The 53893-nt window shown below is 66.4% G+C and carries 62 protein-coding genes (1 of these 62 cut by a window edge); 33 read left to right on the forward strand and 29 right to left on the reverse strand.

Annotated features, from left to right (window positions below):
* From NUV79_RS01965 to NUV79_RS01975, 3 genes are all read right to left on the reverse strand, one after another.
* A protein-coding gene (locus tag NUV79_RS01965) for a LysE family translocator (protein ID WP_257731392.1) crosses the window boundary here: on the reverse strand, positions 1–312 show its start. Its footprint begins 315 nt before the window's first position; the window shows 312 of its 627 coding nt (coding positions 1–312); its start codon is at positions 310–312; the stop codon falls past the left edge of the window.
* Positions 313–371: 59 nt separating this feature from the next.
* A complete protein-coding gene (locus NUV79_RS01970) occupies positions 372–953 on the reverse strand; it encodes a CAP domain-containing protein (protein ID WP_257731393.1) in 582 nt (193 codons plus the stop codon).
* A 78-nt stretch (positions 954–1031) separates the two neighbouring features.
* Positions 1032–1460, reverse strand: a complete 429-nt coding sequence (locus tag NUV79_RS01975; RefSeq protein WP_257731394.1) for a hypothetical protein — start codon at positions 1458–1460, stop codon at positions 1032–1034.
* Between the two features lie 305 nt (positions 1461–1765).
* On the opposite strand from NUV79_RS01975, the gene ffh reads away from it, so the two are divergent.
* The 6 genes from ffh (at position 1766) to trmD (ending at position 6230) form a co-directional block, all read left to right on the forward strand.
* Positions 1766–3340: a signal recognition particle protein gene (ffh, locus tag NUV79_RS01980; protein ID WP_257731395.1), complete on the forward strand. Its 1575-nt coding sequence runs from the start codon at positions 1766–1768 to the stop codon at positions 3338–3340.
* Positions 3337–3852 carry a GNAT family N-acetyltransferase gene (locus tag NUV79_RS01985; protein WP_257731396.1) on the forward strand — a complete coding sequence of 172 codons (516 nt, stop codon included), beginning with the start codon at positions 3337–3339 and terminating at the stop codon, positions 3850–3852. Before ffh ends, NUV79_RS01985 begins: the two co-directional genes overlap by 4 nt.
* A 30-nt stretch (positions 3853–3882) precedes the next feature.
* A complete protein-coding gene (gene rpsP / locus NUV79_RS01990) occupies positions 3883–4251 on the forward strand; it encodes a 30S ribosomal protein S16 (RefSeq protein ID WP_257731397.1) in 369 nt (122 codons plus the stop codon).
* A gap of 99 nt (positions 4252–4350) precedes the next feature.
* Positions 4351–4872 (forward strand): ribosome maturation factor RimM, encoded by a 522-nt coding sequence (gene rimM, locus NUV79_RS01995; RefSeq protein ID WP_257731398.1) that lies wholly within the window; start codon positions 4351–4353, stop codon positions 4870–4872.
* Complete coding sequence (locus NUV79_RS02000; RefSeq protein WP_257731399.1) at positions 4859–5530, forward strand: HAD family hydrolase; 672 nt, start codon at positions 4859–4861, stop codon at positions 5528–5530. Before rimM ends, NUV79_RS02000 begins: the two co-directional genes overlap by 14 nt.
* A 4-nt stretch (positions 5531–5534) precedes the next feature.
* Positions 5535–6230, forward strand: a complete 696-nt coding sequence (gene trmD / locus NUV79_RS02005; RefSeq protein ID WP_257731400.1) for a tRNA (guanosine(37)-N1)-methyltransferase TrmD — start codon at positions 5535–5537, stop codon at positions 6228–6230.
* On the opposite strand, the gene NUV79_RS02010 is transcribed toward trmD, so the two are convergent.
* Entirely contained in the window at positions 6221–6595 is a 375-nt protein-coding gene (locus tag NUV79_RS02010; protein ID WP_257731401.1) for a rhodanese-like domain-containing protein, read from the reverse strand. The genes trmD and NUV79_RS02010 overlap by 10 nt on opposite strands.
* Positions 6596–6648: 53 nt before the next feature.
* The gene (locus NUV79_RS02015) at positions 6649–7851 is read right to left on the reverse strand and encodes a pyridoxal phosphate-dependent aminotransferase (RefSeq protein ID WP_257731402.1); all 1203 of its coding nucleotides are present in this window, start codon (positions 7849–7851) and stop codon (positions 6649–6651) included.
* Positions 7852–8015: 164 nt separating this feature from the next.
* Here NUV79_RS02015 and NUV79_RS02020 point away from each other — a divergent pair, with 164 nt between their 5' ends.
* The 3 genes from NUV79_RS02020 to NUV79_RS02030 all read left to right on the forward strand — a co-directional run bounded on the left by NUV79_RS02020 (position 8016) and on the right by NUV79_RS02030 (position 10890).
* Positions 8016–8495 carry a YaiI/YqxD family protein gene (locus NUV79_RS02020; protein WP_257731403.1) on the forward strand — a complete coding sequence of 160 codons (480 nt, stop codon included), beginning with the start codon at positions 8016–8018 and terminating at the stop codon, positions 8493–8495.
* 133 nt (positions 8496–8628) lie between these two features.
* Entirely contained in the window at positions 8629–9603 is a 975-nt protein-coding gene (locus NUV79_RS02025) for a Bug family tripartite tricarboxylate transporter substrate binding protein (RefSeq protein ID WP_257731404.1), read from the forward strand.
* A gap of 153 nt (positions 9604–9756) precedes the next feature.
* On the forward strand, positions 9757–10890 hold the full coding sequence (locus NUV79_RS02030; RefSeq protein ID WP_308218146.1) for a PQQ-dependent sugar dehydrogenase: 1134 nt from the start codon (positions 9757–9759) through the stop codon (positions 10888–10890).
* 7 nt (positions 10891–10897) lie between these two features.
* Here the strand turns inward: NUV79_RS02030 and NUV79_RS02035 are convergent, their stop codons facing one another.
* The 3 genes from NUV79_RS02035 to NUV79_RS02045 are packed head-to-tail and all read right to left on the reverse strand — an operon-like array spanning position 10898 to position 11895.
* Positions 10898–11200, reverse strand: a complete 303-nt coding sequence (locus NUV79_RS02035) for a hypothetical protein (RefSeq protein ID WP_257731405.1) — start codon at positions 11198–11200, stop codon at positions 10898–10900.
* 38 nt (positions 11201–11238) lie between these two features.
* Positions 11239–11595, reverse strand: coding sequence for a DMT family protein (locus tag NUV79_RS02040; protein ID WP_257731406.1), 357 nt, complete (start codon positions 11593–11595; stop codon positions 11239–11241).
* A gap of 42 nt (positions 11596–11637) precedes the next feature.
* A complete protein-coding gene (locus NUV79_RS02045; protein ID WP_257731407.1) occupies positions 11638–11895 on the reverse strand; it encodes a SemiSWEET family sugar transporter in 258 nt (85 codons plus the stop codon).
* A 125-nt stretch (positions 11896–12020) separates the two neighbouring features.
* Here NUV79_RS02045 and NUV79_RS02050 point away from each other — a divergent pair, with 125 nt between their 5' ends.
* The 6 genes from NUV79_RS02050 to NUV79_RS02075 all read left to right on the forward strand — a co-directional run bounded on the left by NUV79_RS02050 (position 12021) and on the right by NUV79_RS02075 (position 18333).
* Positions 12021–13205, forward strand: a complete 1185-nt coding sequence (locus tag NUV79_RS02050) for a lytic murein transglycosylase (RefSeq protein WP_257731408.1) — start codon at positions 12021–12023, stop codon at positions 13203–13205.
* 77 nt (positions 13206–13282) lie between these two features.
* Positions 13283–13672, forward strand: coding sequence for a RidA family protein (locus NUV79_RS02055; RefSeq protein ID WP_257731409.1), 390 nt, complete (start codon positions 13283–13285; stop codon positions 13670–13672).
* A 91-nt stretch (positions 13673–13763) separates the two neighbouring features.
* Complete coding sequence (locus NUV79_RS02060; RefSeq protein ID WP_257731410.1) at positions 13764–15353, forward strand: ABC transporter substrate-binding protein; 1590 nt, start codon at positions 13764–13766, stop codon at positions 15351–15353.
* 144 nt (positions 15354–15497) lie between these two features.
* Positions 15498–16607, forward strand: a complete 1110-nt coding sequence (gene leuB / locus NUV79_RS02065) for a 3-isopropylmalate dehydrogenase (protein ID WP_257731411.1) — start codon at positions 15498–15500, stop codon at positions 16605–16607.
* Between the two features lie 106 nt (positions 16608–16713).
* Positions 16714–17670, forward strand: a complete 957-nt coding sequence (gene msrP, locus NUV79_RS02070; RefSeq protein WP_257731412.1) for a protein-methionine-sulfoxide reductase catalytic subunit MsrP — start codon at positions 16714–16716, stop codon at positions 17668–17670.
* Between the two features lie 90 nt (positions 17671–17760).
* Positions 17761–18333, forward strand: coding sequence for a methylated-DNA--[protein]-cysteine S-methyltransferase (locus NUV79_RS02075; RefSeq protein WP_257731413.1), 573 nt, complete (start codon positions 17761–17763; stop codon positions 18331–18333).
* 75 nt (positions 18334–18408) lie between these two features.
* Here the strand turns inward: NUV79_RS02075 and NUV79_RS02080 are convergent, their stop codons facing one another.
* Genes NUV79_RS02080 through NUV79_RS02090 form a run of 3 tightly spaced genes read right to left on the reverse strand, consistent with a single transcriptional unit; the run spans position 18409 to position 20427 of the window.
* Positions 18409–19608 carry an RNA polymerase sigma factor gene (locus tag NUV79_RS02080; protein WP_257731536.1) on the reverse strand — a complete coding sequence of 400 codons (1200 nt, stop codon included), beginning with the start codon at positions 19606–19608 and terminating at the stop codon, positions 18409–18411.
* A 53-nt stretch (positions 19609–19661) separates the two neighbouring features.
* Positions 19662–20015: a YciI family protein gene (locus NUV79_RS02085; RefSeq protein WP_257731537.1), complete on the reverse strand. Its 354-nt coding sequence runs from the start codon at positions 20013–20015 to the stop codon at positions 19662–19664.
* Positions 20016–20034: 19 nt separating this feature from the next.
* Complete coding sequence (locus NUV79_RS02090; RefSeq protein WP_257731414.1) at positions 20035–20427, reverse strand: MAPEG family protein; 393 nt, start codon at positions 20425–20427, stop codon at positions 20035–20037.
* A 323-nt stretch (positions 20428–20750) separates the two neighbouring features.
* Here NUV79_RS02090 and NUV79_RS02095 point away from each other — a divergent pair, with 323 nt between their 5' ends.
* A complete protein-coding gene (locus NUV79_RS02095) occupies positions 20751–21302 on the forward strand; it encodes an NADPH-dependent FMN reductase (protein ID WP_257731415.1) in 552 nt (183 codons plus the stop codon).
* 541 nt (positions 21303–21843) lie between these two features.
* Here NUV79_RS02095 and NUV79_RS02100 read toward each other — a convergent pair.
* The 3 genes from NUV79_RS02100 to NUV79_RS02110 form a co-directional block, all read right to left on the reverse strand.
* Positions 21844–22734, reverse strand: coding sequence for a LysR family transcriptional regulator (locus NUV79_RS02100; RefSeq protein WP_079591033.1), 891 nt, complete (start codon positions 22732–22734; stop codon positions 21844–21846).
* A 144-nt stretch (positions 22735–22878) separates the two neighbouring features.
* Positions 22879–23844, reverse strand: a complete 966-nt coding sequence (gene trxB / locus NUV79_RS02105) for a thioredoxin-disulfide reductase (RefSeq protein ID WP_257731416.1) — start codon at positions 23842–23844, stop codon at positions 22879–22881.
* Between the two features lie 87 nt (positions 23845–23931).
* Positions 23932–24942, reverse strand: coding sequence for a mitochondrial fission ELM1 family protein (locus NUV79_RS02110; protein ID WP_257731417.1), 1011 nt, complete (start codon positions 24940–24942; stop codon positions 23932–23934).
* 61 nt (positions 24943–25003) lie between these two features.
* On the opposite strand from NUV79_RS02110, the gene NUV79_RS02115 reads away from it, so the two are divergent.
* Positions 25004–25468: an Lrp/AsnC family transcriptional regulator gene (locus NUV79_RS02115; RefSeq protein ID WP_257731538.1), complete on the forward strand. Its 465-nt coding sequence runs from the start codon at positions 25004–25006 to the stop codon at positions 25466–25468.
* A gap of 9 nt (positions 25469–25477) precedes the next feature.
* On the opposite strand, the gene NUV79_RS02120 is transcribed toward NUV79_RS02115, so the two are convergent.
* Positions 25478–25963, reverse strand: a complete 486-nt coding sequence (locus NUV79_RS02120) for a hypothetical protein (RefSeq protein ID WP_257731418.1) — start codon at positions 25961–25963, stop codon at positions 25478–25480.
* Positions 25964–26134: 171 nt separating this feature from the next.
* Between NUV79_RS02120 and NUV79_RS02125 the strand changes: the two genes are divergently transcribed.
* Positions 26135–26746, forward strand: coding sequence for a MarC family protein (locus NUV79_RS02125; RefSeq protein ID WP_257731419.1), 612 nt, complete (start codon positions 26135–26137; stop codon positions 26744–26746).
* 127 nt (positions 26747–26873) lie between these two features.
* Here NUV79_RS02125 and greA read toward each other — a convergent pair whose 3' ends face one another.
* Both greA and carB read right to left on the reverse strand, forming a co-directional pair.
* Positions 26874–27350 carry a transcription elongation factor GreA gene (gene greA / locus NUV79_RS02130; RefSeq protein ID WP_047579718.1) on the reverse strand — a complete coding sequence of 159 codons (477 nt, stop codon included), beginning with the start codon at positions 27348–27350 and terminating at the stop codon, positions 26874–26876.
* Positions 27351–27451: 101 nt separating this feature from the next.
* The gene (gene carB, locus NUV79_RS02135; RefSeq protein ID WP_257731420.1) at positions 27452–30799 is read right to left on the reverse strand and encodes a carbamoyl-phosphate synthase large subunit; all 3348 of its coding nucleotides are present in this window, start codon (positions 30797–30799) and stop codon (positions 27452–27454) included.
* Positions 30800–31027: 228 nt separating this feature from the next.
* Here carB and zigA point away from each other — a divergent pair, with 228 nt between their 5' ends.
* Positions 31028–32239, forward strand: coding sequence for a zinc metallochaperone GTPase ZigA (gene zigA, locus NUV79_RS02140; RefSeq protein WP_257731421.1), 1212 nt, complete (start codon positions 31028–31030; stop codon positions 32237–32239).
* A gap of 16 nt (positions 32240–32255) precedes the next feature.
* Here the strand turns inward: zigA and NUV79_RS02145 are convergent, their stop codons facing one another.
* The gene (locus tag NUV79_RS02145; protein ID WP_257731422.1) at positions 32256–33464 is read right to left on the reverse strand and encodes an MFS transporter; all 1209 of its coding nucleotides are present in this window, start codon (positions 33462–33464) and stop codon (positions 32256–32258) included.
* 151 nt (positions 33465–33615) lie between these two features.
* On the opposite strand from NUV79_RS02145, the gene NUV79_RS02150 reads away from it, so the two are divergent.
* The 4 genes from NUV79_RS02150 to NUV79_RS02165 all read left to right on the forward strand — a co-directional run bounded on the left by NUV79_RS02150 (position 33616) and on the right by NUV79_RS02165 (position 37067).
* Positions 33616–34005 (forward strand): ArsR/SmtB family transcription factor, encoded by a 390-nt coding sequence (locus NUV79_RS02150; protein WP_257731423.1) that lies wholly within the window; start codon positions 33616–33618, stop codon positions 34003–34005.
* Positions 34006–34102: 97 nt separating this feature from the next.
* Complete coding sequence (locus NUV79_RS02155) at positions 34103–35164, forward strand: class I SAM-dependent methyltransferase (RefSeq protein WP_257731424.1); 1062 nt, start codon at positions 34103–34105, stop codon at positions 35162–35164.
* Positions 35165–35311: 147 nt separating this feature from the next.
* On the forward strand, positions 35312–36622 hold the full coding sequence (locus NUV79_RS02160) for a hypothetical protein (protein ID WP_257731425.1): 1311 nt from the start codon (positions 35312–35314) through the stop codon (positions 36620–36622).
* 40 nt (positions 36623–36662) lie between these two features.
* Positions 36663–37067, forward strand: a complete 405-nt coding sequence (locus NUV79_RS02165; protein ID WP_257731426.1) for a GtrA family protein — start codon at positions 36663–36665, stop codon at positions 37065–37067.
* A 30-nt stretch (positions 37068–37097) separates the two neighbouring features.
* Here the strand turns inward: NUV79_RS02165 and NUV79_RS02170 are convergent, their stop codons facing one another.
* From NUV79_RS02170 to NUV79_RS02180, 3 genes are all read right to left on the reverse strand, one after another.
* Complete coding sequence (locus NUV79_RS02170) at positions 37098–37568, reverse strand: hypothetical protein (protein WP_257731427.1); 471 nt, start codon at positions 37566–37568, stop codon at positions 37098–37100.
* A 4-nt stretch (positions 37569–37572) separates the two neighbouring features.
* On the reverse strand, positions 37573–38373 hold the full coding sequence (locus NUV79_RS02175; RefSeq protein ID WP_257731428.1) for a hypothetical protein: 801 nt from the start codon (positions 38371–38373) through the stop codon (positions 37573–37575).
* A gap of 127 nt (positions 38374–38500) precedes the next feature.
* Complete coding sequence (locus NUV79_RS02180; protein WP_257731429.1) at positions 38501–39196, reverse strand: class I SAM-dependent methyltransferase; 696 nt, start codon at positions 39194–39196, stop codon at positions 38501–38503.
* Between the two features lie 131 nt (positions 39197–39327).
* Here NUV79_RS02180 and NUV79_RS02185 point away from each other — a divergent pair, with 131 nt between their 5' ends.
* The gene (locus NUV79_RS02185) at positions 39328–40581 is read left to right on the forward strand and encodes an SAM-dependent methyltransferase (RefSeq protein WP_257731430.1); all 1254 of its coding nucleotides are present in this window, start codon (positions 39328–39330) and stop codon (positions 40579–40581) included.
* Here NUV79_RS02185 and NUV79_RS02190 read toward each other — a convergent pair whose 3' ends face one another.
* Positions 40582–41487: a DMT family transporter gene (locus NUV79_RS02190; RefSeq protein ID WP_257731431.1), complete on the reverse strand. Its 906-nt coding sequence runs from the start codon at positions 41485–41487 to the stop codon at positions 40582–40584.
* A 91-nt stretch (positions 41488–41578) separates the two neighbouring features.
* Here NUV79_RS02190 and NUV79_RS02195 point away from each other — a divergent pair, with 91 nt between their 5' ends.
* On the forward strand, positions 41579–42511 hold the full coding sequence (locus tag NUV79_RS02195) for a LysR family transcriptional regulator (protein WP_257731432.1): 933 nt from the start codon (positions 41579–41581) through the stop codon (positions 42509–42511).
* Here the strand turns inward: NUV79_RS02195 and NUV79_RS02200 are convergent, their stop codons facing one another.
* The 4 genes from NUV79_RS02200 to carA form a co-directional block, all read right to left on the reverse strand.
* Complete coding sequence (locus tag NUV79_RS02200; protein WP_257731433.1) at positions 42512–42937, reverse strand: group III truncated hemoglobin; 426 nt, start codon at positions 42935–42937, stop codon at positions 42512–42514.
* Positions 42938–42987: 50 nt separating this feature from the next.
* A complete protein-coding gene (locus tag NUV79_RS02205; RefSeq protein ID WP_257731434.1) occupies positions 42988–43803 on the reverse strand; it encodes a prephenate dehydrogenase in 816 nt (271 codons plus the stop codon).
* Positions 43804–43974: 171 nt separating this feature from the next.
* Positions 43975–44304, reverse strand: coding sequence for an NIPSNAP family protein (locus tag NUV79_RS02210; RefSeq protein ID WP_257731435.1), 330 nt, complete (start codon positions 44302–44304; stop codon positions 43975–43977).
* A 21-nt stretch (positions 44305–44325) separates the two neighbouring features.
* Entirely contained in the window at positions 44326–45534 is a 1209-nt protein-coding gene (gene carA, locus NUV79_RS02215) for a glutamine-hydrolyzing carbamoyl-phosphate synthase small subunit (protein ID WP_257731436.1), read from the reverse strand.
* A 161-nt stretch (positions 45535–45695) separates the two neighbouring features.
* Between carA and NUV79_RS02220 the strand changes: the two genes are divergently transcribed.
* The 3 genes from NUV79_RS02220 (at position 45696) to rpoD (ending at position 50487) form a co-directional block, all read left to right on the forward strand.
* A complete protein-coding gene (locus NUV79_RS02220) occupies positions 45696–46163 on the forward strand; it encodes a GatB/YqeY domain-containing protein (protein ID WP_257731437.1) in 468 nt (155 codons plus the stop codon).
* Positions 46164–46383: 220 nt separating this feature from the next.
* Positions 46384–48282, forward strand: coding sequence for a DNA primase (gene dnaG / locus NUV79_RS02225; RefSeq protein WP_257731438.1), 1899 nt, complete (start codon positions 46384–46386; stop codon positions 48280–48282).
* A gap of 195 nt (positions 48283–48477) precedes the next feature.
* On the forward strand, positions 48478–50487 hold the full coding sequence (gene rpoD / locus NUV79_RS02230) for an RNA polymerase sigma factor RpoD (protein WP_257731439.1): 2010 nt from the start codon (positions 48478–48480) through the stop codon (positions 50485–50487).
* Positions 50488–50489: 2 nt separating this feature from the next.
* Here rpoD and NUV79_RS02235 read toward each other — a convergent pair whose 3' ends face one another.
* On the reverse strand, positions 50490–50705 hold the full coding sequence (locus NUV79_RS02235; protein ID WP_257731440.1) for a hypothetical protein: 216 nt from the start codon (positions 50703–50705) through the stop codon (positions 50490–50492).
* Here NUV79_RS02235 and NUV79_RS02240 point away from each other — a divergent pair.
* The 4 genes from NUV79_RS02240 to NUV79_RS02255 all read left to right on the forward strand — a co-directional run bounded on the left by NUV79_RS02240 (position 50704) and on the right by NUV79_RS02255 (position 52633).
* Positions 50704–51264 (forward strand): hypothetical protein, encoded by a 561-nt coding sequence (locus NUV79_RS02240; RefSeq protein WP_257731441.1) that lies wholly within the window; start codon positions 50704–50706, stop codon positions 51262–51264. The genes NUV79_RS02235 and NUV79_RS02240 overlap by 2 nt on opposite strands.
* A gap of 81 nt (positions 51265–51345) precedes the next feature.
* Positions 51346–51597 (forward strand): hypothetical protein, encoded by a 252-nt coding sequence (locus NUV79_RS02245; protein WP_257731442.1) that lies wholly within the window; start codon positions 51346–51348, stop codon positions 51595–51597.
* A complete protein-coding gene (locus NUV79_RS02250) occupies positions 51597–52208 on the forward strand; it encodes a LysE family translocator (RefSeq protein ID WP_257731443.1) in 612 nt (203 codons plus the stop codon). Before NUV79_RS02245 ends, NUV79_RS02250 begins: the two co-directional genes overlap by 1 nt.
* Positions 52208–52633, forward strand: coding sequence for a secondary thiamine-phosphate synthase enzyme YjbQ (locus NUV79_RS02255; protein ID WP_257731444.1), 426 nt, complete (start codon positions 52208–52210; stop codon positions 52631–52633). Before NUV79_RS02250 ends, NUV79_RS02255 begins: the two co-directional genes overlap by 1 nt.
* A 4-nt stretch (positions 52634–52637) precedes the next feature.
* Here NUV79_RS02255 and NUV79_RS02260 read toward each other — a convergent pair whose 3' ends face one another.
* Positions 52638–52889, reverse strand: a complete 252-nt coding sequence (locus NUV79_RS02260) for a DUF2798 domain-containing protein (protein ID WP_257731445.1) — start codon at positions 52887–52889, stop codon at positions 52638–52640.
* A gap of 149 nt (positions 52890–53038) precedes the next feature.
* Positions 53039–53356, reverse strand: a complete 318-nt coding sequence (locus NUV79_RS02265) for a hypothetical protein (protein WP_257731446.1) — start codon at positions 53354–53356, stop codon at positions 53039–53041.
* Between the two features lie 204 nt (positions 53357–53560).
* On the opposite strand from NUV79_RS02265, the gene NUV79_RS02270 reads away from it, so the two are divergent.
* Positions 53561–53848 (forward strand): HlyU family transcriptional regulator, encoded by a 288-nt coding sequence (locus NUV79_RS02270; RefSeq protein WP_257731447.1) that lies wholly within the window; start codon positions 53561–53563, stop codon positions 53846–53848.
* Positions 53849–53893: the final 45 nt, after the last annotated feature.

Here is a 53893-nt window from a genome sequence, read left to right on the forward strand (position 1 = left end):
GTCCTCGCGCGGCTTGGCATCGAGCGTGCCGCCGGCGCGGAAGAGCTTGATGCCGAGCCAGATCAGATAGGCCGCGCCGATCCATTTCAGCGTGGTGAAGATCAGGGCGGAGGTAGCAAGCAGGGCGCCGACGCCGAGCATGGAGAGCGTCATCGCGGTGAAGTCGCCGAGCGCGACGCCGACGGCGATCGGGAAGGCGGTGCGCCAGCCCTGGCCGAGCGCATAGGAGATCACCAGGAGGATCGTCGGTCCGGGGATAACCAGAAGGACGGCGGTGGCGGCGGTGAAGGCGATCCAGGCTTCGAAGGTCATGATGGTGAAGGCTCCGCTAAAGACCAGAGCCATCACCAGAAGCGGGGGTTTGTAAAGAGCTATCGCGTGGGCCGCACGTTGTTGCCGAACCACATCGTCGGAGCGGGTGGTTCGGCTGCCATCTCGCGGCGCACCTCCGGATCGGCCGCGACGACGAGCACCCACCAGACCCGGTAGCTGGTGCGCGGGTCCTTGGAGAGCGCGATGCCGTAGCGGGTCGCTTCCTTCATGCGCAGGTTCGCGTCATGGCCCGGCGACTTGCGCCAGCCGTCGAAGGCCTCCTCGACCGAGAAATAGCCGCCGCCGAGGTTCTCCGCGGCCCGCGCGCTATCGACGCCGGCGGCATGGATGCGGGCGGTGAAGTCGCCGCCGGCATCATGCGAGAGGGCGTTCTTGGCCACCATGGCATCGGCCTGGCGCTGCGCCATCGCCATCAGGCGTGGGTCGGGCCTGACGGCGCCGAGGCCCTGGCTGGCGCGATAGGCATTGAGGATGCGCCCGGCCTGCGCGGGGTCGAGCGAGACGGCCGCGACCTTCTCGACCATGCGCGGATCGAGCGGGCCCTCGCGACGCGGATCGCCGGCGCAGGCGGCCAGCAGGACGGAGAGGGCCAGCAGGATCGAGGCAGGTTTCAGTGTCATGGGCCGGCACGTTTGCGAATCGGGCCGCAGCGATGCCGCCCGATCAGGGCCTTTCTGGGGCCGTGCGATTTCCGTGATTTAGCTGCGTGCGCCGCCGATCACGCGGCAGAACGCCTTGCGCACGTAATCCTCCGGCGCGACCTGCCCGGCCTGGACGACGAAGACCGCATCGACGCGGGTGCCCTTGCCGTTCTTGCGGGCGGTGATGCGCAAGGTCTGCGGACGTCCCGAGCCGGTGGTCTCCTGGATGGCGAGGACGGCGCTTGTCGCCTTGTCGATGCGCATGTCGGCGAAGCCCTCGGCCGAAACCGCGGCGCCGAGATCGCTGAGCACGGCCGCGGGCTGGCGGTTCGGGATCAGGTCCCAGGTGCGGTAGCTCAGCCCGGTCACCATCGGCACGCCATCGACCTTGAAGTTGCTGGCGCAGGGCTGGGCCATTGCCGTGTTGAGGCTGGCAAGCACGAGGCCGGCAGCGAGGGGCAGGCTGCGAGGGGCGAAAAAGCGCATCGTCGGTCCCTTGATGATGAATCGAACCGCCCAGCAATGCGTGGAAGAGGGCGGCCGTGCAACCCGAGTGCCATTTTCAGCGCCTCCCCGTCCCCAAAACTTGACTTTCGCCACAGTCTTCCGCTTTAAGATCGCATCCGTTTCGCCGACATCGTCGAAACCACATCCGCCGACCGGGCCGCGCAAGCCGCTTTCATGAGCCCGGAGGTCAACGCCCGACAGCGCGATTGCGCCCTCGGGCGCGAAACCGCTTGGCGATGAGGTCGTGGTGCTGAAGGCTTCCCGAGGCAAGCAGGCAGGTCCGCATGTTCGGCACGCTGAGCGACAGGCTCTCCAGCATCCTCTCGGGGCTGACCCGCAGGGGTTCGCTGACCGAGGAGGACGTCAACGCGGCTCTCCGTGAGGTTCGCCGCGCGCTGCTCGAGGCCGACGTTGCGCTCGAGGTCGTCCGGTCCTTTACCGACAAGGTGCGGGAGCGCGCCGTAGGCGCCGAGGTGCTGAAATCGGTCACGCCCGGCCAGCAGGTCATCAAGATCGTCAACGACGTCCTGATCGAGACGCTGGGCGGCGAGGGCGAGGGCATCAATTTCGATGCCGTGCCGCCGGTTCCGGTCCTGATGGTCGGTCTTCAGGGCTCGGGCAAGACGACGTCGACGGCAAAGATCGCCAAGCGCCTGACCGAGCGCCACAAGAAGAAGGTGCTGATGGCGTCGCTCGATACGCGACGCCCGGCCGCCATGGAGCAGCTCGCCATCCTCGGCAGCCAGGTCGGCGTGCAGACGCTGCCGATCGTCGCCGGCCAGTCGGCCGTGCAGATCGCGAAGCGCGCGGTCGAGGCTGCCCGTCTCGGCGGCTACGACGTCGTGATGCTTGACACCGCCGGCCGCGTGACGCTCGACGACACGCTGATGGCCGAGGTCGCCGAGGTGAAGGCCGCGACGAACCCGCATGAAGTGCTGCTCGTCGCCGACGCGCTGACCGGTCAGGACGCGGTCAACACGGCGCGTGCCTTCGATGCCCGCGTCGGCCTCACCGGTATCGTGCTGACCCGCATGGACGGCGATTCGCGCGGTGGTGCGGCGCTCTCGATGCGTGCCGTCACCGGCAAGCCGATCAAGCTCGTCGGTATCGGCGAGAAGGTCGACGAGCTCGACGAGTTCCACCCGTCGCGTGTCGCCAACCGCATCCTCGGCATGGGCGACATCGTCTCGCTCGTCGAGAAGGCGGCGCAGACCATCGACGCCGAGCAGGCGCAGGCCACCGCGCAGCGCATGGCCAAGGGCCAGTTCGATCTCTCCGACATGCGCGCGCAGCTCCAGCAGATGGAGAAGATGGGCGGCATCGGCGGCGTGATGGGCATGCTGCCCGGCATGAAGCAGGCCCAGTCGCAGCTCGCCAATGCCGGCGTCGGCGACAAGATGTTCAAGAGCATGATCGCTGCGATCGACTCGATGACGGCGGCCGAGCGCAAGAATCCCGACCTGCTCAAGAACAGCCGCAAGAAGCGCATCGCCGCCGGTTCCGGCACCACGGCCGAGCAGATCAACAAGCTGCTCAAGATGCATCGCGGCATGGCCGACGCCATGAAGATGATGGCCAAGCAGAAGGGCGGCATGCTCGGCAAGCTCGGCTCGATGTTCGGGCTCGGCGGTGGCCTGCCGGCTGGCATGCCTGATCCCTCCAAGATGGACCCCGCTCAGCTCGCCGAATTGCAGAAGCAGCTCGGCGCGGGCGGCGGCCTGCCTTCGCTGCCGCCGGGCGGTTTCCCCGGCCTGCCGAAGGGCGTGACCCCGCCGGCCGGGATGATGCCGAAGTTGCCGGGGCTCGGCGGTGGCGGTTTGCCCGGCCTGGGTAACCCGTTCGGGGCCAAGAAGAAGTGATTCCCGTTCTGGAAACGGAGCGGTTGCGGCTGCGCGGCTGGACGGCCGCCGATTTCGACGTGCTCGTCGATTTCTACGCCGATGAGAACCTGACCCGCTATGTCGGTGGCACCAGCGACCGCTGGGATGGCTGGCGCCGTTTCTCCGCCATGGCCGGCCATTGGACGCTGCGCGGCTACGGCCTCTGGGCGGTGGAAGCGAAGGAGGACCGCCGGCTCGTCGGCTGGTGCGGCCTGCTCTCGCCGGAAGGCTGGCCCGAGCCGGAGATCGGCTGGAGCCTGTTCGCAGGCGAGCATGGTCGCGGCTACGCGACCGAGGCTGCGCTGCGCGCCCGTGACTATGCCTATCGTGACTTGGGGTGGACCACGCTGATGAGCCTGGTGCATCCCGACAACCGACCCTCGATCCGCGTTGCCGAGCGTCTCGGCGCGCGCTTCGAGAAACCCTTCGTGATCCGTGGCACCGAGGTCGGCATCTACCGGCATCCGGCGGCCGCGCCTGCGAAACACTGAACCAAAACCAAACCTGACCGGAGAAGACCCATGTCCCTCAAGATTCGCCTGACCCGCGGCGGCGCCAAGAAGCGCCCGTACTATCGCATCGTCGTCGCCGACTCGCGTTCGCCGCGCGATGGCCGCTTCATCGAGAAGATCGGTTCCTATGACCCGATGAAGGCCAAGGACGCCGCCGACCGCGTCGTGCTCGACATCGAGAAGGTTCAGGCCTGGCTCGCCAAGGGCGCCCAGCCGACCGATCGCGTCCTGCGCTTCCTCGACGCCGCCGGCCTCGTCAAGCGCGCTGCCCGCAACAACCCGAACAAGGCTGTTCCCGGCGAGAAGGCCAAGGAGCGCGCCGAGAAGAAGGCCGAGAAGGCCGCTGCTCCGGCTGCCGAAGAAGCCGCCGAGGCGTGAGCCTGATCGTCCGCACGTCGGTCTCGGGCGGGGTGCAGCCTCGGCCCGAGGGTTTTCTCAAGGAGATGTCCGGCTCCAGGCCGGGCATGACGTGCTGACATGAGCGACCTCATCCTGCTCGGTATTGTCGGCGCGCCGCATGGCGTGCGCGGCGAGGTCAGGATCAAGACCTTCACCGGCGATCCCCTGGGGATCGCCGGTTACGGCCCGCTGACCGACAGCAAGGGCCGCAGCTACGAAATCATCGATATCCGCCCGGCCAAGGAAGTGGTCGTCGCCCGGCTCAAGGACGTGACGACGCGCGAGCAGGCCGAGGCGTTGAACGGGACCGAACTCTTCATCGCCCGCGACAAGCTCTCGGCCGATGCGGACGAGGACGAGTTCCTGCATGCCGACCTGATCGGCTGCAGCGTGGTCGGGCCGGACGGCGCCGTGCTCGGCAGCGTCACCGGCGTCGAGAATTACGGGGCCGGCGACCTGCTCGACATCAAGACGCCGGACGGGCGCTTCGTCCTGATGCCCTTCACCAAGGCCTTCGCGCCGCGCATCGACATGGCCGCGCGCCGGATCGAGGCCGAGCCTCCTCTCGGATTGTTCGAGCCCGACGATGACAAGCAATAGGCCTGCCCACGCCCTGATCTTCGACATGGACGGCACCATCGTCGACAACATGCGCTTCCATGACGACGCCTGGGAGAGCTGGCACGTCAGCAACAATCTGCCCTTCGACCGCGAGACCTTCTCGGCCCGCACCGCCGGCATGGCGCTGGGCGAGATCGTCGGGCCTTACTTCCCGAACGCAACCGCCGACGAGATCGCCGCGATGGGCGATGCCAAGGAAGCGCTCTATCGCGAGGCCTATCGCCCGCATGTCGCGGCGACCGCTGGCCTGCTCGACCTGATGGCGCGCGCCGATGCGGCAGGCGTGCCGATGGCGGTCGGCACCGCTGCGCCACCGCCGAATATCGAGGTGGTGCTCGATGCGCTGGACCTGCGCCGGCGCTTCGCAACGATCGTCTCGCCGAGCCAGGGGTTCCGCGGCAAGCCGCATCCCGACATGTTCCTGGCCGCGGCCGAGCGCATGAAGGTCGATCCGGCCGATTGCATCGTCTTCGAGGATGCACCGCTCGGTGTCGAGGCGGCGCGCCGGGCCGGCATGCGAGCCGTGGCCTTGCTCACCTTGCTCGGCCCCGAGGGCTTCGTGGCTTACGACAACCTGATCGCCTCGGCGCCCGACTTCACCGCGCTGGACGGTTTGCCTGCGCTGCGCTTTGCTTGAAGGCATGCCCTTCCGCGCCTCGATCCTGACGCTCTATCCGGAGATGTTTCCGGGGCCGCTCGGCATCTCGCTGGCGGGCGAGGGCCTGCGCAAGGGATTGTGGTCGCTCGATACGCATCAGATCCGTGAGCACGGCATCGGCCGCCATCGCAATGTCGACGACAATCCGGCTGGCGGCGGCGCCGGCATGGTGCTGCGCTGCGACGTACTGGCGGCGGCGATCGATGCGGCCGTGCCGGTGGATGACGATCGCCCGCGCCTGTTGATGTCGCCGCGCGGACGCCCGCTCAAGCAGGAGCAGGTTCGCGACTGGGCTGAAGGCCCCGGCCTCGTCATCGTCTGCGGGCGCTTCGAGGGGGTAGACGAGCGGGTTATCGAGGGGCGCAACCTGATCGAGGTCTCGATCGGCGACTACATCCTCTCCGGCGGCGAGATGGCGGCACTGACGCTACTCGACGCCTGCGTGCGGTTGATCCCCGGCGTGATGGGCAAGGTCGCGTCCGGCGAGGACGAGAGCTTCGAGAACGGGTTGCTCGAATACCCGCATTATACCCGCCCGCGCGAATGGGAGGGCCGGGGCCTGCCGGAGGCGCTGCTCTCCGGCGACCATACCCGCATCGCGAAATGGCGGCGGGCGGAGGCGGAGCGGATCACGCGGGAGCGACGGCCGGACCTGCTCGCCAGGCGCGATCAGGGATAGGCCGTCACCGGCAGTTTCTCGGCCAGCCAACCGCCCGGCCCGAGCATGCCGCCGCGTACGCCCGCGAGATCGCGCCAGCCACGTCCGGCGAGCTTCTGTGCCACGGCGACCGCCTGCGCGCCCGTGCGATCGATCAGGACGATGCGCTTGCCGGGATGGTCGAGCCGCAGGCCCGCGATCCTGACCTCGAAGGCCGGCGCGTCGACATCCAGAGCGAGAGCGCCCTGCGGCAGGCCGGTATCGGCCCATTCCTGCGCGCCGCGGATATCGACAAGCAGGATGCGCTTCGCCTGCGTCGCCTCATGTGCTTCGCGCGGCGAAAGCGTCGCTGCCGATTGCCCGAAAACGAAAGAGGCCGGGAGCACGAAGCCCCCGGCCAGAACGACCCGGCGCGTTGCGGCGCCTTTTGTCATCGTGCTCAGCGCAGCTCGGCGCAGAAGCGCTGGATGCGGCGGCAGGCCTCTTCCAGCTTCTCGTCCGAGGTGGCGTAGGAGATGCGGAAGTTCGGGCCGAGGCCGAAGGACGAGCCGTGCACGGCCGCGACGGCTTCCGTCTCGAGCAGGCCCATGACGAGGTCTTCGTCGGTCTCGATCTTCTTGCCGTTCGGCAGGGTCTTGCCGATCAGGGCCGAGCAGTCGGGATAGACGTAGAACGCGCCTTCCGGCACCGGGCACTTCAGGCCGCGGGTCTGGTTCAGCATGGAGACGACGAGGTCGCGACGGCGCTCGAAGGCCTTCTTGAAGACCGGGATGTGCTCCTGCGTGCCGTCGAGCGCCTCGACCGCCGCCCATTGCGAGATCGCAGAGGTGCCCGAGGTCTGCTGGCCCTGGACGAGGTCCATGGCGTTGATCAGAGCTTGCGGGCCCGCAGCGTAGCCGATGCGCCAGCCGGTCATGGCATAGGACTTCGAGACGCCGTTCATCGTCAGCGTGCGCTCGTAGAGAGCGGGCTCGACCTGCGCCGGGGTGACGAAGGTGAAGTCGCCGTAGACGAGGTGCTCGTACATGTCGTCGGTGAGGATCCAGACATGCGGATGGCGCATCAGCACATCCGTGAGCTTCTTCATCTCGGCATGGCTGTAGGCCGCGCCCGAAGGGTTCGACGGCGAGTTCAGGATCACCCACTTGGTCTTGGGGGTGATGGCCTTCTCGAGGTCCTCGGGCTGCAGCTTGAAGTCGTTCTTGAGATAGGTCTCGGCGAAGGTCGGCGTGCCGCCGCAGAGCGCGACCATCTCGGGATAGGACACCCAGTAGGGCGAGACGCAGATGACCTCGTCGCCCGGGTTCAGCGTGGCGAGCAGCGCGTTGTAGATGACATGCTTGCCGCCGGTCGAGACGATGGTCTGGCTCGCCTTGTAGTCGAGGCCGTTTTCGCGCTTGAACTTGCGGGCAACCGCCTCGCGCAGCTGCGGGATGCCGGAGACCGGGGTGTACTTGGTCTCGCCGCGCTTGATCGCGGCGATGGCCGCTTCCTTGATATTGTCCGGCGTGTCGAAATCGGGTTCGCCGACGGAGAGCGAGATCACGTCCTTGCCCTGGGCTTTCAGGTCGCGGGCCTTCTGCGTGATCGTGATGGTCGCGGACGGCTTCACGCGCTTCAGGGCATCGGCAAGAAAGGCCATGGGACTGATCTCCGGGGAGGCGGACGGGTGAGCGCAGGATAAGGCGCGGGCGAGGTTTATGACTCGACGGCGATGATCGCAAGCGCAACTGATTGATGTCTGGCAGAAACGTCATGAATTCAGGGCGGTTTGCCCTTGCGCTCCGGGCATGCGAAGGCCGGTTCATGACGAACGCTGCCGGTCCGATCGCAATCTATGTCGATGCCGATGCCTGTCCGGTGAAGGACGAGGTCTATCGCGTCGCCGGCCGGCACCGGCTGCACGTCTTCGTCGTCGCCAACAGTTTCCTCAACCTACCGCGCGAGCCCTGGATCGAACGGGTGACGGTGCCCGGCAATTTCGATGCGGCCGATGACTGGATCGCGGAACGGGTCGGGCGAGGGGCGATCGTGATCACCGCCGACATTCCGCTGGCGGATCGCTGCATCAAGGCTGGAGCGGACGTCATCGGGCCCACGGGAAAACCCTTCACCGAGGCCTCCATCGGCATGGCGCTGGCGACGCGTGACATGATGGAGGATTTGCGCGCGATGGGCACTGTGCAGGGCGGGCCGAAACCGTTCTCGCAGAAGGACCGCTCGGCCTTCCTGCAGGCGCTCGACCTTGCGATCCAGCGCCTGAAGCGGGCGGGCTTTGGCGCCTAGGTCGTTCCGCGTCTGCCGCAGGTCGGTCGAGGCCGGCTGCGCCTTAGGTGCTGCTGGACGCATGGCGCCTTTGCCCGTAAATCTCGCCGCAAAGCAGGCTCGCCAATTCAGGCGTGCGCCCGGGAGGAAGTCCATGTCGTTGACCCGCCGTTCCACGCTCGGCCTGATGGCCGGCGCCGTCTTCGCTCCGTCGATCGTTCGGGCGCAGAGCTTCCCGAGCAAGGTCGTCACGCTGGTCGTGCCCTATCCGGCGGGCGGTCCGACCGACGCCATCGCGCGCTTCGTGGCGCAGGATCTATCGGCCGCCTTCGGTCATAACGTCGTGGTCGACAACCGGGCCGGCGCCTCGGGCGCGGTGGGCACCCGCGCCGTCGCCCATGCGGCGCCGGACGGCTACACCATCGTGTTCGGCAACAACCAGACGCATGGCAACAACATGTTCCTGCTGAAGGAGCCGGGCTACGACGCGGTCAAGGATTTCGCGCCGCTCGCCGGCGTCGGCGCCTTCGAGCACGCCTTCGTCGTGCGCAACGGCCTGCCGGTGAAGAACATCCAGGAGCTGATCGCGCTGGCCAAGGCCGATCCGGGCAAGCTCAATTACGGCTCGACCGGCGTCGGCTCCGGCTCGCATCTCGCCATGGAGCTGTTCATGCAGCGCACCGGCATCAAGATGACGCATGTGCCGTTCCGGGGCGCCGCGCCGCTGGTGCAGGAGATCATCGGCGACCGCATCGACATCGCCAACTCGACCCTGCCGAGCGTGCTGGAGCAGATCAATGCCGGCACGCTGCGCGCGCTGGCGCTGGCCAGCCCCGAGCGCAACCCGCGCGCCAAGGATATCCCGACGCTGCGCGAGCAGGGCGTCAGCAATGCCGATGCCGATTCCTGGGCGGCCTTCTTCGCTCCGGTGAAGACGCCGGACGACGTGCTCGACAAGCTGTCGAAGGCTGTCATCGCCTCGCTCAACAAGCCCGAGACCCGCGAGGCGATCCTGAAGCTCGGCTTCACGCTGAAGGTGCGCGATCCCGCGGCGTTCAAGCCCTACCACGCCCAGGAGATCGCGACCTGGAAGCAGATCATCGCTGACGCCGGTGTGAAGCCGGAATAAGCGGCCTTCGCTTCGATCCACCGGCCGGTATGTGACTCCGGCCGGATGGCCCATGATGACCTCACTTCGTCGTGAGTTGGCAGCAACGGCTTGGTGATCCGCCGCGTTCCCCTCTATCTCCGGTCAGGGGCCGGATGGAGCGAGGAGAGCGCGATGCTGCGATTGGGTCTGGTGGGTTTGCTCGGAACGGTGCTGGCGTTCGCGAGCCCGGCGCTGCCGGCTTCGGCCCAGAAGCGCTATCCCTCCAGCGCCGGCGAGCTATCGGTCGAGACCGTCGCGAGCGGGCTCGAAAACCCCTGGGGCCTCGCCTTCCTGCCGGACGGGCGCATGCTGGTCACCGAGCGGCCGGGCCGGCTGCGGCTGGTCGAGAAAGACGGCAAGCTCTCGCGGCCGATCAACGGGGTGCCGAGCGTTGCGGCGCGCGGGCAGGGCGGTCTGCTCGGCATCGCTCTCGATCCCGGTTTCGCGCAGAACCGCCTCGTCTATCTCTCCTTTTCCGAGCCGCGCTCGGGCGGCAGCGGCACCAGCGTTGCGCGCGGGCGCCTGAACGAGCAGGGCACGGCGCTGACCGCTGTCGAGGTGATCTTCCGGCAATTGCCGGCGATCAACTCCAACCTGCATTTCGGTTCGCGACTGGTCTTCGACCGGACGGGGGCGCTCTTCGTCACGGTCGGCGACCGCTACAGCCAGCGCGACCAGGCGCAGAACCCTGCCAATCATCTCGGCAAGGTCATCCGCATCCGGCCGGATGGCGCGACGCCGGCCGATAATCCGAAGAAGGACGGCTGGGCACCGGAGATCTGGTCGATCGGCCATCGGAATGTTCAGGGCGCGGCGCTACATCCCGATACCGGGCAGCTCTGGACTGCCGAGCATGCGGCGCGCGGCGGCGACGAGATCAACACGCCCAAGGCCGGGCTGAACTATGGCTGGCCGGTCATCACCTATGGCGTCGATTATTCCGGCGCGAAGATCGGTGAGGGCACGTCGAAGCCCGGCATGGAGCAGCCCCTGTTCTACTGGGACCCGTCGATCGCGCCCTCGGGCGCGGCGTTCCATAGCGGGGCGGCCTGGCCGGCCTGGAGGAACTCGCTCTTCGTCGGCGCGCTCGCCGGGCAGATGCTGGTCAGGCTCTCGACCGAGGGCGGGAAGGTGACAGGCCAAGAGCGTCTGCTCACCGATATCGGCGCGCGCATCCGCGACGTCGTGCAGGGGCCGGACGGTTTCCTCTACCTGCTCAGCGATGATGCCGACGGGAAGGTGCTACGGGTCAAGCCAGCCCGTTAGCTGCCGATCAGGGGCCGCAATCCCATTCGCGCTCGATGACGAAGACCTTGCGGGTCGCGAGGCTGCCATTGGGGTCGTAGAGATCGCCGACATAGTACTCGGTGCCGGCGGCGTCATGGGCGCTGCGCTCGACCTGGAGCGACCAGCCGTAGCCGACCTGCTTGCCGCCCTGCCAATTGCGATGGACCGCGCTGGCCGAGGGGCCGGAGAGGATACGCGCCTTGTCGTCGCTCGGGCTGCAGGTCGGGCCGGCGAGGGCAGCCGTGGTGGCGAGCACGAGGCCGCAGAGAATGAGTGCCGTCTTTTGCAAGGCAGTCGGTCCTGTCGAAGAGTTGGGAAGCCCGGCGCTCAGGCCTTGGCGTGGAAGATGAAGAAGGCGCCAGCCGCGATCAGGGCGAAGCCGATTGCGTGGCTCCAGGTCAGCGATTCCTTGAGCCAGAACACCGAGAAACCGGCGAAGACGGTGAGCGTTATGACTTCCTGCATCGTCTTCAACTCGGCGGCGGAATAGACGGCGGAGCCGATGCGATTGGCGGGCACGGCCAGCATGTATTCGGGCAGGGCGATCATCCAGCTCGCGAGGATGGCGAGCCAGATCGCCGTGCTCTTGTAGCTGAGATGCCCATACCAGGCGAAGGTCATGAAGATGTTCGAGCCGAACAGCATCACGATCGGCAGGAGATGGGCCATGGAGAGCGAGGGCATGCCGGGAGCCTTCTGCGCGATGGTTCGGAGGTGCTTGAGCGTTCAGCCAAAACGCAGCTTCATGGTGATAATGGCCAGCACGAGCAGCAGGGTCAGTGAGTTGGCGACGATGACTGGCCAGGACAGGATCTGGACGCCGTAGACCAGCCAGAGCACCGTCCCGCAAGCGAGGAGAAGTTGCGTCCACAGCGAGATCGCGCGGGTGTCGCGCGTGCGCAAGGTGCGCCAGGTCTGCGGCAGCCAGCACAAGCTGGTCAGCGCGGCGGCGACGAAACCGAGGAGTTCGACGGAGAGGGGCACGGGAGTATTCCGGAGGACGCCGCTCCCATAGCGGGATTCGGGACTGCCCCGCCAGATGGGCATGGTTAACTTCCGTTAACGGCAACGCCCTAGTTTTGCGTGAATTCTGCGATTCGGTGGAGACCATGCGCGCAATCACACTGGCCTTGCCATTCGTCCTTCTCGCTTCCGCCGCCTCGGCACAGAGCGGGTTCAAGTCCTGCCTTGCGGGCTTGCGTTCGGAGGCGGCCGCCAAGGGCGTCTCGGGTGCGACCTTCGACCGAGCCATGGCCGGCGTCGAGCCGGACATGAAGGTCATCGAGGCCATGAACAATCAGCCGGAGTTCAAGACTCCGATCTGGGACTATCTCGGCACCCTCGTCGACGAGGAGAAGGTGGCGGAAGGGCGCGCGATGATGCGCCAGCATGCCTCGACCCTCGCGGCGGCCGAGCAGCGCTTCGGCGTCGATCGTCACACGATCGCTGCCGTCTGGGGCGTCGAGAGCGATTTCGGCAAGGCGCGGGGCAAGATGCCGCTGGTGCAGGCCCTCTCGACCGGCGCCTGCCTGGCGCCGCGCCGCAATGCCTTCTTCAAGGGCGAATTGATCGCGACGCTGCAGATCATCCAGCGTGGCGACGTGCGCCCCGAGCGGCTGTTCGGTTCCTGGGCCGGCGCTTTCGGCCATACCCAGTTCATCCCCTCGACCTATCTCCGGCTCGCGGTCGATGGCGATGGCGACGGCCGGCGCGATCTCGTCGATTCGATCCCCGATGCGCTGCACTCCACCGCGAATTTCATGGACAAGGCCGGCTGGGTCACCGGCGCGACCTGGGGCTACGAGGTGCGCGTGCCCGGTGGCTATTCCGGCCCGACCGGGCGCAACCCCAAGCATCCGGTGTCGAGCTGGGCCTCGCGCGGCATCGTCAAGTTCGACGGCTCGCCGCTGACCGGCTCGGGCAATGCCGGGCTGCTGATGCCGGCGGGGCGCAACGGCCCGGCCTTCCTCGTCTTCAAGAACTACGATGCCGCTTACAGCTACAACGGCGCGGATTCCTATGCGCTCGCGATCTCGCTGCTGTCCGACCGCCTGCGCGGCCGTCCGGGCGTGCAGGGCGATTGGCCGACCGACGACCTGCCGCTCTCGCGCGAGCAGCGCCGCGAGCTGCAGCGGCTGCTGATTGCGCGCGGCTACAATGTCGGCGAGCCGGATGGCGCCGTCGGTTCGCTGACGCGCGCCGCGATCAAGGAGATCGAGGCGAAGATCGGCATGCCCCAGACCGGTAGGCCGGGCGAGAAGGTTCTGCGCGCGCTCAAGGGCGGGCGGGTCTGACCGCGCAGAAAACGGGTGGCGTCGCGGGAGTGCTTGGGAAAAGCGTTCCTGCCGCATCTGAAGCCTCCGGAGACGCCATGACCCGCCGCCTGATTTCCACCGGCTCACCCTTCGAGCGCAGCTTCGGCTATTCGCGCGCCGTGATCGACGGCGATCTCGTCTTCGTCTCCGGCACGACCGGCTACGACTACGCCACGATGACGTTGCCGGAGGATCCGGCCGAGCAGGCCCGCAACATCTTCCGCACGATCAGCGCCGTGCTGGAGGAGGCCGGCTCGTCGCTCGCGCAGGTGGCGCGGGCGCAATATTTCGTCACCGACCGCAGCTATTGCGAGCCGGTCCTGGCCGTCTGCGGCGAGTTCTTCAGCGAGATCAGGCCGGCGGCCGCGATCTATGTCGTGACCGGGCTGCTCAAGGCGGAGATGAAGGTCGAGATCGAAGTGACCGCACGCGTCGGAAGCGCCTGACGGCAAGTTGTCGACAGACTGCCGACACTTGGTATATCCCTTGCTAGGCGGTGCCCTCGAGGCATCCGCCTACAAAAGAGGGAGATCTGCCATGTCGATCCGCCGTCGCACGGTCCTCACGGGAGTTGGCGCGCTTGCCGCCACAGCCTTCATGGGCAACCGGGCCTTTTCGCAGGGGGCGGCGGCAACGCTGCGCTTCAACCCCTCGACGCCGCTGCCGTCGCTCGATCCGATCACGGCGACGAGCTATGTCATCCGCAATCACGGCTACCTGATCTACGATACGCTCTTCGCCACCGATGCGAATTTCCAGATCAAGCCGCAGATGGTCGAGGCATGGGAGACAGCGCCGGACGGGCTGAGCTGGACGTTCCGCCTCCGCGACGGGCTCGCCTTCCATGACGAGACGCCGGTTCGCGCGCAGGACTGCATCGCCTCGATCGCCCGCTGGTCGAAGCGGGATGCCTTCGGCCAGACCTTCGCCACCTTCGTCGACGGTTACGACGTCGTCGATCAGCGCAGCTTCCGCATCCGCCTGAAGAAGCCCTTCCCGATGATGACGGCCGCGCTCGGCAAGCTCTCGTCGAACGTGCCCTTCATCATGCCGGAGCGCATCGCGCAGACCGACCACATGAAGAACATCACGGAGGCGGTCGGCTCCGGCCCGTGGCGCTTCATGGATAAGCAGTGGGTGCCCGGCCAGAACGCGATCTACGAGCGCTTCGCCAAGTACAAGCCGCGCGAGGAGGCGCCGTCCTGGGCCGCCGGCGGCAAGGTCGCCCGGATCGATCGCATCGAGTGGCTCGCCTTGACCGAGGCCGCTGCCGCGGCCGGCGCCCTGATGCAGGGAGAGCTGGACTGGTACGAGCAGCCGCCGGTCGACCTGATCCCGATGCTGAAGGGCAACAAGGACGTTGTCATCGAGAACGTGCCGCTCGGCCTGTTCCTGCTGATGCGCTTCAACCAGATGCAGCCGCCCTTCAACAATCCGGCGATCCGCCGGGCCGTGATGGCCGCGGTCAACCAGACCGACTACATGGAGGCGGTCGTCGGCGACAAGGCGTTCTACAGCGGTGCCAAAACCTTCTTCACGCCGGGCTCGCCGATGTCGTCGGGCGCGGGCGGTGCGGCGGCCATGCCGGGCAATCTCGAGAAGGCCAAGGCCATGCTCAAGGAGGCCGGCTACAAGGGCGAGAAGGTCGTCCTGCTCGCGCCGGCCGACCAGCCGATCGCCTATCAGCAGTGCATGATCACCGAGGACCTGTTCAAGAAGCTCGGCATCAATTCGGAGTTGGTCGCGACCGATTGGGCGAGTTTCATCGGCCGCCGTTCGAATCGCGGCCTGCCCGACCAGGGCGGCTGGTCGGTGTTCCATACGCTGTGGTCCTGCGCCGACACGCTCAATCCGGCGCTGCACCCGCTGATGCGGGCCAATGGCGGCTCCGCCTGGTTCGGCTGGCCCGAGGATGCCCAGATCGAAGGGCTTCGGGACACCTGGATCGCGACGCCGGAGGAGGCGAAGCAGAAGGAGATCGCGGCGAAGATCGAGGAGCGCGGCTTCGAGGTCGTTCCCTACGTTCCTTGCGGCCTCGTCCAGCAGCCGATGGCCTTCCGCCGCAACTTGAGCGGCATGGTGCTCGCGCCGGTGCAGTTCTTCTGGAACATGGAAAAGAAGGCCTGAGCCGCGCTCACAGCGCCGGCGCATGACCTGCCATGCGCCGGCTTCGCAGGCCCGCCGCTTGCGTCGCCACGGTTCCGCCCGTAATCACCCCGCGAGGCCGGAAAACGGCCGAGCTGACGACATCAAGCGCGCGAGGCGACGACCATGGCGACCCACAAGCTCCTGCTGCTCCCCGGCGACGGCATCGGCCCCGAGGTGATGGGCCAGGTCGAGCAGATCGTCTCATGGTTCGGCAAGCAGGGCCTCGGCTCCTTCGAGATCGAGAAGGGTCTCGTCGGCGGCGCTGCCTATGACGCGTACAAGCAGGCGATTTCCGAAGGCGACATGAAGCTCGCCCAGGATGCCGACGCCGTGCTGTTCGGCGCGGTCGGCGGCCCGAAATGGGCCGACGTGCCCTACCAGCATCGTCCGGAAGCCGGCCTGCTGCGCCTGCGCAAGGATCTCGGCCTTTTCGCCAACCTCAGGCCCGCGATCTGCTATCCGGCGCTGGCCTCGGCCTCCTCGCTCAAGCCCGAGGTCGTCGAAGGCCTCGACATTCTGATCGTGCGCGAGCTCACCGGCGGCGTCTATTTCGGCGAGCCGAAGGAGATCGTCACGCTGGAGGACGGCTCCAAGCGCGGCGTCGATACGCAGCTCTACACCACGCCGGAAATCGACCGGATCTGCCGCGTCGCCTTCGAGCTGGCGCGCACCCGCCGCAACAAGGTTTCCTCGGCCGAGAAGCACAACGTCATGAAAACCGGCGTGCTCTGGAAGCAGACGGTCACGGCTCTTCATGCCGCGGAATACAAGGATGTCGAGCTGGAGCATGTGCTGGCCGATAACTGCGCCATGCAGCTCGTGCGCTGGCCGAAGCAGTATGACGTCATCGTCTGCGACAACCTGTTCGGCGACATCCTCTCCGACGTGGCGGCGATGCTGACCGGCTCGCTCGGCATGCTGCCCTCGGCCTCGCTCGGTGCCGAGGACCCGGCCACCGGCAAGCGCAAGGCGCTCTACGAGCCCGTCCACGGCTCGGCGCCGGACATCGCCGGCAAGGGCCTCGCCAACCCGATCGCGATGATCGGCTCGTTTGCCATGGCGCTGCGCTATTCGTTCGGCGCGGGCGAGGCGGCCGACCGGCTCGAAGGCGCGATCGCCGACGTGCTCGGCTCTGGCACCCGCACCAAGGACATCGCGGCTCCCGGCGCCAACGCCGTCTCGACCAGCGAGATGGGCGCCGCGATCATTGGGGCGTTGGAAGCGCGCGGCTGATTCCAGCCTGTGCATGACGAGGGAGAGAATATCTCTCTCCCTCGTGAATTGCCGTGACCCCGCTTTCGTGGCCTAACGAGCCCATCGAAAACGGAGTATGTCCGTCATGCTGATCAAGCGCCGTGCCGGCTGGGAAATGCCGGAAAGCCAGGCCACGCCCGAGAGCGTGTTCCTCAATCGCCGCCAGTTGATGACTGCCGGCGCCGGATTGATCGCAGGCGCTGCATTGCCGGGCATTGCGACGGCTCAGGGCGCCGATCCGACGCTCGATCTCTATCCCGCCAAGCGCAATGCCGCGTATGTGCTGGGCGTGCCGCAGACGGCGGAAGAGGACGCGGCGAACTACAACAATTTCTACGAGTTCGGCATGTCGAAGGACATCGTCGATGCCTCGAAGCGCCTCGCCATTCGCCCCTGGACCATCCAGGTCGACGGGCTTGTCGAGAAGCCCTTCGAGATCGGTTTCGACGATCTCATCCGCAAGTTGCCGATCGAGGAGCGGCTCTATCGCTTCCGCTGCGTCGAGGCCTGGGCGATGGCCGTGCCGTGGACCGGCATCCCGCTCGCCTCCTTCGTCGCGCTGGCGAAGCCGCTCTCGGGCGCGAAATATATCCGCTTCGAGACCTTCATGAACCCGCGCGTCGCGCCGGGGCAGAACCAGCGTTGGTATCCATGGCCCTATACGGAAGGGCTGACCATCGCGGAGGCGACGAACGAATTGCCGCTGCTCGTCACCGGCATCTACGGCAAACCGCTGCCGACGCAGCACGGCGCGCCGATCCGATTGATCACGCCGTGGAAATACGGCTTCAAGTCGGTGAAATCGATCCGCAAGATCAGCTTCGTCGCCGAGCGCCCGAAGACATTCTGGGAAGGCTTGCAGGCCTCGGAATACGGCTTCTGGGCCAATGTGAACCCGGCCGTGCCGCATCCGCGCTGGAGCCAGGCGAGCGAGCAGATCCTGGGTTCGCGCGAGCGCCGGCCCACCCAGATCTATAACGGCTATGGCGAGCAGGTTGCGGGGCTCTACAAGGGGCTGGAGGGCGAGAAGCTCTTCATGTGAGGCAGCGCCTCGGCAGGTTTCGGGTGCCGTATCCTGCCGCTGCCGTGCTAGACCTCGTGTCATCCCAAGCCGGAACGACACGGGTCGCCCATGGCCAATCAGCATTTCCATCTGTTCGGAACCACGATCGGCCCTTGCGCGGTCGTCTGGGAAGGCGAGCGCTTCATCGGCGCGCAACTGCCCGAGCGCGACGAGGCGGCGGCGCGCAAGCGCCTGGAGCGGCGGTTTCCCGAAGCCGATGAAGTGCCAGCCGAGGGCTTTGTCGCAGAGGCCGTGGCCGGCATTCGCGCGCTGTTCGACGGCGAGAAGCGCGACCTGTCGCATCTGCCGGTGGCGCTGGAGAGCGTCTCCGACTTCAACCGCAAGGTCTACGAGGTCGCGCTCGCCATTCCCCATGGCGAGACCTTGACCTATGGCGAGGTGGCGCAACGTATCGGCGATCCCGGCGCGGCGCGGGCGGTGGGTGTCGCGCTCGGCCAGAATCCCTGGCCGATCATCGTGCCCTGCCATCGGATATTGGCGGCTGGCGGCAAGACCGGCGGCTTCTCGGCCGAGGGCGGCGTCGAGATCAAGCTGCGAATCCTGACCATCGAGAAGGCGCGCACCAGCACCGAGCCCAGCCTGTTCGATGCTTTGCCTCTGGCGGCGCGACCGGGGCGCTAAGGCCACGCCGCGGGGGCGTTGAGATGACCGATTGGTCCGCCGGCTGAGAGGCCCAAGGGCACTGCCGGGTATTCGTCAGGGGGCGCTCCTAGAGCCGGGAGATGTCGGTCCCAGGCCTTTCAGCAGTTTGCGCAGCAGGAGCCGATCGGCCTCCCGATCTGCTCTCTCGATTGCGACCAATCCATCGCGCTGCGCCTTGTCCCAGGCACCGGCGCGCGCATGGATGACGGATGCGGCGGCATGGAAGGGTTGAAAGCCGTCAAGCTCCGCTCGCAATCCCTCGATCACGGCCTGAGCGGCGCCGACCAAGCCATTTTCGACGAGCGCGACCGCATGGTTCAACCGCACGACGACCGTCGGCTCGATGGTCAGCAACAGCGTGTAGAGCTGCAGGATCTGCGGCCAATCGGGCTCCGGATCAGCCATCTGGCAGGCGCTGATCGCTGCCTTGATCTGAAACGGGCCGGAGCGCTTGCGCAGCAGGGCGGTGCGGAGAAGCGACCGCCCTTCGTCGAGGTGCTGCCTGTTCCACAAGGCTCGATCCTGTTCGCCGGGCGGCACCGTTGCGCCATCGGCGTCGATCCGGGCGGCACGGCGCGCGTCGGTCAGCAGCATCAGCGCCAACCCGCCCTCGATCTCGGCCTGGCCCGGGCGCAGAGCGAGGAGAAGGCGGCCGAGAAAAATCGCCTCGGCGCAGAGATCCCGAGGCTCGTCCGGGCCGGCCGTATAGCCGGTGGTGAAGATCAGGTAGATCGTGGTCAGTACGGTCCGCAGGCGGTCATCCCATTCTTCGGGGCCGGGTACTGCGAACGGAATGCCTGCGGCTGCGATCTTGGATTTGGCGCGGCTGAGCCGCTGGCCCATGGTCGGTGCCGCATCCAGGAACAGCCGCGCGATCTCTTCGGTGCTGAGGCCGCAGACGGTCCGCAATGTCAGGGCCATCCGCGATTTTTCTTCCAGCGCCGGATGGCAGCAGGTGAAGATCAGCCGCAGCCTTTCATCAGGAAAGTCCTCGGCGACTTCGTCCGTATCGAGGATGGCAAGCTGCGCCAGCGCCGCTTCGCGCCGGGCGCTGCGCCCTTCCGTCCGCAGCTGGTCGAGCGCCTTGCGCCCGGCGACCTTGAGGAGCCAGGCTCGCGGCGAATCCGGCAGTCCGTTTCGCCCCCAATGCAGGAGTGCCGAGATTCCGGCCTCCTGCAGTGCATCCTCGGCGCGCTGGAAATCGCCGAGGCGCGCGACAAGTGCCGCCATGAGCCGCCCCCGGTCCTGCTGCATCACCGCGCTCAGCGCGCGGGTGACTGCCATGGCCTGCGGAGCGGCTCCTGCCATCAGAGGTTGGCGGGGTTATAGGCCATCAGCGGCCTGACCTCGATCGTGCCCCATGCGGCGACCGGCAGCTGCGCGGCATAGCGCAAGGCAGCGTCGAGGTCGGGAACGTCGAGGATATAGTAGCCGCCGAGATGCTCGCGGGTCTCAGCGAAGGGGCCGTCCATGGTCTCGACCTTGCCGCCGCGCAGGCGGAGCGTCGTGGCCGTCTCGATCCCTTGCAACGCTTCACCGCCCCGCAGGACGCCATCGGCATTCGCACGGTCGTTGAAGTCCGAGAAGCCTCGCATCATGGCCCGGAACTCGGCGGTGCCATAGGTGGGCTCGGCATCCGGCGATGTGTAGATCAGAAGCATGTACTGCACGGAGCTCTCCTCAAAGGCCGAATGATGTGAAGACCAGGCAGGCCATCGCGTTCAGCGCGGCGAGCAGGCTGGCGGTATTGCCCACGATCCGTAGCGGGTGCGCGGCATTGACGGCGGTGAGCCCGAAGGGATGGGCAATCCGCCCGATCAGAAGCAATGCGCCGGAAACATGCAGCCAGATGGCATCGGCCTTGTTGCCCTCGGCGATGACCATCAGGATCAGCACCAGCGGCACCCATTCGACGAAATTGCCGTGCTGCCGGATCTTCTCGTGCAGGCCCGTGTCACCGGCATCGCCGATGGAGACTTTCAGGCTCGAGCGAGCCACCGTCACGCGGAACCACAGGACCAGAAACAGGACGGCGAGAGGCAGCGCGTAAAGCGCTGTAACCCTGAAAAGCATGAAGTTTGTCCCTCGTTTGTGTTGCGACAGACCAAGGACGCCGCTGGCCCAGCTGATTTCGACGTCTCTGTGTCAGGCGCGTTTTTTGTTTTCCGCTCGGCGCATCCGGATAGGAATAATCCCCTGATGGGACAAGGGGGCACGCCCGGCGGTTCACCTGAATGCGCAGTGCTTGGAAGCCCTGTCCGGAACCGATGGTGGCTGTCGGCCTGTCGGTTGCGCAGCTTGAATTCGCGCAATGTCGCCCTTGCAGCGCGGCGGCTTGCGCGGCGTAAGGCCCGGCCTCTACTGTGCCGGCCTTTCCACCCTCACTGGGGACTACCATGGCCAAACTGAAGCTCGCCGTCATCGTGGGCAGCAACCGCCGCGAATCGATCAATCGCAAGCTGGCCCAGGCGCTGGCGAAGCTGGGTGAGGGCGCTTTCGACGCCACCTTCGTCCAGATCGACGACCTGCCGATGTTCAACCAGGACCTGGAGCCGAACCGCCCGGAATCGACTCTGCGCCTGAAGCGCGAGATCGAGACCGCGGACGCGATCCTGATCGTCACGCCCGAGCATAACCGCTCGATCCCGGCCGTGCTCAAGAACGCGATCGACTGGGCCTCGCGCCCCTATGGCAAGAATTCCTGGGCCGGCAAGACCGTGGCCGTCACCGGCACCAGCGGTGGCGCCGTCGGTACGGCGGTGTCGCAGAACGAGCTGCGCATGATCCTGACCAATCTCGCCGGTGTCGTCGTCGGCAGCCAGGTCTTCGTCACCTTCAAGGATGACCTGATCGACGCCGAGAGCAACGTCACCAACGAGGCCACGCGCGGCTTCCTGCAGGGCTTCGTCGACAATTTCGCCAAGATCGCGGGCAAACTCGCCGCCTGATCTGCGGCCTCTGTGCTTGCACCAAGGCGTCGCCTCCGGGCGGCGCCTTTTTCGTTTCGGTGCGGCCGGCAGCTGGCGATCGGGCAAAAAAAGAGCCGGCGTCCCCGAGGGGAGCCGGCTTTGAAAGTTTGAAACATCTGGCGAAACCGCCAAACATCTCAGAGGGGAACGGCTGAAACGAACTCAACGCCGGGAGGAGATTGCGGAGCCCGTTTCGAACAACCGTGAGTACAATATCGGCCATGCCCTGCCATTTTGCAATGCAACATATCTTGGGTCCGCCATGCACATGCTGCATGAACCAAGGGCATATGGCGCTAATTTGAGCCTAAATGATTGAGAAATATGCGCTCGTTGCAGGATGAGGCCTGCGCGGGGAAGTTGCAGGGGCTTTGTAGATCCGGTTTTTGTCCGCTGCTGAACAGTTTTCAGGCGAACAGTCCGATTTTGGCGCATGCGAGATGCTTGGTTGGTCACAAAACCGCCAGAATTGAAAAGGGCGCCTCGCGGCGCCCGATTCTCTTTCACCGACGAGGCGAAATCAGTAAGTCCAGCGCTGGGCCTTCTGGATGAGGAAGTCGCGGAAGACCTGGACGCGGGCGACCGACTTCATTTCCTCAGGATAGACCAGATAGCTCTCGAGCTGCGGCATCTCGGTCTCGCGCATCAATTGCACGAGCGGGGAGCCGGTCTCGATCAGGTAATCCGGCAGCACGGCGATGCCGGCGCCCGAGTCCACCGCCCGCTTCATCGCGGTGATGTTGTTGACCGTGAGATGGATCGGCCGCGGGTTGCGCTGGTCGCGCCCCATGGTGCCGAGCCAGTGCACCGCCGTCAGGTAGGACGGCGAGGTGCCGCCGAAGGACAGGATGCGGTGGTTGTCGAGATCGTCGTAGCTCTTGGGCTCGCCGAAGCGCTTCACATAGGCCGGCGAGGCGTAGACGTGGAAGTGCACGGTGAAGAGCTTGCGCTGGATCAGGTCCGGCTGCTGCGGCTGGCGCAGGCGGATCGCTATATCGGCCTCGCGCATCGACAGGTCGAGTTCCTCATCGGTGAGGATGAGCTCGACCCGGATGTCGGGGTAGAGATCCATGAACTCGGAGAGGCGCGGCGTCAGCCAATGGCCGCCAAGGCCGCGGGTCGCCGTGACCTTGAGCTCGCCGGATGGATGCTCGCGCGTCTCGGAGAGCTGGGAACGCGTGCGTTCCAGCCGCTGCGTCATCTCGCGGGCGGCGCGCCACAGCAACTCGCCTTGCTCGGTGAGAATGAGGCCGCGCGTATGGCGGTGGAACAGCGGTGCGCGCAATTCACGCTCAAGCGCGCCGATCTGGCGGCTGACGGCCGATTGACTTAAGCCGAGAACGTCGCCAGCTTTGGTGAAGCTGCCTGACTCCGCGACCGTATAAAAGATTCTAATGCGGTCCCAATCCACCGCGCTTCCCCCGCTATGCGTTTTTTGCATGATGGGGGATAAAGGCGTTGTGCGTCAACGCCTGTGTGGCAGAGAGTCACCCTTATTCGTCGTGAATCTGGTGACGCAACCCATCAGAGTCAGTGATGGGTTGCGGCTAACCCTTCATTCCGCAGCTTCGCGGCGATCCAGAGCGCTGGCGGCGAGCCAGCGTTCGGCGTCCAGCGCCGCCATGCAGCCAAGGCCGGCTGCCGTCACCGCCTGGCGGTAATGCTCGTCGGTGACGTCGCCGGCGGCGAAGACGCCCTCGATATTGGTCCGGGTCGTACCGGCCTCGACATCGAGATAACCGGATTCGTTCATGGCGAGCTGGCCGACGAACAGCTCCGTCGCCGGCTTGTGGCCGATGGCGATGAAAACGCCGTCGGTCTTCAGTTCGCTCTCAGTGCCGGTCTTGAGGTTCTTCAGGCGCAGATGCGTGACGCTGGGCGGGGTCGTGCCGCCGCAGATCTCGGCGATTTCGCTATCCCAGATCACTTCGATCTTCGGGTGCTTGAACAGGCGCTCCTGCATCACGCGCTCGGCCCGCAGGCTGTCGCGGCGATGGACCAGAGTGACCTTGCTGGCGAGATTGGCGAGATAGAGCGCCTCCTCAACGGCGGTGTTGCCGCCGCCGACGACCGCGACCTCCTTGTTGCGGAAGAAAAAGCCGTCGCAGGTGGCGCAGGCCGAGACGCCGAAGCCTTGGAAGCTCTGCTCGGAGGGCAGGCCCAGCCATTTGGCCTGGGCGCCGGTCGCGATGATCAGTGCGTCGCAGGAATAGGTCTCGCCGCCGTCGCCCCAGAGCCGGAACGGGCGCTGCGAGAGGTCCACGCGGGCGATATGGTCGGAGACCATGCGGGTGCCCATGTGCTCGGCCTGGGCGCGCATCTGCTCCATCAGCCAGGGGCCCTGGATGACGTCGGCGAAGCCAGGATAGTTCTCGACATCGGTGGTGATCATCAGCTGGCCGCCGGCCTGCATGCCGGAGATCAGCACCGGTTCCATCATGGCGCGGGCGGCGTAGATCGCGGCGGTGTAGCCGGCCGGGCCGGAGCCGATGATCATGACGCGGGCGTGGGTGTGGGCCATCGTCTCAGTTCCTCTCCTGCGGGCTTGGGGCCGCAGCCTCGATCCGTCAGATACGCAGGCGAAGCGCCGAAACAAGAGCGGCCGGGTTCAGGAGCGCGTGAACCCCAAGGCAGCCCGGTGGCGCAGCCAGCCTTCCCGTATCGCATCGGCTATGATCGGCGTTGAGTCTATCGGTTCGTAAGCCTTGCCTTCAAGGCGTCCACAGAAGCGATGCACAACGCCCTCACGTTCCAGCGCTGCGACCAGCGCCGCGATCTTGGGGTGGCCGCCCGTGGGCTCGAAAACCAGCACGGGAACGCCTGCCGCCGCGGCTTCCCCGATCATGTTGGTGGAGTCGGCGGTCACGACCACCGCATCGGCATTGGCGAGCAGGGCGAGGAAGGGATTCTCGCCTGTGCCGTCCCACCACCAGGCGCCATGCCGGGCGAACACGGCGGCGACGGCAGAACCCAATGTGGGCGAGGTGCGCCGCGAGGGGGAGCCCATCAGGCTGGCGCCCGATTGGGCGAGTTGGTCGAGCTGCCCGGCAAGGCGCTCGATATCGGCGGGCGTAAAGCGGTGATGCCGGCTGTCGCCACCGACCAGCACGGCAACACGCGGCGTATTCAAGCTTGCGATGGACGGTGGTGGCGCGGCGCGGGCGGCTGCCAGCTTCTCGGGTGTCAGCCGATGCGGCGAGGTGGTGGTGACCAGGACATTGTCGCCGCGCAGCCGGTCATGGCCGGAGACCCAGATCAGGTCGGCTGTGCCGGGGCCGGTGCGCGGGTCCTTGAGGAAGACGGTATAGGTCGCGCCGTTCGAGGCCTGCTTCAGCGCCCGCAGATAGGCGACCGCGCGCCGGCCCGAGGCGATGGCGATATCGGGGAAGGGCGGCTTCAACGGGCTGTCCGGCCGGTCCGGCGCCTCGCGCGGGTCGATCGGCCCGCGCGGCATCAGCCAGGTCCAGGGTTTGCGCGGCTTCACCCGGCGAATCTCCGGGACGACGCCGAGCCGCTCGGCGACGCCGAGGCATTGCAGCTCGTCGCCGGCCTTGCCGTCGGTCAGAACCCAGGTTTTCGGCTCCGGATTGTCGTGCATGGTGGTCTGGGCTCGTGGCATGCGCCTTGTATCGCTTGGCCGCGCCGTCTACACCAGCGCGACCTTCACGCGAGGATACTCGTTGCGCCCCAAACTCGACGATATCGACCTGCGCATCCTGCGCGAGCTCCAGGCCGATGGGCGCATGACCAATGTCGAGCTCGCCAGCCGCGTCGGCATCTCGCCGCCGCCTTGTCTGCGGCGCGTGCGCGCGCTGGAGGAGGCCGGGCTGATCCGCGGCTACCATGCCGATCTTGATGAGCGGAAGCTGGGTTTCGAGGTCGTCTGCTTCGCCTTCGTGCATCTGGCGAGCCAGGCCGAGGCCGATCTCGTCGCCTTCCAGGAGCGTATGCGGAACTGGCCGACCGTGCGCGAGTGCTGGACACTCTCGGGCGATATCGACTTCTCCCTGAAATGCGTCACGCCGGACCTGAAAGCGTTCCAGGATTTCGTCGCCGAGCTCACGGCCATGCCGAATGTCCGCAATGTCCGGACCGCGCTCGCCCTCGACCGGGTCAAGGACGAGCCGATCGTTCCCTTCGGCTGAGCGCGGCTTTCAGCTGGCGATATAGCGCTTGATCCACCAGGCGTTGTTGCGGGCGAGCGCCTTCAGGCGGCGCTGGTCGACATCGGGCAGATACCAGGCGCCGGCACCACCGGAGGTCTCCGTCGAGCGTATCGGATAGCTGGCCAGTTGCCGGCCCTTGCGGTCGTAGAGCGTCGCGGTGCTTTCCAGTGTGTCGTTGCTGCTGCCGCCGTCGGACCATTTGCTGCCGCCGGCATAGCTGGCGAGCCAGATGCTGCCGATCGTCACGACAAGCCGGGTTCCGGTCCGCGGCTGGTAGGCGGGGCCGAGGATTTCGGCGAGGGTCCGTTCAAGCTCGGCCTTCACCATGGGCAAATGCGGCCCCCAGGCTTCCACGACCGAGGGCAGTGCCTCGACCCGGATCGCGCCCACCGCCGGCGCTTGCGCGAAAGCGGGGGAGGTGGCCAATGCGGGGGCGCCGAGCGCCGATGCCAGGACATGTCGACGGGTGATCATGGTCGGATCTCCGAAAGCCTTGTCGGTTCAATGTAGGTGCGGACCCGCGATAGTCCATGGCTGGCGGCTGGGCCGAGCATGCGCGGGAGATGGTTGCCAAGCGGTGTCGAAACCCGGTCTATCGAAGCGGGGAGCTGCGCCTGCGTCAGGCGCGGCCGAGGGGGCACTGCCGTGGATCGCTGGCTGACCGAATTCGTGAAGCTCTGGGTCGTGATCGACCCGATCGGGACCTTGCCGGTCTTCCTGGCGGTGACGGCCGGCCTGAGCGCCGCAGCGGCGCGGCGCATCGCGCTGCATGGCTCGCTCGTCGCCTTCCTCGTGCTGCTGTTCTTCGTCCTGCTCGGCCAGGTCCTGCTGACGGCGATGGATATCGAGCTGAGCTCGTTCCAGATCGCCGGCAATATCGTGCTGTTCCTGTTCGCGCTGACGATGATCTTCGGCGAATCGAAGCTGGAGGAAGACCAGAAGCTGCTGCGCTCCTCCGATCTCGAAAAAGCGGTCTATCCGCTGGCGATTCCGAGCATCGCCAGTCCCGGCGCGATGCTGACGGTGATGACGGTGACCGACAATTCGAAGTTCAGCCTCGCCGAGCAGGCCGAGACGGTACTGCAGATCGCGATCATCTTCGCTATCCTGCTGGTGCTGCTGTTCAGCGCCTCGCGGATCATCGCGGTGATCGGCAATGCCGGCGCCAGCGTCATCAGCCGGGTGATGGGGCTCATCCTCGCCAGTGTTGCCGTGGACGGCATCATCAAGGCGATGCGGGTCGTGCTGGCTGGGTAGGAAGGCGGTGACCAGCCGTCATGGTCGGGCTTGTCCCGACCATCCACGTCTTCATCAAAGCAGAGTGGTGTTCAAACCGTGGATGCTCGCCACAAGGGCGAGCATGACGGGTGTGCGCATGGCCGTCTCAGCGGAAGACGACGCTGACGACCTCGTAGGACTTGCCGCCGCCGGGCGTGTTGACCTGCACGGAATCGCCGACCTTCTTGCCGATCAGCGCGCGCGCGATCGGTGAGCCGATCGAGACCTTGCCGGACTTCACGTCCGATTCCGGCTCGCCGACGATCTGGTAGCTCTTCTCTTCCTCGGTATCGTCGTCGATCAGCTTGACGGTGGCGCCGAACTTGATCGTGTCGCCGCCGGCAAGCTTGGCGATGTCGATGATGTCGGCGCGGCCGATCAGCGATTCGAGTTCCATGATCCGGCCCTCGTTGAGCGACTGCGCTTCCTTGGCCGCGTGGTATTCCGCGTTCTCGGACAGGTCACCCAGCGCGCGCGCCTCGGCGATCGCGGTGATGATGCGCTGGCGTTGGACCTGCTGGCGGTCCTTCAGCTCGGCCTCCAGGGCGGCGAAGCCGCCCGCGGTCATCGGAACCTTTTCCATACCTTCCGTCCCATAAGCTCCGAAAGCGCGGCTCACCGGCGGCATATCGACCGCCGGTTCCCGCGCTTCCGCTCAATCCCTAGAATTCGCCGTGCGGCCGGTCAGGCCGCGCGTTCGAAATACGACTGCAAGGATCGTACTTCGAGATCGCCGCTGCAATAGGCCTTTATGCCCTCCGCCGCAGCGATCGCTCCCGCCAAGGTGGTATAATAGGGAACCTTGTGCAAGAGGGCCGTGCGCCGGAGTGCACGGGAGTCTGCCAGGGCCTGCGGCCCCTCGGTGGTGTTGAAGACCAGCTGGATCTCGCTGTTCTTCAATGCGTCGACGACATGCGGGCGGCCTTCCAGGACCTTGTTGATCTTGGAGGCCGAGATGCCCTGCTCCTGCAGGTGGCGCAGCGTGCCACCGGTCGCGAGGATGCGGAAGCCGAGATCGGCGAGTATGCGGACCGCCGGAACGATGCGCGGCTTGTCCTCATCGCGCACCGAGACGAAGACCGTGCCCTTGACCGGAACCTTCGAGCCGGCGCCGAGCTGGCTCTTGGCGAAGGCTGTGTCGAAGGAACGGTCGAGGCCGATGACCTCGCCGGTCGAGCGCATTTCCGGCCCGAGCAGGACATCGACACCGGGGAAGCGCGCGAAGGGGAAGACCGCTTCCTTGACGCCGACATGGTCGAGCTTGGCAGGCTTCAGGCCGAACCCGGCCAGTGCCTCGCCGGCCATGACGCGGGCGGCGATCTTGGCGATGGGCTGGCCGATCACCTTGGCGACGAAGGGCACCGTGCGCGAGGCGCGCGGATTGACCTCGAGCACGTAGATCTCGCCGTCCTTGATGGCGTACTGGACGTTCATAAGGCCGCCGACATCGAGCGCCAGCGCCATCGCCTTGGTCTGGCGCTCCAGCTCGGCGATGGTCTCGGCCGAGAGCGAGCGCGGCGGCAGGGAGCAGGCCGAATCGCCGGAATGGATGCCGGCTTCCTCGATATGCTCCATGATGCCGGCGACGAAGACGTCCTTGCCGTCGCAGAGGCAGTCGACATCGACCTCGATGGCGTCCGACAGGTAACGGTCGAACAGCAGCGGGTTCTTGCCGAGCACCGTGTTGATCTGGCCGGTCTTGTCGTTCGGGTACTTGGCCTTGACCTCGGAGGGGATCAGCGAGGGCAAGGTGCCGAGCAGGTAGTCCTCGAACTGGATCTCGTCGCGGATGATCGCCATGGCGCGGCCGCCGAGCACATAGGACGGGCGCACGACGAAGGGCAGGCCGAGCTCGCCGGCGATGATGCGGGCCTGCTCCACCGAATAGGCGATGCCGTTCTTCGGCTGCTTCAGGTGCAGCTTGTCGAGCAGGCGCTTGAAGCGGTCGCGGTCCTCGGCAAGGTCGATCATGTCGGGCGAGGTGCCGAGGATCGGGATGCCGGCCTCTTCCAGCGCGTTCGCCAGCTTCAGCGGGGTCTGGCCGCCGAACTGGACGATGACGCCCATCAGCGTGCCGTTCTGCTTCTCGGTCTCGAGGATCTCGAGCACATCTTCCGCCGTCAGTGGCTCGAAATAAAGCCGGTCGGAGGTGTCGTAGTCGGTCGAGACCGTTTCCGGGTTGCAGTTGACCATGATGGTCTCGTAGCCGGCATCGCGCAGCGCATAGCAGGCATGGCAGCAGCAATAGTCGAACTCGATGCCCTGGCCGATGCGGTTCGGGCCGCCGCCGAGGATGACGACCTTCTTGCGATCCGAGGGGTTGGCCTCGTCCGCGGCCTTGCCGGCGAAGGGCATGGCGTAACTCGAATACATGTAGGCCGTCGGCGAGGCGAACTCGGCCGCGCAGGTGTCGATGCGCTTGTAGACCGGGCGGACCTCCAGCGCGCGGCGCGCCTTCCTGACCTCGGCCTCGGTCTTGCCGGAGACGGCGGCGAGACGCTTGTCGGAGAAGCCCATCGCCTTGATCTGGCGGAAGGCGCCGGGCGTGGTCGGCAGGCCGATCGCGCGGATCTTCTGCTCGGTCTCGACCAGCTCACGCATCTGGGCGAGGAACCAGGGGTCGATCTTGCAGCTCTCGTGGATCTCCTCGTCCGTGAAGCCCGCGCGCATGGCCTGGGCGACATGGAGGATGCGGTCCGGCGTCGGCGTTGAGATCGCGGCCTTGATGGCATTGCGGTCGTCGCCCTGGCCGAAGCCCTCGATCTCGATCTCGTCGAGGCCGTCGAGCCCAGTCTCAAGGGAGCGCAGCGCCTTCTGCAGCGATTCCTGGAAGGTACGGCCGATCGCCATGGCCTCGCCGACCGACTTCATCGCGGTGGTCAGCGTCGGCTCGGAGCCCGGGAACTTCTCGAAGGCGAAGCGCGGGATCTTGGTGACGACATAGTCGATCGTCGGCTCGAAGGAGGCCGGCGTCGCGCCACCAGTGATGTCGTTCTCGATCTCGTCGAGCGTGTAGCCGACCGCGAGACGCGCCGCGACCTTGGCGATCGGGAAGCCGGTCGCCTTCGATGCCAGCGCCGAGGAGCGCGAGACGCGCGGGTTCATCTCGATGACGATCATGCGGCCGGTGGCCGGATCGATCGCGAACTGCACGTTCGAGCCGCCGGTCTCGACGCCGATCTCGCGCAGCACCGCCAACGAGGCGTCGCGCATGATCTGGTATTCCTTGTCGGTCAGCGTCAGCGCCGGGGCGACGGTGATCGAATCACCGGTATGGACGCCCATCGGATCGAAATTCTCGATCGAGCAGACGATGATGCAGTTGTCCTTCTTATCGCGGACGACCTCCATCTCGTATTCCTTCCAGCCGAGCACGCTTTCCTCGATGAGGACCTCGCTGGTCGGGGAGGCGTCGATGCCGCGCTCGACGATGTCGATGAACTCGCCCTTGTTGTAGGCGATGCCGCCGCCGGTGCCGCCCATGGTGAAGGACGGGCGGATGATGGCGGGCAGGCCGATATCCTCCAGCGCGTCGAGCGCCTGGCCGAGCGTCTTGATGTGGTGCGAGCGCGGGGTGTCCAGGCCGATCTTGGTCATCGCCTCGCGGAAGAGCTCGCGGTCCTCGGCCTTGTCGATGGCCTCGGCGGTGGCGCCGATCATCTCGACGCCGAATTTCTCGAGCACGCTGATCTTGCTGCCATCGGGCTGGACGATCGACTTCTTGTTGAGCGAGAGCGCGCAGTTCAGCGCGGTCTGGCCGCCCATGGTCGGCAGCAGCGCGTCCGGGCGCTCCTTCTCGATGATCTTGGCGACGATCTCGGGCGTGATCGGCTCGACATAGGTCGCGTCGGCCAGGTCCGGATCGGTCATGATCGTCGCCGGGTTCGAGTTGACCAGGATGATGCGGTAGCCTTCGGCCTTCAGCGTCTTGCAGGCCTGGGTGCCGGAATAGTCGAACTCGCAGGCCTGTCCGATGATGATGGGGCCGGCACCGATGATCAGGATGGACTTGATGTCTGTGCGCTTGGGCATGATCTCGACCGGTCTTGGGCAGGCGCGCGCAAGGCCGGTCCGATCGGGCGAGCGGAGGCGAGGCGAGCGTCTGAATGAATGCTAGGCGCTCGCTATAGACGGCGAAGGCCGCGGGGGAAAGCTAAAAGGAGCGGCACGGCCAGATGTGCACGGCTTCGTCAGGACACTTGCCAGGTACGGGGCTTCCATGAAATGTTATATTATAACATTTCATGTCGAGGTCTTTTCATGCGTCGCCTGCCCGTCACTGTCCTGTCCGGCTTCCTCGGAGCCGGCAAAACGACCCTGCTCAACCACATCCTGAACAACCGCGAGGGCCGCAAGGTCGCGGTCATCGTCAACGACATGAGCGAGGTGAACATCGATGCCGATCTGGTGCGGGAGGGTGGCGGCAAGCTCTCGCGCACCGACGAGAAGCTGGTCGAGATGAGCAATGGCTGCATCTGCTGCACCTTGCGCGACGACCTGCTGGCCGAGGTGCGCCGCCTCGCCGAGGAAGGGCGATTCGACTACCTGCTGATCGAAGGGACGGGCATCGCGGAGCCGCTGCCGATCGCCGCGACCTTCGAATTCCGCGACGAGGCCGGACTTTCGCTGTCGGATATCGCCCGGCTCGACACGATGGTGACGGTGGTCGACGCCGCGAGCCTGCTGCGTGACTACGGCTCGCGCGATTTCCTGCGTGAGCGCGGCGAAACGGCGGGGGAGGGCGACGAGCGCACGCTGGTCGATCTCCTGGTGGAGCAGATCGAGTTCGCCGATGTGGTGGTGCTGAACAAGATTTCGGACGCTTCGCCCGAGCAGCGCGAGGCCGTCAGCAGGATCGTGCGCGCGCTCAACCCGGATGCGCGGCAGATCGAGGCGGATTTCGGCAAGGTGCCGCTCGATGCCGTGCTCGATACCGGGCTGTTCGACCACGAGAAGGCGCAGGAACATCCACTCTGGCACAAGGAGCTCTATGGCTTCAAAGACCATGTGCCGGAGACGGAGGAATACGGCATTTCCTCCTTCGTATATCGGGCAAGGCGCCCGTTCCACCCCGAAAAGTTCAGCGCCTTTCTCGCCCGCACATGGCCGGGGCTGATCCGCGCCAAGGGGCATTTCTGGCTGGCGACGCGGCCGGACTGGGTCGGCGAGATGTCGCTCGCCGGCAGCATCTGCCGCACGGAGGCGATGGGCTTCTGGTGGGCTGCCGTGCCGCGCTCGCGCTGGCCGGATCATCCCGAATGGCAGGCGATCCTGAATCGCAACTGGCACTCCGTTTGGGGCGACCGCCGGCAGGAGCTGGTCTTCATCGGGACCGAGCTGGACGAGGCGGCGATTCGCGCCGCGCTCGATCTCTGCCTCGTCGGCGATGCCCTGCCGCTGCGCTTCAACCCGGAGCGCTATCGCGACCTGCCGGACCCGTTCCCGGCCTGGCGGCGGGCGGAGGCGGCTTGAGCCGCCTCGCTTAGTTTCAGCTTCGCGCTGGTGCTGCCGTCTCCGGCAGGGGCGGCACGCGCTTGGCGGCGCGCTTGCGGTAGAGCGTGAATGCGAGCACGGCGAGCGCCGCAACCTCGCAGGCGGCGCCGACGAAGCCAAGCGGCCAGGTGCCGGCATGGCGCATCACCTGCTGGCCCAGCGCCGCGCCGGCCGCGATGCCGAAATAGAGCGCGGAGGCGTTGAGCGAGAGCGCGACCACGGTCGCATCCGGCGCCATCGCTGCCAGTCGGGACATCTGCGAGGGATGGCCGGCCCAGCCCGCCGCGCTCCAGACGAAGAGCACGACGGGAATCGGCCAGATCGCCAGAGCCGGAGGCAGACTGATCGCGATCAGCGATGCCGTGAAGAGTGCTGCCGCCAGGATCGACAGCACGACGCTCAGAGAGCGTTCGGGGCCGAAGCGGTCGCTGGCGATGCCGCCGAGCTGGTTGCCGATGGCCGAGCCGAGACCGGAGACGACCAGCGTCGCCGCGAGCCAGGGGCCGGTGATGCCGGCATGGTTGGTCAGGAAGGGCGCGATATAGGTGTAGAGAACGAAGGCGCCGGTGGTCCACAGCATGGTGGTGGCCAGCGCCAGCAGCACGTCGCTGCGCGCCGCGACCTGGAGCCGCTCCCGCAAGGTGTTTGTGCCGTGCGGCAGGCCCTTGGGCAGCTTGGCCAGAAGGCCCGCCAGCGAGAGCGTGCTCAGGCCCGCCACGATCAGGAAGGCAAGGTGCCAGCCGCCGAAGCCGACCACGGCGGTGCCGACCGGGATGCCCAGGATCAGCGAGACGGTCATGCCGCCGGTGACGAGCGCGATGGCGCGGCCGCGCCGCTCGGGGGCGGAGATCGCGACGGCAACCGCATTGGCCGCTGGCATGAAGACGCCGGCCGAGAGCGCCATGACGATGCGGGCGGCCATCACCACCCAGAAGTCGGTGGCGAAGGCGGCGCCGAGATTGGCGAGGCCGAAGACGGTGATCGCGCCGGCCAGGACCAGCTTGCGGTCGGCATCGCCGAGCACGGTCGAGAGGATCGGCGAGCCGATTGCATAGGCCAGGGCGAAGATCGAGATGAGGAGGCCTGCGGTATCGAGGGAGACGGCGAGGCCGGAGGCGAGATGGGGCAGGATGCCAGTGACGATCAGGCTGCCCGTGCCGATGGCGAAGGCGCCGCCGGCGAGCGAGAGAAGGCGCGTATCCATGGGAATGATCCTTGCGGATGATCGCTGTTTCGAAAGCTGGGTTCGAAATTCAATGATCGTTGAATTAAACCTGCCTGGCGATTACCACAAGGGTAATTTCAATGAATGTTGAATATTGTCAGAGGCAGCTTCATCGCCTATCTCGGAGGCCATGAAGCCGGTTTTTCACCCCGATATCGAGGATGTTGCGCCCGCCGACGTGTTCGGTGCGCTGGCCGATCCGATCCGGCTCGGCATCCTCGTCGCGCTCTCCGAGGTCAACGAGGTCGACAAGGCGCGCTGCAGCCATTTCACGGCCTTCGCCTCTCCTTCGCTTTTGTCCTACCATTTCGCCAAGCTGCGCGAGGCCGGTATCACCCGCATGCGGGTGGAGGGCACGTCGCGCTACCTCAGCATCCGGCGCGAGGAATTGAACCAGCGCTTTCCGGGGCTGATCGACAGCGTCATCGAGACGGCACGGCGCGACCCGAACCTGCCGCGGCTGGGGTCGGAATGGCTCGCGGGCGCCGAACAGGCTCAGGGTCAGACTTCGTCACGTTGACAGGCCCTCGCACGGGTCTAGCGTCATCTCTTCCGCGATGGCGTCGAGCCGGATCGCGACACCGCACCGGCCACGCCCGAACCCGAGGAGCATGGCCATGCGTGCTGCCGACCCTCAGAAACTCGATGCCCTGGTTGGACGTCTCGTCGGGGACGTCGGTGCCTCCGTCACCGGCGCCCTGATCGTGCTGGGCGATCAGCTCGGCCTCTACAAGGCGATGGCCGACGGCAAGCCCGTCACCTCCCAGCAGTTGGCCGAGAAGACCGGCCTCAAGGAGCGCTATCTGCGCGAATGGCTCGCGGGCCAGGCCTCGGCCGGCTATGTCGACTATGACGAGGGCAGCGACAGCTTCAGCCTCTCGCCCGAGCAGGCCATGGCCTTCGCCGAGGAGGACAGTCCGGCCTTCTTCGCCGGCGCCTTCGAGATCGTCCAGTCGATGTGGGTCGACGCGCCGAAGGTCGAGGAGGCCTTCCGCAATGGCTCAGGGCTGGGCTGGCACGAGCACAGCAAATGCCTGTTCCGGGGGACCGAGCGCTTCTTTCGGCCGGGCTACAACGCGCATCTGACGGCGGACTGGATTCCGGCGCTGAATGGCGTCCAGGCCAAGCTGATGCAGGGCGCGACCGTCGCCGATGTCGGCTGCGGGCACGGCTCCTCCACCATCCTGATGGCGCAGGCCTATCCGCAATCGCGCTTCCATGGCTTCGATTATCACGGGCCGTCGATCGAGCGGGCCCGCGAGGCTGCGGAGAGGGCCGGCGTCGGCGACCGCATCGTCTTCGAGCGCGCCTCGGCCAAGGATTTCCCGGAGCGCAAATACGACCTCGTGACGATGTTCGACTGCCTGCACGACATGGGTGACCCGGTCGGCGCCGGAAAGCATGTGCGGGAGTCGCTGGCTGAGGATGGCAGCTGGATGATCGTCGAACCCTTCGCCCACGATCATCTCAAGGACAACCTGAACCCGGTCGGGCGGATCTTTTACGGGGCCTCGACGATGATCTGCACGCCGGCCTCGCTCTCGCAGGAGGTCGGGCTGGGCCTGGGCGCGCAGGCGGGCGAGATGCGGTTGCGCAAGGTCGCGATGGATGCCGGCTTCCAGCATTTCCGCCGGGCGACCGAGACGCCGTTCAACATGGTGTTCGAGGTGCGGGCCTGAGGCTATCCGGCTGATTGCTGTTCGGCAGGCGCCTCGCGGGCGCTTGCCGGGCGCGCCGCCTTATCCACCGGCGGCGCGGGAGTGGGTTGAGTTCGCGAGATATAGATGTAATGTTATACTATTGCATTATTGCCTTGGAGCTCTCCCGTGCCTTCCTCCCGCTTCGTTGCCGCCGGCCTCGCCGGCTGCCTGCTCGCTTCCGCGGCTGTCGCCCATGACCATGCCCCGCTGCGCGGCCGCCTCGTCTTCGCCGATCACGAGAAGCCGGTCGTCCGCATCCTTGATCTCGACAGCGGCGAGGTCACGCACAGCTTCGACGTGCCGAAGGCCAATCCCGGCTTTGTCGGCGTCTCCGGCGGGCGCTATGTCGTGGTCAAGACCGGGGACGAAGCCGGCACGCTTGGTATCCTCGATACCGGGCTGATCGCCGAATCGCATGGCGACCATGTCGATCTCGACAAGGCGACGCCGAAGCTGCTCGATTTCGCCGTGAAGGGCGACCGGCCGGCGCATGTGCTTTCCGGCCATGGGCAGCTCGCGCTGTTCTTCGACGGCTTGCGGCCCTGGGAAGGCAAGAGCGAGCCGAAGGCCGTGCTGGTCGCGATCGATAGCCTCGCCAAGGGCAAGCCTTCCGTCACTGTCTGGCCGAGCCCGGCGCCGCAGCACGGCATCGCCGTGCCGCTGGGCAACCGGCAATGGCTGATGTCGATCCCGAACCCGGCCTATGCCAAGGGCGACGATCGCAGCGCCTCGTCGCGTCCGAACGGCTTCGAGGTTCTCGTGGAGGGCAAGGACTGGAAGCGCGTCGCGCTGTTCGACGATGCCGCAAGGCCGGACGCCTCCTGCAAGCTCTTCCACGGATCGGCCGAAGCGCGGGGTGGGCGCCATGTCTTCGGCTGTGCCGAGGGGGAAGGTGGCGGATTGCTCGTGCTGTCCAAATCCGGCAAGGGCGCCGCGACGGCATGGAGCGGGCGCAAGCTCGGCTATCCCGACGAACGCCGTGTCAGCGCGCTGAAGTCGCGCGACAGCGGGCGCCATCTCGTTGGCAATTACGGCCTGAAGGCGCCCTATGATGCGCTCCTGCGGATCGACCCGGAGGCGAAGGCGCTGAAGATCGAGGACGTGCTGGCGGTGCCGGGCGGGCAGGCCGCCTGCCAGTTCGAGCTCAGCGGCAACGGCAGCCGCCTCGCCAACCTGACGCCGGACGGTAAGCTGCGCGTCTATGAGATCGCGCCGGCCTGGAAGGAGCTTGCGGCTTTCGAGGCGGTCCCGGCCTTCGATTGCGCATACGGGGCCAAGACGCCGACGCCGAGCCTCGCCGTGATCGGTGGCAGCGCCTTCGTCAGCGACCCGACCAGTGGCCGCATCCGCGAGTACCATCTCGATACGCTGAAGCAGGGGCTCGACATGCCCGTCGGCGGCATGCCGGCCAATCTCGCTGGCAGCGACGCCGGCTGACGGGCTTCCGTGAACTTACGGCATCCTCTAGGAAGCGCGGATGCCGCTTCGCCGCTATCCGCGTCAGTTCCGCCAGCTCGCCGCCTATGTCTTCGCCGGCGGGCTGACGGCGGTCGCGCATTACGGCGTGCTGATCGGGCTGGTCGAGCTCGGCCGGATCGACCCCGTGCCGGCGACGCTTGCCGGCTTCATCGTCGGCGCGCTGGTTTCCTATGCGCTGAACCGCTGGATGACTTTCGATGCCACCCGCAGCCATGCCCAGGCCGGCTGGCGCTTCGCCCTGATCGCGGCCGGCGGCTTCGTGCTCACCGGCATCCTGATGCACTTGTTCGTGGCGCGGGCGGGGCTGCCCTATCTGCCGATGCAATTGGTCACCACGGGCGTGGTGATGGTGTTCTCGTTCCTCGGCCACAAGTTCTTCAGCTTCGCGGACAGGGCGGCGTGAGCCTGGGCGCTCTCGCCGCCCGTTCCGGTCTCAGTGCTGCGGCGCGACGGTCAACGTGATCTGCCGACGGCCGATACGGCCCTCCTTGTCGGTGGCCTCGATCTCGATGACATGGTTGCCGCTCGGCACGACGACGGAGGGCGCGTCGATGCCAGTGGGCGTGATGTACTGCTTGATGCGCTGGGTGATGTCGACCGGAGGGTCGCGCCGATAGAAGACGCGCACGGTCGCCGGATCGACCGGCACGCCGTTCGCCGGCATGAAGCGCACGTTGAGGCGGAAGGGCTTGCCGTCGACGCCCTTGTCCGGGGTCGGAAGCGTGTCGATGCCCGGGCCGCGCGTCAGGTTGCGCGTGCTGGCGGGAGCCTTGGGCGCTGCCGGCAGGCCGGCTTCCTCACGGGTGATGAGGTGGACCGGGTCGGCGGCTTGCGCCGCCATCGGCAGGGTGGTGGTGGCGAGAACGGCAGCCAGCATGTGCCGAGCGAGCACAGACTTCATCATCGTCCTATTTCACTCCAAGGATTGCAGCGATGAGGCCGGCGATTGCCGAAACGGCGGTGCCGGCCATCAGGATGGTGGTTTCAATGGTCTTCAGCGTCTCCATCGGCACCTTGCCGTGGACGGCTTGCAGCCCCTTCCGCAGTTCCGGCAGCGAGACGAGGCCACGCGCGGTGAGCGCAGCCTGCGTCACGCGCAGCAACATCCCCGAGAACATGGAGGCGCCGATGCTCAGCGCGTAGAACGAGGTCTCGCGCCAGGCCACCGACCCTTGCGGAAGGAGCGGTATGTTGTCGTGCCAACCCAGCAACGCGTTCATGGTCGCGACGGAAAAAATCGCGAAGGCGATGGCGACGCCGATATCGAAGGCGATCAGGCGCGGGCGGATGCCGAAATAGATCAGGCCGGTGAAGAACGGGATCGCGATCGAGGCGAGGCGCAAGGTCCAGAGCGGCAGGTCGAGCCAGAGGATCACCGCGCAATAGGCAAGCAGCAGCAGGACGAGGCCGAAGGGCAGCACCCAGAAGCGCCGACGGGCGAGTCCGAGGGGGGCGTGTGCCGGCTCCCGTGGCGCTTCTTCTACGCGCGCGAAGGCGGCGGTCCTGACCGGCTCGGCCGTCCGGGCTGCGGCGAGCGCGGCGCGATCCTCCTCGGCGCGCTTCTCGGCGGCGGCGAGGCGCTCTTCCAGCGCATCAAGGCGGCGCAACAGCGGCAGCACGGGCGTGAGATCCCTGCCGCAGCTGCGGCAGGAGAGCACGCCTCGGTTGAGCGCAGCTTCGCAATAGGGACAGGTGAACTGGTCCTGCACGGAAATCTCGCGGGGCAAGCCGCGGTCAAAGCCATACCTGAAGCGTCAAATCAAGGCGTATGACGAACTTCCGTTAGGGAATTTCGACGCCAAAACGCCGGATTGCCAGCCTGTATTCTACTTTCGTCTATGCTGCGGCCTTGATGGCCTCGAAGGTCATGCGGTGCGGATTGTGCCCGAAATTCTTCGGTCGCTGCACATCGGCGAAGCCGGCCTCGCGGATCAGGGCCGTGATCGCCTCGGCCGTATAGGTGGAAAGACCGTATTGTGCCCGGAGCTTGCGATAGTCGGAGAAGGCGGTGCGGACGAGGCCGCCGAGCGCAGCCAAGAAGAAGCCGCCGCGCCAGGCGAAGGCGAGCAATTGCGAGGCGTCGGTCAGCGGGCTGACATCGGGCGGGATGACATCGGCGAGGACCAGCGCGCCGCCGGGTTTCAAGCGGTCGCGCCAGGTCTCCAGCAGGGCCTTCAATTCGTCGCGCGAAAGGTATTGCAGCAGCGAGTTGGCGACGACGAGATCGAGGGAGGCCAACGGCAGGGCCTCGACCTCCTCCGGCGAAACCACGACGATGTTCTCCTTGCGGCCGAACTGGGCGCGCAGCTTGTCGCGCACGGTTGGAGCGGCTTCGCAGAGATAGAGCTTGCCGCAGGCGGCGGCAACGCGGGCGGCGTCAAGCGCCTCGCCACAGCCATGGTCGAGGACGACGGCGTCGGCTGCCGGGATATGGCCGATCAGGTCGGTCGCGATGGCGCGATAATGCAGGGCCTTGTGGCGCGGCGAGACGTAGATCGAATGCTCGCCATTCCAGAAATCGCGCCAGGACATGTGTTTGGTCGACCCTCGGGTTGCAGAAATCTCTCGATGACTACGCGCAAGCCGGGTGGCTCCGCAACCTTCGGGGGTTTCGAGGCTGCCGGGTTTCCGCTTTAGTTGGCGAATCGAGACGAGGAGCGCCCATGCTGCTGCTGCCGCGATTGCTCAAGCGGTTCATCCGCCACGGCCGCCTGACGGTCATCACGCCGGATGGCAAGCGGCATGTCTTCGGTTCCGGGCCGGCGGAGCTGCTCTTCGCGGGCGTTACCAAGACGGCGCCGGCCGTCACCGTTCGCTTCCATGACAACCGCATCGAGCGCGAGCTCTTCCTCAACCCCGAGCTCGCCCTCGCCGAAGGCTACATGGATGGGCGGATCGACTTCGAGGAAGGCACGATCCACGACCTGCTGACGCTGTTCTGGCTGCAGCGCCGCGAGATGCGCAAGGACCCGCTGCAGCAAGCGATCCGCAAGGTCCGTTTCAAGATCCGGCGCTGGCGGATGCACAACCCCATCGGCGTTGCCGGAAAGAAGGTCAAGCATCACTACGACATCCCGACCGAGTTCTACCGGCTCTGGCTCGACGAGACGATGACCTATTCCTGTGCCTACTGGCATACGCCGGAGGTCGGGCTGGAGAATGCGCAGAAGGCGAAGCTCCGCCACATCGCCGCCAAGCTGAAGATCGAGCCCGGCATGAGCGTGCTCGATATCGGCTCGGGCTGGGGGGAGCTTGCGATCTATCTCGCGAAGGCCTGCGGGGCGCAGGTGACCGGGCTCAACGTTTCGCCGGACCAGATGGCTGCTGCGCAGAAGCGTGCGGAAGCGGCCGGCGTCGGCGATGCCGTGACCTTCATCAACAAGGACTATCGCGAACTCGGGGGCAAATTCGATCGCATCGTCTCCGTCGGCATGATGGAGCATGTCGGCGTCGCGCATTACGGCGAGTATTTCGAGAAGATCCGAGACCTGCTGACGCCGGACGGGATCGCGCTGGTCCATTGCATCGGCCGCGTCGGGCCGCCTGGCTTCACCGGGCCGTTCTTCGACAAGTACATCTTTCCAGGCGGCTATGCGCCGGCTTTGTCGGAGGTATTCGCGGCGCAGGAACAGACCGGTCTCTGGGCCTCAGACTGCGAGTTCTGGCGCCGGCACTATCACTGGACGCTGGAGGCCTGGCGCGAGCGCTTCATGGCGAAGCGCGCCGAGGTCGTCGCCATGATGGGCGAGCGCTTCGCGCGGATGTGGGAATTCTACCTCTGCGCCTGCTCGATCTCCTTCGATATTGGCGGCGACATGGTGTTCCAGCTCCTGCTTGGCCAGCACAGGAGCGCTGTCCCCGTCATCCGCGACTACATCGCGGATGACGAGAAGGCGCTGGAGGCGAGGGGGTTCTGATCACCGCTTGAGGTTGACGACGACCACGCCGGCGAGCGCCATGGCGCCACCGATCAGGCCGAAGACGGTGGGGATTTCGCCGAGCCAGAGGAAGCCGATCAGCATGGCCATCGGCGGCACGGCGTACTGGAAATTCGAAGCGCGGGCGGCCGGCAGGCGCGAGAGCGTGATCGCCCAGGTGCCGTAGGCGATCAGGCTCGGCACCGCCGCGAGATAGACCACCGACCAGAACGAGATGGCGGGAGCGACCTGCGCCTGCTCGATCGCCGACGGCAGGAAGGGCAAGAGCACGAAGCCGCCGATCGCCATGTTCCAGGCGGCGACATGGAGCGGCTTGTAGCGGGCGAAGAGCGGCTTCTGCAGCACGGTGGTGATGGCGTTGCAGAAGGCGGCGCCGAGGATCAGCAGCACGCTGATGCCGATCTCGACATCGAGCCCCTTGCCGAGCGCGATCACGCCGATGCCGGCGAAGGACAAAGCTGTGCCGAGCCAGGCGGTGAGGCTGAAGCGCTCGCCGAGGATCATCATGGCGAGTACGGCGGTCATGATCGGGTTAGTGTTGATGATGAAGGCGGCCGGCCCCGCCGGCACGACGCGCTGGCCGAAATTCAAGAGCAGGGCGTAGCCCGCGATGAAGATCACGCCGCCGACGAGGAAGCGCCAGATATCGCCGAATTCGGGCAGCTTAGCCCTCGTCGCGATGAGGAAGAGCGCGGCCGGGCCGCCGGCCAGTGCGAAACGCAGCGCTGCCATCTCGGCCGGGCCGAAGCCGGCGAGCCCGGCGCGGATTGCCGGGAAGGAGGACGCCCAGGCCATGACCGTGAAGGTCACGGTGAAGACCAGCGTCGGGTCGAGGCGCTGGGCGCCTGAGGCGAGGGCGGGAGAGGTGCAGCTTGAGGAGGACATGATGTCGTTCCTTCGATGGGAAGAAGTTGCTCCCGATAAGCGCCTCGGCGAGCTGATTGACAAACGAACAATTCGCGCATGAGCTGTGAGAATGGATCACAGCTCGAACCTGCCGCCGCTCGATACCTTGCGCGCCTTCGAGGCGGCCGCGCGCACCGGCAGCTTCTCCTCGGCAGCGGAGGCGCTGAACCTGACCCATGGGGCGGTGAGCCGTCAGATTGCCAAGCTCGAGCATTGGCTGGGCCTGCGCGTCTTCCTGCGGCAGGCGCGCGGCGTCTCGCTGACGCCGGAAGGGCAGCGCCTGCTCCAGCGCACGCAGGAGGCCTTCGCGCTGATCGCCGACAATTCCGAGCGCTGGCGCGAAGTGCGGGGCGCTTCGGTGGTCCGGGTCAGCGCGCCGCCCTCCGTCTGTGCACTCTGGCTGATGCCGCGATTGACCGTGCTTGAGGCCGGGACGCCCTCGCTGCGGATCGTGCTGCAGGTCGAGCATCGCAAGGTGGATTTCGAGGAAGAGGGCGTCGATCTCGGCATTCGTTGCGGGCGCGGCGGCGCGCCGGACCGGCTTTCGCTCAAGCTGTTCGAGGAATGGTGCTTCCCGATCGCCTCGCCGCAGCTCGCCGAGGCGATCGGTGAGGGCGCGCCGGAGCGTCTGCTCGCGCAGCCCCTGATCCATGACTCAGACGCCGCCGGCTGGAAGGCGTGGTTTGCGGCGCAGGGGCTCGACTATCGGCCCCGCCCGCAGGATCGACGCTTCGAGGATTACAATCTCGTGCTGGATGCCGCCGCGCATGGTCTCGGCATCGCGCTGGCGCGTCCGCCGCTGGCACGCGAGCAACTGGCGGCGGGTCGGATCGTTCGCGGGGATGAGCGCGAGGCGCTGAACCCCGTTTCCTACTGGCTCGACCGGCCGCTGGGCGCGCTCAGGCCTTCGGCAGCAGCGCTGGCCGAGCGGATCGCGCGGGAAGCGGGAGCCGATCGCGGGGAGATCGCGGCCTTTCTCAGCCGGGAAGCCCGAGCGGCCTGATCAGCGCAAGCTGTGCCGCGGCGCCGCGAATTCGCCACGCTGGCTGGCCCGGGCCATCTCGAAACTGTCGGCGATGCGTCGCGCCCTGACGATGAAGGCCTGTGCGATATCGGGCGGGCAGACCTCATGCGCGGTGATCTCGAACAGGTCGAGCCAGCGGTCGAAATGCTTGCCCTCAAGCGGGAGGATCAGATGCGGGCGCATCGGGCGGCCATCGTAGCGGCCGGTGCGCAGCATCACGCCGCTCCAGAAATCGGTGATCTTGCCGATATGGTGGTCCCAATCCTCGACGGCGGCGGCGAAGACTGGCCCGATCAGCTTGTCCTCCCGGGCCCGCGCATAGAAGGTGCGGACGAGCTCCGCGATCATCGGCTCGCGCAGGTCGGGATGGGCGGCGCCCGGATAGATCAGTGGATTGTCGGTCATCGCAGGAACATTCGCGTTTTCGGTATTCTCGTTGGCGCGGGGTGCGAAGGCTAGGCCTGCGCGACCTCTGCGACCTTGTGAGGCAGGGCGGGAGGTGGCGCCGCTTCGGCATGGCCGTGCTCCAGAAACAGCCGCATCTCCTCGGCCAGCGCGAAGAAGCGATCGCGGACCGCCTTGGCATGCGGGTTGGCGCGCTCGATCGCCATGAAGACGTTCGGCGCGTCGTAGCGCACCATTTCGGTCGCCTGCATCAGCAGATCGAAGCTCGCCGTGGTCATCGTGCGGGGCAGCGGCTCCATCCTGACCAGGATCTTGGCGATGAGATGGGTCAGGCCCTGAACCATCGCGACCTCGCGGTCATGGGCGTCAGCCGTGGTGATGATCACCTTCAGTTTGAGGACATGGCGCAGGAAGGCGGCGATGCGCGGCGTGCTGCCGCCTCTGATCGGGCAGAGCGCGATCTTGAGGCCGGCGAGCCCGTTGCGGGCGCTCTGCGGGCCGAAAAGCGGATGCGTGCCGATGATCTCGACGTCATCCGGGAGTGCGGCCTGCATGGCGCGGGCCGGGCCGATCTTGACCGAACCGACATCGAGCACGATCGCGCCAGCCCTGAGATGCGGACGCAAGGCCGCGATCGCCTCGGGGATCGCCGGGACGGGTACCGCGAGGATGACGAGGTCGCAAGCGGCGACTTCGGCAGCGGTCGCCGGCCGCAATCCCTTGCCGCTCGCGTCGGCTGCGGGCGCGTTGGCGGAATCGCAGACGCGTAGCGCGAAATGCGGCTGTAGATGGCGGGCCATCAGGCGCCCGAAGGCGCCGAAGCCCATGATGCCGATGGTAGAGATGGTTCTGATTTTTGAAGACATCGCTCTGGTCCGGTGGGAGCCGCGATGCCGGGTGATCTGCCTGAATTCAACCGCCAGCGCGGCGGTTGAACATGGGAATGCCACCGCCTCTATGAGGACGGGGCGTAATAGCTGCGGTGGAGGGCCATCAGGCTGATCATGCGCTGCTTAAACCGCGCAGCGACCTCGTTGTCAATCGAGAGCCGGCGAATAGGCGGTCGGCGTCATCACGCGATCCTCGATCGCGCCGACGAGGCTGCCATGCTCCAGCGAGGTCACGCGCTTGACCTCGATCCATTCGGGATCGGCCATGAAGCTCGCCCAGGCCTTCGCCTTGGTCTCGGCATCGGGCCAGGCGAGGATATAGGCGAATTCGGTGCGCCCGGCGCTCGCGGTCTCCCACATGGCGACGATGCGGAAGCCATGGCGGGCCATGATCCGCGCGGCATGGTCGCGGAAGCGGGCATGGAAGGCCGCCTTGTTGCGCTCGAAGATCTCGTAGATGCGCAACTGGTGGATCATGCCCGTCTCCTTCGGCAGCCCTCAGGCCGCCTTCTTCGCCTTCTCGGCCGCCATCAGCTCGGTGAAGCGGTTGAAGAGATAGTGGCTGTCCTGCGGGCCGGGCGAGGCTTCCGGGTGGTGCTGGACGCTGAAGGCCGGGCGGTCGGTGAGCGCGATGCCGCTGTTCGAGCCGTCGAAGAGCGAGACATGGGTCTCGACCGCATTCGCCGGCAGGCTCGCCGGATCGACCGCGAAGCCGTGGTTCATCGAGACGATCTCGACCTTGCCGGTGGTCTTGTCCTGCACCGGATGGTTCGCGCCGTGATGCCCCTGCTTCATCTTCAGGGTCTGGCCGCCGATGGCGAGCGCCATCATCTGGTGGCCCAGGCAGATGCCGAAGGTCGGGACCTTCTTGTCGAGCAACTCCTTGATCACCGGCACGGCGTACTCGCCGGTCGCGGCGGGGTCGCCCGGGCCATTGGAGAGGAAGATGCCGTCCGGATTGAGCGAGAGGATGTCGGCGGCAGTCGCAGTCGAGGGCACGACGGTGACGTCGCAGCCGGCCTTGGCGAGCAAGCGCAGGATGTTGCGCTTCACGCCGTAATCGATCGCGACGACCTTGAAATTGTTGCTCTCGCGCTTGCCGTAGCCGGCCGGCCAGACCCAGGGCGTCTCGTCCCAGTCATAGCGCTGCGCGGCGGTGACCAGCGGGACGAGGTCGAGCCCGGCCATGGAGGGCAGCCCGGCCGCCTGCTTCTTGAGGCGCTCGATGTCGAAGACGCCGTCCGGGCTATGGGCGAGGATCGCGTTCGGCATGCCGTTGTCGCGGATCAGCGCGGTGAGCGCGCGGGTATCGACGCCGCAGATGCCGACGATGTTGCGGGCCTTGAGCCAGGCATCGAAATGCCGGTTCGCGCGCCAGTTCGATGGCTCGGTGATCGCGGCATGGAGCACGCAGCCGCGCACGCCGGAGGAGGCGGCGGCGTTCACCGTCTCCGTGTCCTCCTCGTTCACGCCGACATTGCCGACATGCGGGAAGGTGAAGGTGATGATCTGCCCGGCATAGGACGGGTCGGTCAGGATTTCCTGATAGCCGGTCATCGCCGTGTTGAAGCAGACTTCGCCCGGCGCCTCGCCGATGGCACCGAGGCCGAAGCCTTCCAGCACCGTGCCATCAGCCAAGACGAGGAGCGCGGTCGCGCGCGGTTCGGTCCAGCCGCCTGCGGCGGGGTTTCCTTCGGGAGCGGTCATGTCTATGTCTCGGTCCAGTCCGCTTGAGCGGAAAAATGCGGGGGCGGGGCTGCGGCAATCCACTCCGCCGGTCTGGAACGCGAGCCTTAAAGAGCCGGGCGCTGCCCGTCAATCGAAGCTGGCGCAGGCCGCACAGGACAAAAGAGCAAGAGAAAAGGACAATGACGATGACCAGCCTGCGCGAGCGCTTCACGGCCGACATGAAGGAAGCGATGAAGGCCGGCGAGAAGGCGAAGGTCGCGGCGATCCGCCTGATCAGCGCCGCGCTGAAGGAAAAGGACATCGAGGCCCGCGGCGCCGGCAAGGGCGAGGCGACCTCCGACGAGATCCTCGGCGTGCTCCAGAAGATGATCAAGCAGCGCCAGGAATCGATCGCGATCTACGACGCCAATAACCGCCCGGAGCTTGCCGAAGGCGAGCGCGTCGAGGTCGCGGTGATCTCGTCCTATCTGCCGAAGCAGATGTCGGATGACGAGGTGAAGGCTGCGATCGACAAGGCCGTGACTGACACCGGCGCGACCGCCGTCAAGGACATGGGCAAGGTCATCGGCGTGCTGCGGGCGGCCTATGCCGGCCAGATGGATTTCGGCAAGGTCAGCCCGATGGTGAAGGCCGCGCTCGGCGGCTGAGTTCGGTAGGGCTGGAAGGCCTGGGCCGTCATGCTCGGGCTTGACCCGAGCATCTCCGAAACCAGTGTCTTCTCGTCCTGAGATTCTCGGGTCGGCGCTTCTCGCCGCCCGAGAATGACGAGCCTGCTTGGATGTCTCCGCTTGTGGATATTGCCGACAAGCCTTGTCGCAGGCGTATTCGAGGTTGGCTTTCCTGCGCATAGGGGCCACATCAAGAGCCATGAAATTCCCGCCCTCCGTCCTTGAGGAGATCAAGGCGCGGCTGCCTGTCTCGGCGGTCGTGGGCAAGCGCGTGCGCCTGCAGAAGGCCGGGCGCGAGTGGAAGGGGCTCTCGCCCTTCAATGCCGAGAAGACGGCCTCATTCTTCGTCAACGACCAGAAGGCCTCGTTCTTCGATTTCTCGTCGGGCAAGAATGGCGACATCTTCAAATTCGTGATGGAGACCGAGGGGCTCTCCTTCCCGGAGGCGGTCGAGAAGCTCGCGGCCGAGGCCGGCGTCATCCTGCCGAAGATCACGGCGGAGGCGCAGGTCCAGGAGGAGAAGCGCAAGGGGCTGCACGAGGTCGTGGAGCTCGCGGCGCAGTTCTTCGAGGCCGAGCTGATGGGCGATCGCGGTGGCGGAGCCCGGCGCTATCTAGCGACGCGCGGGCTCGACGGCGAGGCGCGCACGCGCTTCCGGCTGGGCTACGGACCGGCGGATCGTTTTGCCTTGCGTGACCATCTGGCGGGGAAGGGCGTTCCGGCCGAATTGATGATGGAAGCGGGGCTGCTGGTGCATGGCGAGGAGATCGCCGTGCCCTATGACCGCTTCCGCGACCGGGTGATGTTCCCGATCCATGATTCCCGCGGACGGGTCATCGCCTTCGGCGGGCGGGCGATGAGCTCGGAGGTCGCGGCGAAATACCTGAATTCGCCGGAGACACCGCTCTTTCACAAGGGCCATCTGCTGTTCAACCACCACAATGCCCGCAAGGCCGCGCATGACACCGGGCAGGTCGTGGTGGTCGAGGGCTATGTCGACGTCATCGCCATGTCGCTCTCTGGCTTTCCGCAGAGTGTGGCGCCGCTCGGCACGGCCCTGACCGAGGACCAGCTGGGCCTGCTCTGGCGCATGGCGGACGAGCCGGTGATCTGCCTCGATGGCGACAAGGCCGGCCGCAAGGCCGCGAGCCGGGCGATCGATATCGCGCTGCCGCTGCTGGAGCCTGGTAAGTCGCTGTCCTTCGCGCTGCTCCCGGATGGGCAGGACCCGGATGACCTCGCCCGCTCCGGTGGCCGGCAGGCGATCGCCGAGGTGGTCGCGGCGGCGCGCCCGCTGGTCGACATGCTCTGGCAGCGCGAGGTCGAGGCCGGCCCGCTCGATACGCCGGAGCGCCGTGCGGCCTTCGAGCGGCGCCTGAAGGAGCCGCTCGGGCAGATCCGCGACGAGACCACGCGCAAGCATTACCGCCGCGAGATGGACGAGCGGCTGGCGCAGCTCTTCGCCAGTGCCGCCCCGGCGCGGCCGGAACGCGGCGGCGGAGGCGGAAACTTCCAGCGCGGCCGGGGTGGGGCGCCCCAGCGCGGCGGGTTCGGCCGGCAGGTGCCGCCATGGCTCGCCGGGCCGCTCAAGGCTTCGAGCGCGCTGACGCAATCGCGTCTCGTGGCGAAACTGCGCGGCGAGGACCAGCGCGAGGCCTTCATCCTGCTGGCGCTGGCGAGCCATCCCGACCTGCTCATGCGCTGCGCCGACGAGATCGCGGAGCTGTCCCTGGACGGGCCGGCGGCCGAGCGCTTCCGGCAGGCTCTGCTCGATGCCGTCGAGGACACGCTCGACCGGGAGACGCTGGCGAATCGGCTGGCGCAGCCGCGCGTCAGGGAAGCGCAGGGCCATCTCATGGCCGTCACCGGGCCGGCCGAGCGGCGCAAGCTCGCGCAAGATGCTGATCCTGAATCGGTTTTTGACTCGATTCATCAGGCCATCGTCTTGCATCATCGCGCGCGGACGCTAAATAGCGAGTTGAGAGCAGCCGAGCGCGCCTTGGCTGACGACGCGACCGAAGCCAATTTCGCCTGGATCAAGGACGTGAAGGCCCGCCTCGAGACGATCGAAGGCACCGAGGCCATGTCCGAGGATTGATCGCCCAGCGAGTGGTGGACGCGGGTCTTGTGCGCGCAAGCTGTGGGGTGGTTCACGATTCGTCAACGACGTCTGGTGCCATCTGCAACTGGATTTGGGTGGGTGAGCGCGCCGGGCCTGCGGTCGCGCCGCCCTTTTATGCGTCGGTATATGGCTGTCTCGGCCAGAGCCGGCGCGAGTGCGGAGCGCTGATTGATGGCGACTAAAGCGAGCGAACGGGAAAAGACCGATCAGGTCGCGCCGGATGCCCCCCCGACTACCGACGGCCCGTTGCTCGACCTGACCGATCAGGCCGTAAGGCGGATGATCAAGCTCGCGAAGAAGCGCGGCTATGTCACCTATGACGAACTGAACGAAGTGCTGCCGTCCGAGGAGTTCTCCTCGGAGCAGATTGAGGATGTGCTCGGCCAGCTCAGCGAGCAGGGCATCAACGTCGTCGACAACGAGGACCCGGAAGCGGCCGGCGAGGAACGCGCCAACCGCAAGGATGGCGGCGCCGACGAGGAAGAGCCCGAGGGCGGCGACATGGTCGACGCCTCGCGCCAGACCCTGCCGGTCGAGACCAAGCGCAATCTGGAGCCGACCGAGCGCACCGACGATCCCGTGCGCATGTATCTGCGCGAGATGGGCTCGGTCGAGCTGCTCTCGCGCGAGGGCGAGATCGCGATCGCCAAGCGCATCGAGGCCGGCCGCGAGGCGATGATCGCGGGCCTCTGCGAGAGCCCGCTGACCTTCCAGGCCATCATCATCTGGCGTGACGAGCTCGTCGACGGCAAGGTGCTGCTGCGCGACATCATCGATCTTGAAGCGACCTATGCCGGCCCCGACGGCAAGAACCCCACTGTTCCCGGCGAAGAGGAGGCCGAGGAGGGCGAGCAGGCCGAGACCCCGGAGGGCGAGACCCCGCCGGACATGGACGACGACGACATGGAGAACAACGTGTCGCTCTCGGCCATGGAGGCCGAGCTGAAGCCGCGCGTGCTCGAAACCTTCAACGCCATCGCCGACGACTACAAGAAGCTGCGCCGCCTGCAGGACCAGGACATCGCCAACCGGCTGGAGAATACCAAGCTCTCGCCGTCGCAGGATCGCAAGTACAAGAAGCTCAAGGACGACATCATCACCGCGGTGAAGTCGCTCTCGCTCAACAACAACCGCATCGAGGCGCTGGTCGAGCAGCTCTACGACATCAACAAGCGCCTGATCGGCCATGAGACGCGCCTGCTGCGCCTCGCCGAGAGCTATGGCGTGGCGCGCGACGACTTCCTCAAGCAGCATGTCGGCGGCGAGCTCGATCCGAAATGGGTCCTGCGCGTCTCGAAGCTCGGCTCGCGCGGCTGGAAGGAGTTCGTCGCGGCGGAGCTGGAGCGGATCAAGCAATTGCGCGAGGAGGTGCACACGCTCGCCTCCGAGACCGGCCTGGAGATCCAGGAATTCCGCAAGATCGTGCTGATGGTCCAGAAGGGCGAGCGCGAGGCCCGGCAGGCCAAGAAGGAGATGATCGAGGCGAACCTGCGTCTCGTGATCTCGATCGCCAAGAAGTACACGAACCGCGGCCTGCAGTTCCTCGACCTGATCCAGGAAGGCAATATCGGCCTGATGAAGGCGGTCGACAAGTTCGAGTACCGCCGTGGCTACAAGTTCTCGACCTATGCGACCTGGTGGATCCGGCAGGCGATCACCCGCTCGATCGCCGACCAGGCCCGCACGATCCGCATCCCTGTCCACATGATCGAGACGATCAACAAGATCGTGCGGACCTCGCGCCAGATGCTGCACGAGATCGGCCGCGAGCCGACCCCGGAGGAGCTGGCCGAGAAGCTGGCCATGCCGCTGGAGAAGGTGCGAAAGGTTCTGAAGATCGCCAAGGAGCCGATCTCGCTGGAAACCCCGATCGGCGACGAGGAAGATTCGCATCTCGGCGACTTCATCGAGGACAAGAACGCGATCCTGCCGATCGACGCCGCGATCCAGAGCAATCTGCGTGAGACGACGACCCGTGTGCTGGCCTCGCTCACCCCGCGCGAGGAGCGCGTGCTGCGCATGCGCTTCGGCATCGGCATGAACACCGACCACACGCTCGAAGAGGTCGGCCAGCAGTTCAGCGTCACCCGCGAGCGCATCCGCCAGATCGAGGCGAAGGCGCTGCGCAAGCTGAAGCATCCGAGCCGGAGCCGGAAGCTGCGGAGCTTCCTCGACAACTGACGTCAGGCGGCTTCCTGCCGACCAAGAACAAAGCCCGTTTCCGCGCTGCGGAGGCGGGCTTTTTCTTTTGGCGGGCCTTGCCGTGGCTTGCCGGATGAGCCTCCTGCGAACGTAGGATGCCCGCGCAGCGGTGGCTGGCCAGTCTGCCGCCGCTCGATCATTGCGGACATGTGGTCGATCTTCGGGATCCCCGCCTTCCGCTCCAGGAGTTCGCCCATGCTCCCCTTTACCTATGACTCCCTTGCCGACCGCTACGCCACGGTTCGCCCCTGGGCGAAGAGCGCGGTCGGCGATACCTTCAATCGCTGCGCCATCTGCATGGGCTATACGATGCGCATCACGCCCTCCGGGGACGATGTGACGATCGAAGCCATCATGAACGATGAGCTCGGAACATCTTTCCGGGGCGCGCGGGCGCTGCCGGGCGGGCCGCAATCCGGGGTTCCCCGCGGTTCGCGGGAGCCGCTGCGGGGGCTCAGCCAGATGCTCTTCATCCGGGCCGCGGAGCTGCTGCCGCGCATCCGGCGCGCCTATGGCAAGCCCGATATCGAGGGCGTCTGCCGGGAGGTCACGCCCAAGGTGCTCGGTCGCAAGGGCGTGCTCTACCTGGAAAACTGCTACCAGACGGCGGGAGACAAGAAATGGTCGTTCCTGTTCATGGAGCGGACCACCGGTGACCACTGGGACCTGTTCGACGGCTCCAAGATCGTCGCGCAGGACGACTGGTTGTGCGGCAACAACCACACCGGGCAGCTCCATTTCTGGCAGGCGCGATAGCCATCTTTGCCAACTGCCCGATCCTGCCACAGTTCTGCTAAGGTCGCCGCGAAGATCGGCGCTTCCGTCGGAGGAGAGCAGATGACCGGTATCCCAACGCCCGAAGAGATCGAGGCTGCCCAGGCGGCGCTCCAGGCACAAGCCCAGAACGAGCCGAAACAGGAAACGGGCTCCGCCACGGCCGACATCATCGGCGGCGCCCTCGATATCGCGGGGACCGTCACGATCGATGTGGCCGGGGCCGTGGTTCAGGGCGTAGGAACCGTCGCGGTAGCGACCGGCGAGGCGGTTGTCACCGTCATCGGCGGCATCTTCGAAGGCTTGAGTTCCTGATGTCGCCTGAATTCCTGCTGACCTCGCTGATCATCGTCGCGTCACCGGGCACCGGCGCGATCTACACCATCGCCGCTGGCCTGACGCGCGGCTCGCGGGCGAGCGTGCTCGCCGCCTTCGCCTGCACGATCGGGATCGTGCCGCATCTGATCGCGGCGATGATGGGGATCGCGGCGCTGCTGCATGCCAGCGCGCTCGCCTTCGCCATCGTGAAATATGCCGGCGTCGCCTATCTGCTCTACATGGCTTGGCAGACGCTCCGGGAGCATGGCGCGCTCAAGGTCGAGACCAAGGCGGATGCGCGCTCGGCCTGGCTGGTGCTGCGCGACGGGCTCGCGCTCAACCTGCTCAACCCCAAGCTCTCGATCTTCTTCGTCGCCTTCCTGCCGCAATTCATAGCGGCCGATGAGGCAAGCCCGGGCGCGCGCATGCTGGAGCTCTCCGGCGTGTTCATGGCGATGACCTTCATCGTCTTCGCGCTCTACGGACTCTTCGCCGCGGCGATGCGCGACAAGGTCATCAGCCGCCCGGCGGTGATGGCCTGGCTGCGCCGCAGCTTCGCCGCCGCCTTCGTCGCGCTCGGCGCCAAGCTCGCGCTGACCGAGCGCTGATGGCGCGGCAGGCGATCCTGAGCGTCGAGACGCGCGGGCCGGGGCTCTACGAGTTCACCGACCGCGCCGTCTCCTTCGTCAGGGACAGTGGCGAGGCGAGCGGGTTGCTGACGCTGTTCGTGCGGCACACCTCCTGCTCGCTCTTGATCCAGGAGAATGCCGACCCGGATGTGCGCCGCGATCTCGACGCATTCTTCCGCGGGCTCGTGCCGTCGGCGGATGATCCGGCGATGGCCTATCTCGTTCATCGCGACGAAGGACCGGACGACATGCCAGCCCATATCAAGGCGGCGCTGACCCCGGTCTCGCTCTCGATTCCGGTGATGGGCGGGCGCCTCGCGCTCGGTACCTGGCAGGGCATCTATCTGTTCGAGCACCGCCAGAGACCGCATCGGCGCGAGGTCGCCCTCCACCTCTGCGCTTGAGAGGTCAGGCCGGCGGCGCGACCACAAGCGCGACGAGGCGCCGGACGATCGGCAGGACCAGCAGCAGCGTCGGGAAGGCGACGAGCCAGGACAGGGCCCAGGCGCCGGGCCAGGTCTGGAGGCATTCGGCTGTGAAACCGAGGGCCTTCACGGTCGAGATCCCGGAGACGACGAAGGTCATCAGGATGGACAGGAAGAAAGGCATCACCACGCCGGCATAACGCGCGGGGAGGCGAGGGAAGGTCGAGCTGGTCATGGACAGGCTTTCGCAAGGTGCAGGCCGCTCGGATGCATCCGATACGGCTTCATGCCGGTTGGATGCGTTGCCTGACGTGAGACGCTTACGAACGGGACCGAGGCCCGATGGCGGCTCCATAGCCAATCGGCGCGGGGTTGCCAAGCCACCTACCGCGCCGCAAACAGGTCCGGCTCCGGCATGGGCTCCCAGGCTTCGCCCGCGCCGACGAAGCAACTCCGGCCGGCGGGAGTCGTGGCCAGAAGGGTCCAGCTGCCGGTCGGTCCGACATAAAGCTCGAACAGGACGCCGCTCTCCGCCAGCCCGCTGCCGATCCTGCGCTCGCCGAAGGTCTCGTGCAGCTGGCCGATGACATGGTTGCGGTCGGCGCAAGGCGGTCCGCGCGGCGACGGCTGCTGGGCGAATGCAGGTGCTGCGAGCGTCGCGCCGGCCAGCCCCGCGATCATCAGGAATTTGCCGAGTGTCATGACCACCTCCCTGTCCGGAGGCAGCCGCTCGGGCGGCAGGATATCGGGAAGCCTTGCGGCTGCCCTGAACACCATGAATGTGGGGAGCGGCGACGGGCCGTTCAAGCGGGGAGCCGGCGATGGGCTCTTCCCGATCAAGCGAAACAGCGCTCCCCTTGAAGCCGCTCCTGCCCTATATCAGGCCGCGAGCAATGCGGAGGCACCATGTCTTTCTTCAAATCGCTGTTCGGTGGCCGCAAGCCGGCCGAGGACAAGCCCGCCGGCCCGGTCAAGAGCATCGAGCATAACGGCTTCACCATCCATGCCACGCCCTATCAGGAAGGCGGCCAGTACCAGCTTTGCGGCGTCATCGAGAAGGTCGTCGATGGCGAGACGAAGAGCCATCGCTTCATCCGGGCCGACCGCTTTCCGGGGCAGGCCGAGGCCGCCGACTTCACCTTGATCAAAGGCCAGCAGATCGTCGACATGGAAGGCGATCGCGTCTTCCGCTGAAGCGGCGGTGCACGGGTTTGGAATGATTCCTGCCGCTGGCGCGCG

Source organism: Allobosea sp. 47.2.35 (genome assembly GCF_024655635.1).
Classification (GTDB): Bacteria; Pseudomonadota; Alphaproteobacteria; order Rhizobiales; family Beijerinckiaceae; genus Allobosea.

Coding starts and splice junctions, on each gene's coding strand:
- NUV79_RS01970 (WP_257731393.1), bottom strand. CDS start 953: ATGACACTGAAACCTGCCTCGATCCTGCTGGCCCTCTCCGTCCTGCTG.
- NUV79_RS01975 (WP_257731394.1), bottom strand. CDS start 1,460: ATGCGCTTTTTCGCCCCTCGCAGCCTGCCCCTCGCTGCCGGCCTCGTG.
- ffh (WP_257731395.1), top strand. CDS start 1,766: ATGTTCGGCACGCTGAGCGACAGGCTCTCCAGCATCCTCTCGGGGCTG.
- rpsP (WP_257731397.1), top strand. CDS start 3,883: ATGTCCCTCAAGATTCGCCTGACCCGCGGCGGCGCCAAGAAGCGCCCG.
- rimM (WP_257731398.1), top strand. CDS start 4,351: ATGAGCGACCTCATCCTGCTCGGTATTGTCGGCGCGCCGCATGGCGTG.
- NUV79_RS02000 (WP_257731399.1), top strand. CDS start 4,859: ATGACAAGCAATAGGCCTGCCCACGCCCTGATCTTCGACATGGACGGC.
- trmD (WP_257731400.1), top strand. CDS start 5,535: ATGCCCTTCCGCGCCTCGATCCTGACGCTCTATCCGGAGATGTTTCCG.
- NUV79_RS02015 (WP_257731402.1), bottom strand. CDS start 7,851: ATGGCCTTTCTTGCCGATGCCCTGAAGCGCGTGAAGCCGTCCGCGACC.
- NUV79_RS02020 (WP_257731403.1), top strand. CDS start 8,016: ATGACGAACGCTGCCGGTCCGATCGCAATCTATGTCGATGCCGATGCC.
- NUV79_RS02025 (WP_257731404.1), top strand. CDS start 8,629: ATGTCGTTGACCCGCCGTTCCACGCTCGGCCTGATGGCCGGCGCCGTC.
- NUV79_RS02030 (WP_308218146.1), top strand. CDS start 9,757: ATGCTGCGATTGGGTCTGGTGGGTTTGCTCGGAACGGTGCTGGCGTTC.
- NUV79_RS02040 (WP_257731406.1), bottom strand. CDS start 11,595: ATGCCCTCGCTCTCCATGGCCCATCTCCTGCCGATCGTGATGCTGTTC.
- NUV79_RS02050 (WP_257731408.1), top strand. CDS start 12,021: ATGCGCGCAATCACACTGGCCTTGCCATTCGTCCTTCTCGCTTCCGCC.
- NUV79_RS02055 (WP_257731409.1), top strand. CDS start 13,283: ATGACCCGCCGCCTGATTTCCACCGGCTCACCCTTCGAGCGCAGCTTC.
- NUV79_RS02060 (WP_257731410.1), top strand. CDS start 13,764: ATGTCGATCCGCCGTCGCACGGTCCTCACGGGAGTTGGCGCGCTTGCC.
- leuB (WP_257731411.1), top strand. CDS start 15,498: ATGGCGACCCACAAGCTCCTGCTGCTCCCCGGCGACGGCATCGGCCCC.
- msrP (WP_257731412.1), top strand. CDS start 16,714: ATGCTGATCAAGCGCCGTGCCGGCTGGGAAATGCCGGAAAGCCAGGCC.
- NUV79_RS02075 (WP_257731413.1), top strand. CDS start 17,761: ATGGCCAATCAGCATTTCCATCTGTTCGGAACCACGATCGGCCCTTGC.
- NUV79_RS02080 (WP_257731536.1), bottom strand. CDS start 19,608: ATGCAGCAGGACCGGGGGCGGCTCATGGCGGCACTTGTCGCGCGCCTC.
- NUV79_RS02085 (WP_257731537.1), bottom strand. CDS start 20,015: ATGCTTCTGATCTACACATCGCCGGATGCCGAGCCCACCTATGGCACC.
- NUV79_RS02090 (WP_257731414.1), bottom strand. CDS start 20,427: ATGCTTTTCAGGGTTACAGCGCTTTACGCGCTGCCTCTCGCCGTCCTG.
- NUV79_RS02095 (WP_257731415.1), top strand. CDS start 20,751: ATGGCCAAACTGAAGCTCGCCGTCATCGTGGGCAGCAACCGCCGCGAA.
- trxB (WP_257731416.1), bottom strand. CDS start 23,844: ATGGCCCACACCCACGCCCGCGTCATGATCATCGGCTCCGGCCCGGCC.
- NUV79_RS02110 (WP_257731417.1), bottom strand. CDS start 24,942: ATGCCACGAGCCCAGACCACCATGCACGACAATCCGGAGCCGAAAACC.
- NUV79_RS02120 (WP_257731418.1), bottom strand. CDS start 25,963: ATGATCACCCGTCGACATGTCCTGGCATCGGCGCTCGGCGCCCCCGCA.
- greA (WP_047579718.1), bottom strand. CDS start 27,350: ATGGAAAAGGTTCCGATGACCGCGGGCGGCTTCGCCGCCCTGGAGGCC.
- carB (WP_257731420.1), bottom strand. CDS start 30,799: ATGCCCAAGCGCACAGACATCAAGTCCATCCTGATCATCGGTGCCGGC.
- zigA (WP_257731421.1), top strand. CDS start 31,028: ATGCGTCGCCTGCCCGTCACTGTCCTGTCCGGCTTCCTCGGAGCCGGC.
- NUV79_RS02145 (WP_257731422.1), bottom strand. CDS start 33,464: ATGGATACGCGCCTTCTCTCGCTCGCCGGCGGCGCCTTCGCCATCGGC.
- NUV79_RS02150 (WP_257731423.1), top strand. CDS start 33,616: ATGAAGCCGGTTTTTCACCCCGATATCGAGGATGTTGCGCCCGCCGAC.
- NUV79_RS02155 (WP_257731424.1), top strand. CDS start 34,103: ATGCGTGCTGCCGACCCTCAGAAACTCGATGCCCTGGTTGGACGTCTC.
- NUV79_RS02165 (WP_257731426.1), top strand. CDS start 36,663: ATGCCGCTTCGCCGCTATCCGCGTCAGTTCCGCCAGCTCGCCGCCTAT.
- NUV79_RS02170 (WP_257731427.1), bottom strand. CDS start 37,568: ATGATGAAGTCTGTGCTCGCTCGGCACATGCTGGCTGCCGTTCTCGCC.
- NUV79_RS02180 (WP_257731429.1), bottom strand. CDS start 39,196: ATGTCCTGGCGCGATTTCTGGAATGGCGAGCATTCGATCTACGTCTCG.
- NUV79_RS02185 (WP_257731430.1), top strand. CDS start 39,328: ATGCTGCTGCTGCCGCGATTGCTCAAGCGGTTCATCCGCCACGGCCGC.
- NUV79_RS02190 (WP_257731431.1), bottom strand. CDS start 41,487: ATGTCCTCCTCAAGCTGCACCTCTCCCGCCCTCGCCTCAGGCGCCCAG.
- NUV79_RS02195 (WP_257731432.1), top strand. CDS start 41,579: ATGGATCACAGCTCGAACCTGCCGCCGCTCGATACCTTGCGCGCCTTC.
- NUV79_RS02200 (WP_257731433.1), bottom strand. CDS start 42,937: ATGACCGACAATCCACTGATCTATCCGGGCGCCGCCCATCCCGACCTG.
- NUV79_RS02205 (WP_257731434.1), bottom strand. CDS start 43,803: ATGTCTTCAAAAATCAGAACCATCTCTACCATCGGCATCATGGGCTTC.
- NUV79_RS02210 (WP_257731435.1), bottom strand. CDS start 44,304: ATGATCCACCAGTTGCGCATCTACGAGATCTTCGAGCGCAACAAGGCG.
- carA (WP_257731436.1), bottom strand. CDS start 45,534: ATGACCGCTCCCGAAGGAAACCCCGCCGCAGGCGGCTGGACCGAACCG.
- NUV79_RS02220 (WP_257731437.1), top strand. CDS start 45,696: ATGACGATGACCAGCCTGCGCGAGCGCTTCACGGCCGACATGAAGGAA.
- dnaG (WP_257731438.1), top strand. CDS start 46,384: ATGAAATTCCCGCCCTCCGTCCTTGAGGAGATCAAGGCGCGGCTGCCT.
- rpoD (WP_257731439.1), top strand. CDS start 48,478: ATGGCGACTAAAGCGAGCGAACGGGAAAAGACCGATCAGGTCGCGCCG.
- NUV79_RS02240 (WP_257731441.1), top strand. CDS start 50,704: ATGCTCCCCTTTACCTATGACTCCCTTGCCGACCGCTACGCCACGGTT.
- NUV79_RS02235 (WP_257731440.1), bottom strand. CDS start 50,705: ATGGGCGAACTCCTGGAGCGGAAGGCGGGGATCCCGAAGATCGACCAC.
- NUV79_RS02245 (WP_257731442.1), top strand. CDS start 51,346: ATGACCGGTATCCCAACGCCCGAAGAGATCGAGGCTGCCCAGGCGGCG.
- NUV79_RS02250 (WP_257731443.1), top strand. CDS start 51,597: ATGTCGCCTGAATTCCTGCTGACCTCGCTGATCATCGTCGCGTCACCG.
- NUV79_RS02255 (WP_257731444.1), top strand. CDS start 52,208: ATGGCGCGGCAGGCGATCCTGAGCGTCGAGACGCGCGGGCCGGGGCTC.
- NUV79_RS02260 (WP_257731445.1), bottom strand. CDS start 52,889: ATGACCAGCTCGACCTTCCCTCGCCTCCCCGCGCGTTATGCCGGCGTG.
- NUV79_RS02265 (WP_257731446.1), bottom strand. CDS start 53,356: ATGACACTCGGCAAATTCCTGATGATCGCGGGGCTGGCCGGCGCGACG.
- NUV79_RS02270 (WP_257731447.1), top strand. CDS start 53,561: ATGTCTTTCTTCAAATCGCTGTTCGGTGGCCGCAAGCCGGCCGAGGAC.